At 60.2% G+C, this 57,179-nt stretch carries 57 protein-coding genes, 1 tRNA gene and 1 pseudogene (1 of these 59 running past the window's edge); 10 read left to right on the top strand and 49 right to left on the bottom strand.

The window, feature by feature from the left end; genetic code table 11:
- Both ACTQYB_RS07515 and ACTQYB_RS07510 read right to left on the bottom strand, forming a co-directional pair.
- Positions 1 to 485 carry the 5' portion of a PRD domain-containing protein gene (locus ACTQYB_RS07515; RefSeq protein WP_441482314.1) on the bottom strand. The gene continues 397 nt to the left of window position 1, outside the view, so the window shows 485 of its 882 coding nt (coding positions 1-485); its start codon is at positions 483 to 485; the stop codon falls past the left edge of the window.
- Between the two features lie 26 nt (positions 486 to 511).
- Positions 512 to 2,644, bottom strand: a complete 2,133-nt coding sequence (locus tag ACTQYB_RS07510) for a glucose PTS transporter subunit IIA (protein WP_441482313.1) — start codon at positions 2,642 to 2,644, stop codon at positions 512 to 514.
- Positions 2,645 to 3,208: 564 nt separating this feature from the next.
- Between ACTQYB_RS07510 and ACTQYB_RS07505 the strand changes: the two genes are divergently transcribed.
- Positions 3,209 to 4,861, top strand: coding sequence for a phosphoglucomutase (locus tag ACTQYB_RS07505; protein WP_441482321.1), 1,653 nt, complete (start codon positions 3,209 to 3,211; stop codon positions 4,859 to 4,861).
- 708 nt (positions 4,862 to 5,569) lie between these two features.
- On the opposite strand, the gene ACTQYB_RS07500 is transcribed toward ACTQYB_RS07505, so the two are convergent.
- Positions 5,570 to 6,667, bottom strand: coding sequence for a hypothetical protein (locus tag ACTQYB_RS07500; protein WP_033505937.1), 1,098 nt, complete (start codon positions 6,665 to 6,667; stop codon positions 5,570 to 5,572).
- Between the two features lie 230 nt (positions 6,668 to 6,897).
- On the opposite strand from ACTQYB_RS07500, the pseudogene ACTQYB_RS07495 reads away from it, so the two are divergent.
- Positions 6,898 to 7,320, top strand: a pseudogene (locus ACTQYB_RS07495) (RrF2 family transcriptional regulator).
- Positions 7,321 to 7,443: 123 nt separating this feature from the next.
- Positions 7,444 to 9,060, top strand: coding sequence for an FAD-dependent oxidoreductase (locus ACTQYB_RS07490; RefSeq protein WP_007055323.1), 1,617 nt, complete (start codon positions 7,444 to 7,446; stop codon positions 9,058 to 9,060).
- A gap of 158 nt (positions 9,061 to 9,218) precedes the next feature.
- Here ACTQYB_RS07490 and ACTQYB_RS07485 read toward each other — a convergent pair whose 3' ends face one another.
- Entirely contained in the window at positions 9,219 to 9,515 is a 297-nt protein-coding gene (locus ACTQYB_RS07485; protein ID WP_007055315.1) for a hypothetical protein, read from the bottom strand.
- A 231-nt stretch (positions 9,516 to 9,746) separates the two neighbouring features.
- Here ACTQYB_RS07485 and ACTQYB_RS07480 point away from each other — a divergent pair, with 231 nt between their 5' ends.
- The 3 genes from ACTQYB_RS07480 to ACTQYB_RS07470 all read left to right on the top strand — a co-directional run bounded on the left by ACTQYB_RS07480 (position 9,747) and on the right by ACTQYB_RS07470 (position 12,947).
- Entirely contained in the window at positions 9,747 to 10,583 is an 837-nt protein-coding gene (locus ACTQYB_RS07480; protein WP_007055306.1) for a ribonuclease H family protein, read from the top strand.
- 130 nt (positions 10,584 to 10,713) lie between these two features.
- On the top strand, positions 10,714 to 11,412 hold the full coding sequence (rpiA, locus tag ACTQYB_RS07475; RefSeq protein ID WP_441482312.1) for a ribose-5-phosphate isomerase RpiA: 699 nt from the start codon (positions 10,714 to 10,716) through the stop codon (positions 11,410 to 11,412).
- A 233-nt stretch (positions 11,413 to 11,645) separates the two neighbouring features.
- A complete protein-coding gene (locus tag ACTQYB_RS07470; protein ID WP_441482311.1) occupies positions 11,646 to 12,947 on the top strand; it encodes an O-acetylhomoserine aminocarboxypropyltransferase/cysteine synthase family protein in 1,302 nt (433 codons plus the stop codon).
- Positions 12,948 to 13,243: 296 nt separating this feature from the next.
- On the opposite strand, the gene ACTQYB_RS07465 is transcribed toward ACTQYB_RS07470, so the two are convergent.
- Together ACTQYB_RS07465 and ACTQYB_RS07460 are read right to left on the bottom strand one after the other, a co-directional pair.
- Positions 13,244 to 13,333: a 30S ribosomal protein bS22 gene (locus tag ACTQYB_RS07465; protein ID WP_004268639.1), complete on the bottom strand. Its 90-nt coding sequence runs from the start codon at positions 13,331 to 13,333 to the stop codon at positions 13,244 to 13,246.
- 114 nt (positions 13,334 to 13,447) lie between these two features.
- Entirely contained in the window at positions 13,448 to 14,086 is a 639-nt protein-coding gene (locus ACTQYB_RS07460) for a hypothetical protein (protein ID WP_044091641.1), read from the bottom strand.
- Between the two features lie 102 nt (positions 14,087 to 14,188).
- On the opposite strand from ACTQYB_RS07460, the gene radA reads away from it, so the two are divergent.
- Positions 14,189 to 15,613, top strand: a complete 1,425-nt coding sequence (radA, locus tag ACTQYB_RS07455) for a DNA repair protein RadA (protein WP_033505949.1) — start codon at positions 14,189 to 14,191, stop codon at positions 15,611 to 15,613.
- A 35-nt stretch (positions 15,614 to 15,648) separates the two neighbouring features.
- Here the strand turns inward: radA and ribF are convergent, their stop codons facing one another.
- The 5 genes from ribF to nusA all read right to left on the bottom strand — a co-directional run bounded on the left by ribF (position 15,649) and on the right by nusA (position 22,935).
- Positions 15,649 to 16,959, bottom strand: coding sequence for a bifunctional riboflavin kinase/FMN adenylyltransferase (gene ribF, locus ACTQYB_RS07450; protein WP_441482310.1), 1,311 nt, complete (start codon positions 16,957 to 16,959; stop codon positions 15,649 to 15,651).
- 108 nt (positions 16,960 to 17,067) lie between these two features.
- Positions 17,068 to 18,072, bottom strand: a complete 1,005-nt coding sequence (gene truB / locus ACTQYB_RS07445; RefSeq protein WP_441482309.1) for a tRNA pseudouridine(55) synthase TruB — start codon at positions 18,070 to 18,072, stop codon at positions 17,068 to 17,070.
- Positions 18,065 to 18,643 (bottom strand): 30S ribosome-binding factor RbfA, encoded by a 579-nt coding sequence (gene rbfA, locus ACTQYB_RS07440; protein WP_441482308.1) that lies wholly within the window; start codon positions 18,641 to 18,643, stop codon positions 18,065 to 18,067. The genes truB and rbfA overlap by 8 nt, the downstream gene beginning before the upstream one ends.
- Positions 18,644 to 18,878: 235 nt before the next feature.
- Entirely contained in the window at positions 18,879 to 21,677 is a 2,799-nt protein-coding gene (infB, locus tag ACTQYB_RS07435; RefSeq protein WP_412170450.1) for a translation initiation factor IF-2, read from the bottom strand.
- A 193-nt stretch (positions 21,678 to 21,870) separates the two neighbouring features.
- Positions 21,871 to 22,935, bottom strand: coding sequence for a transcription termination factor NusA (nusA, locus tag ACTQYB_RS07430; RefSeq protein ID WP_321046540.1), 1,065 nt, complete (start codon positions 22,933 to 22,935; stop codon positions 21,871 to 21,873).
- Between the two features lie 159 nt (positions 22,936 to 23,094).
- On the opposite strand from nusA, the gene ACTQYB_RS07425 reads away from it, so the two are divergent.
- Positions 23,095 to 23,910 carry a hypothetical protein gene (locus tag ACTQYB_RS07425; RefSeq protein WP_441482307.1) on the top strand — a complete coding sequence of 272 codons (816 nt, stop codon included), beginning with the start codon at positions 23,095 to 23,097 and terminating at the stop codon, positions 23,908 to 23,910.
- Positions 23,911 to 24,864: 954 nt separating this feature from the next.
- Here ACTQYB_RS07425 and ACTQYB_RS07420 read toward each other — a convergent pair.
- The 31 genes from ACTQYB_RS07420 to rpsJ form a co-directional block, all read right to left on the bottom strand.
- A tRNA-Ser gene (locus ACTQYB_RS07420) sits at positions 24,865 to 24,950 on the bottom strand.
- A 164-nt stretch (positions 24,951 to 25,114) separates the two neighbouring features.
- Positions 25,115 to 26,014 carry a tRNA pseudouridine(38-40) synthase TruA gene (gene truA / locus ACTQYB_RS07415; protein WP_033505960.1) on the bottom strand — a complete coding sequence of 300 codons (900 nt, stop codon included), beginning with the start codon at positions 26,012 to 26,014 and terminating at the stop codon, positions 25,115 to 25,117.
- Between the two features lie 194 nt (positions 26,015 to 26,208).
- Entirely contained in the window at positions 26,209 to 26,856 is a 648-nt protein-coding gene (gene rplQ, locus ACTQYB_RS07410; protein ID WP_321046543.1) for a 50S ribosomal protein L17, read from the bottom strand.
- Positions 26,857 to 26,933: 77 nt separating this feature from the next.
- Complete coding sequence (locus ACTQYB_RS07405; protein WP_015450948.1) at positions 26,934 to 27,932, bottom strand: DNA-directed RNA polymerase subunit alpha; 999 nt, start codon at positions 27,930 to 27,932, stop codon at positions 26,934 to 26,936.
- Between the two features lie 79 nt (positions 27,933 to 28,011).
- A complete protein-coding gene (rpsK, locus tag ACTQYB_RS07400; protein ID WP_015450949.1) occupies positions 28,012 to 28,410 on the bottom strand; it encodes a 30S ribosomal protein S11 in 399 nt (132 codons plus the stop codon).
- 77 nt (positions 28,411 to 28,487) lie between these two features.
- Positions 28,488 to 28,865, bottom strand: a complete 378-nt coding sequence (gene rpsM / locus ACTQYB_RS07395) for a 30S ribosomal protein S13 (RefSeq protein WP_015450950.1) — start codon at positions 28,863 to 28,865, stop codon at positions 28,488 to 28,490.
- Positions 28,866 to 28,990: 125 nt separating this feature from the next.
- On the bottom strand, positions 28,991 to 29,104 hold the full coding sequence (gene rpmJ / locus ACTQYB_RS07390; protein ID WP_003814578.1) for a 50S ribosomal protein L36: 114 nt from the start codon (positions 29,102 to 29,104) through the stop codon (positions 28,991 to 28,993).
- 20 nt (positions 29,105 to 29,124) lie between these two features.
- Entirely contained in the window at positions 29,125 to 29,343 is a 219-nt protein-coding gene (infA, locus tag ACTQYB_RS07385) for a translation initiation factor IF-1 (RefSeq protein ID WP_015450951.1), read from the bottom strand.
- A 156-nt stretch (positions 29,344 to 29,499) separates the two neighbouring features.
- Complete coding sequence (locus ACTQYB_RS07380) at positions 29,500 to 30,060, bottom strand: adenylate kinase (protein ID WP_033505964.1); 561 nt, start codon at positions 30,058 to 30,060, stop codon at positions 29,500 to 29,502.
- 200 nt (positions 30,061 to 30,260) lie between these two features.
- Positions 30,261 to 31,598 carry a preprotein translocase subunit SecY gene (gene secY, locus ACTQYB_RS07375; RefSeq protein WP_015450953.1) on the bottom strand — a complete coding sequence of 446 codons (1,338 nt, stop codon included), beginning with the start codon at positions 31,596 to 31,598 and terminating at the stop codon, positions 30,261 to 30,263.
- Between the two features lie 229 nt (positions 31,599 to 31,827).
- Positions 31,828 to 32,286, bottom strand: a complete 459-nt coding sequence (rplO, locus tag ACTQYB_RS07370; protein WP_015450954.1) for a 50S ribosomal protein L15 — start codon at positions 32,284 to 32,286, stop codon at positions 31,828 to 31,830.
- Between the two features lie 2 nt (positions 32,287 to 32,288).
- Positions 32,289 to 32,471, bottom strand: a complete 183-nt coding sequence (gene rpmD / locus ACTQYB_RS07365; RefSeq protein ID WP_015450955.1) for a 50S ribosomal protein L30 — start codon at positions 32,469 to 32,471, stop codon at positions 32,289 to 32,291.
- A complete protein-coding gene (gene rpsE, locus ACTQYB_RS07360; protein ID WP_015450956.1) occupies positions 32,471 to 33,199 on the bottom strand; it encodes a 30S ribosomal protein S5 in 729 nt (242 codons plus the stop codon). The genes rpmD and rpsE overlap by 1 nt, the downstream gene beginning before the upstream one ends.
- Positions 33,196 to 33,567, bottom strand: coding sequence for a 50S ribosomal protein L18 (gene rplR, locus ACTQYB_RS07355; RefSeq protein ID WP_015450957.1), 372 nt, complete (start codon positions 33,565 to 33,567; stop codon positions 33,196 to 33,198). Before rplR ends, rpsE begins: the two co-directional genes overlap by 4 nt.
- A gap of 1 nt (position 33,568) precedes the next feature.
- Positions 33,569 to 34,108 carry a 50S ribosomal protein L6 gene (gene rplF / locus ACTQYB_RS07350; protein WP_441482306.1) on the bottom strand — a complete coding sequence of 180 codons (540 nt, stop codon included), beginning with the start codon at positions 34,106 to 34,108 and terminating at the stop codon, positions 33,569 to 33,571.
- A 17-nt stretch (positions 34,109 to 34,125) separates the two neighbouring features.
- Positions 34,126 to 34,524, bottom strand: coding sequence for a 30S ribosomal protein S8 (gene rpsH, locus ACTQYB_RS07345; RefSeq protein ID WP_015450959.1), 399 nt, complete (start codon positions 34,522 to 34,524; stop codon positions 34,126 to 34,128).
- An 88-nt stretch (positions 34,525 to 34,612) separates the two neighbouring features.
- Positions 34,613 to 34,798 (bottom strand): type Z 30S ribosomal protein S14, encoded by a 186-nt coding sequence (locus ACTQYB_RS07340; RefSeq protein WP_003808046.1) that lies wholly within the window; start codon positions 34,796 to 34,798, stop codon positions 34,613 to 34,615.
- 1 nt (position 34,799) lies between these two features.
- A complete protein-coding gene (gene rplE, locus ACTQYB_RS07335; protein WP_015450960.1) occupies positions 34,800 to 35,372 on the bottom strand; it encodes a 50S ribosomal protein L5 in 573 nt (190 codons plus the stop codon).
- Complete coding sequence (gene rplX, locus ACTQYB_RS07330; RefSeq protein WP_015450961.1) at positions 35,369 to 35,704, bottom strand: 50S ribosomal protein L24; 336 nt, start codon at positions 35,702 to 35,704, stop codon at positions 35,369 to 35,371. Before rplX ends, rplE begins: the two co-directional genes overlap by 4 nt.
- Positions 35,705 to 36,073, bottom strand: a complete 369-nt coding sequence (gene rplN / locus ACTQYB_RS07325) for a 50S ribosomal protein L14 (RefSeq protein ID WP_015450962.1) — start codon at positions 36,071 to 36,073, stop codon at positions 35,705 to 35,707.
- A 70-nt stretch (positions 36,074 to 36,143) separates the two neighbouring features.
- Positions 36,144 to 36,410, bottom strand: a complete 267-nt coding sequence (gene rpsQ, locus ACTQYB_RS07320; protein WP_015450963.1) for a 30S ribosomal protein S17 — start codon at positions 36,408 to 36,410, stop codon at positions 36,144 to 36,146.
- A gap of 2 nt (positions 36,411 to 36,412) precedes the next feature.
- A complete protein-coding gene (rpmC, locus tag ACTQYB_RS07315; protein ID WP_015450964.1) occupies positions 36,413 to 36,670 on the bottom strand; it encodes a 50S ribosomal protein L29 in 258 nt (85 codons plus the stop codon).
- The gene (gene rplP, locus ACTQYB_RS07310) at positions 36,670 to 37,089 is read right to left on the bottom strand and encodes a 50S ribosomal protein L16 (protein ID WP_033505969.1); all 420 of its coding nucleotides are present in this window, start codon (positions 37,087 to 37,089) and stop codon (positions 36,670 to 36,672) included. The genes rpmC and rplP overlap by 1 nt, the downstream gene beginning before the upstream one ends.
- A 6-nt stretch (positions 37,090 to 37,095) precedes the next feature.
- The gene (gene rpsC, locus ACTQYB_RS07305) at positions 37,096 to 37,914 is read right to left on the bottom strand and encodes a 30S ribosomal protein S3 (RefSeq protein ID WP_033505971.1); all 819 of its coding nucleotides are present in this window, start codon (positions 37,912 to 37,914) and stop codon (positions 37,096 to 37,098) included.
- A 2-nt stretch (positions 37,915 to 37,916) separates the two neighbouring features.
- Positions 37,917 to 38,276, bottom strand: coding sequence for a 50S ribosomal protein L22 (gene rplV / locus ACTQYB_RS07300; protein ID WP_015450967.1), 360 nt, complete (start codon positions 38,274 to 38,276; stop codon positions 37,917 to 37,919).
- A 16-nt stretch (positions 38,277 to 38,292) separates the two neighbouring features.
- Positions 38,293 to 38,571, bottom strand: coding sequence for a 30S ribosomal protein S19 (gene rpsS, locus ACTQYB_RS07295; protein ID WP_015450968.1), 279 nt, complete (start codon positions 38,569 to 38,571; stop codon positions 38,293 to 38,295).
- 15 nt (positions 38,572 to 38,586) lie between these two features.
- Positions 38,587 to 39,417 carry a 50S ribosomal protein L2 gene (gene rplB / locus ACTQYB_RS07290; protein ID WP_015450969.1) on the bottom strand — a complete coding sequence of 277 codons (831 nt, stop codon included), beginning with the start codon at positions 39,415 to 39,417 and terminating at the stop codon, positions 38,587 to 38,589.
- 35 nt (positions 39,418 to 39,452) lie between these two features.
- On the bottom strand, positions 39,453 to 39,749 hold the full coding sequence (gene rplW / locus ACTQYB_RS07285) for a 50S ribosomal protein L23 (protein WP_015450970.1): 297 nt from the start codon (positions 39,747 to 39,749) through the stop codon (positions 39,453 to 39,455).
- A 5-nt stretch (positions 39,750 to 39,754) separates the two neighbouring features.
- Positions 39,755 to 40,420: a 50S ribosomal protein L4 gene (gene rplD / locus ACTQYB_RS07280; RefSeq protein ID WP_015450971.1), complete on the bottom strand. Its 666-nt coding sequence runs from the start codon at positions 40,418 to 40,420 to the stop codon at positions 39,755 to 39,757.
- Between the two features lie 4 nt (positions 40,421 to 40,424).
- Complete coding sequence (gene rplC, locus ACTQYB_RS07275) at positions 40,425 to 41,075, bottom strand: 50S ribosomal protein L3 (protein WP_015450972.1); 651 nt, start codon at positions 41,073 to 41,075, stop codon at positions 40,425 to 40,427.
- A 17-nt stretch (positions 41,076 to 41,092) separates the two neighbouring features.
- Complete coding sequence (gene rpsJ / locus ACTQYB_RS07270; RefSeq protein WP_003827292.1) at positions 41,093 to 41,401, bottom strand: 30S ribosomal protein S10; 309 nt, start codon at positions 41,399 to 41,401, stop codon at positions 41,093 to 41,095.
- Between the two features lie 441 nt (positions 41,402 to 41,842).
- Between rpsJ and ACTQYB_RS07265 the strand changes: the two genes are divergently transcribed.
- Positions 41,843 to 42,901 (top strand): alpha/beta hydrolase, encoded by a 1,059-nt coding sequence (locus ACTQYB_RS07265; protein ID WP_441482305.1) that lies wholly within the window; start codon positions 41,843 to 41,845, stop codon positions 42,899 to 42,901.
- Between the two features lie 14 nt (positions 42,902 to 42,915).
- Here the strand turns inward: ACTQYB_RS07265 and ACTQYB_RS07260 are convergent, their stop codons facing one another.
- Together ACTQYB_RS07260 and adhE are read right to left on the bottom strand one after the other, a co-directional pair.
- Positions 42,916 to 43,593 carry a TetR/AcrR family transcriptional regulator gene (locus tag ACTQYB_RS07260; protein ID WP_441482304.1) on the bottom strand — a complete coding sequence of 226 codons (678 nt, stop codon included), beginning with the start codon at positions 43,591 to 43,593 and terminating at the stop codon, positions 42,916 to 42,918.
- Positions 43,594 to 43,832: 239 nt separating this feature from the next.
- Positions 43,833 to 46,565 carry a bifunctional acetaldehyde-CoA/alcohol dehydrogenase gene (gene adhE / locus ACTQYB_RS07255; protein WP_033505973.1) on the bottom strand — a complete coding sequence of 911 codons (2,733 nt, stop codon included), beginning with the start codon at positions 46,563 to 46,565 and terminating at the stop codon, positions 43,833 to 43,835.
- A gap of 283 nt (positions 46,566 to 46,848) precedes the next feature.
- Between adhE and glgX the strand changes: the two genes are divergently transcribed.
- Positions 46,849 to 49,485 carry a glycogen debranching protein GlgX gene (glgX, locus tag ACTQYB_RS07250; protein ID WP_441482303.1) on the top strand — a complete coding sequence of 879 codons (2,637 nt, stop codon included), beginning with the start codon at positions 46,849 to 46,851 and terminating at the stop codon, positions 49,483 to 49,485.
- Positions 49,486 to 50,063: 578 nt separating this feature from the next.
- Here glgX and rpsI read toward each other — a convergent pair.
- The 5 genes from rpsI to ACTQYB_RS07225 form a co-directional block, all read right to left on the bottom strand.
- Positions 50,064 to 50,555, bottom strand: a complete 492-nt coding sequence (gene rpsI / locus ACTQYB_RS07245) for a 30S ribosomal protein S9 (RefSeq protein ID WP_441482302.1) — start codon at positions 50,553 to 50,555, stop codon at positions 50,064 to 50,066.
- A gap of 21 nt (positions 50,556 to 50,576) precedes the next feature.
- The gene (gene rplM / locus ACTQYB_RS07240) at positions 50,577 to 51,026 is read right to left on the bottom strand and encodes a 50S ribosomal protein L13 (RefSeq protein WP_033491996.1); all 450 of its coding nucleotides are present in this window, start codon (positions 51,024 to 51,026) and stop codon (positions 50,577 to 50,579) included.
- Positions 51,027 to 51,280: 254 nt separating this feature from the next.
- A complete protein-coding gene (gene malQ, locus ACTQYB_RS07235; protein WP_412170458.1) occupies positions 51,281 to 53,446 on the bottom strand; it encodes a 4-alpha-glucanotransferase in 2,166 nt (721 codons plus the stop codon).
- A 73-nt stretch (positions 53,447 to 53,519) separates the two neighbouring features.
- Positions 53,520 to 54,302 carry an AbrB family transcriptional regulator gene (locus tag ACTQYB_RS07230; RefSeq protein ID WP_441482320.1) on the bottom strand — a complete coding sequence of 261 codons (783 nt, stop codon included), beginning with the start codon at positions 54,300 to 54,302 and terminating at the stop codon, positions 53,520 to 53,522.
- Positions 54,303 to 54,460: 158 nt separating this feature from the next.
- Positions 54,461 to 55,102 carry an IMPACT family protein gene (locus ACTQYB_RS07225; protein ID WP_441482301.1) on the bottom strand — a complete coding sequence of 214 codons (642 nt, stop codon included), beginning with the start codon at positions 55,100 to 55,102 and terminating at the stop codon, positions 54,461 to 54,463.
- Between the last annotated feature and the right edge of the window lie 2,077 nt (positions 55,103 to 57,179).

Genomic DNA, 57,179 nt, shown 5'->3' with positions numbered 1-57,179 from the left:
GCATTGACCAGATGCAACGCGAACGCCACCGCCTCGCTGCGGGGCAGGGCATCATGCAGGCTGTCATTGAGCGCTGAAACCAGCGCCTCCCCTTGGACATACTCCTTGGCGTACAGGGAACGGACCTCCACGTCGAGCGGATATTCCACGGAGGTGCCGCGCTTGGCCCGACGCAACGCGCCGACCACGTGATCGGCGAGCGCCATGACGAGCGTAGGCGTCTGTTCGGCTTGTTGGCCGAGTCCCACGCGCGTCATGGCGTCGGTGACCAGCCGAATCGTCTCTGGAGGAATATCCGCGAGCAATTCGGCTACATGATCGGGATCGCGGCCGTCGGAAGGAACGAATTTCCGCACGACTTTGGAGTCGTCAACCCTCTGGCCGGGCTTGGCTTTGAAACCAAGGCCCCGGCCGGTGAGGATGACCTCCTGGTCGCCGTCGCGCGCAAGCACGACATTGTTGTTGAAAACGCGGAGAATATCCACGACGTTCCTTCCGATCAGCCCGCGATTCAGCGGGAGATCTCCAGAACGGCGTCTCCCGGCTTGACGTCGATGCCCGTCTTCGGGGTCACGCCGCCAAGCGCCGCGGTGTTCAGAACCGTCATCAAAGTGACGGTGTTAAAACCTGCCGCCTTGACTTTATCAAAGTCCACGGTCACCAGCTTGTCGCCGGCGTTGACGTGTTGCCCCTTGGTGACGGCCGGGGTGAAGCCCTCGCCGTTCATCTTGACCGTATCGATGCCGACGTGCACGAGCACTTCGACCCCGTCATCGGTCTTGATGCCGAAGGCGTGACCGGTTTCGGCCACAGTCGACAGCTCGCCGGACACCGGGGCGTACACGGTGGAGTCAGTGGGCTGGATGCCGACGCCCTCGCCAAGCGCGCGGGAGGCGAACACCGGGTCGCCTGCTTCATCCAAGGAAATGACGTGGCCGGCAACCGGAGCGACAACCGTATCGGTCACGGTCTTGGTTGCGGTAGCGGTAGCAGTAGCAGTTGCGACAGTATTGTCGCTCGCGGCGGCCGGGGCTGCCGGGGCTTCGACCTCGTCCATCGCCTGCTGGGCTTCCACCGCATGGTCAGCGGCCTTCTGCTCCGGGGTGCGGTAGTCGAGCGTGATAATCAGGAACATGGATACGAAGAACGCCACGGCGATGGCAATCGCATAAACCCACATCTGGCTGAACACCGGGATGGTCAGCAGCGAGGTGAAGGCGAAGGCCGTGGTGGTCACGCCGTGCACGACCTGGCCGTTGGCGAGTGTGGACGGGAAGATCCAGCCGAGAATCGCGATGACCACACCACCGATGAAGCAGCCGATGAGCATGCGCTTGTACACCAGCTTGTAGCGCAGGTGGATGCCGTACAGGCTCGGCTCGGACACACCGCCGAGCAGGCCTGCCATGAGCGCGCCGAACGCGGTCTGACGCATGTCGACGTTCTTCTCGCGCATCGCGATGACCAGCACGCCGGCGGTCGCGCCGAAGCAGGCGAAGTTCCACACGCCCATCGGGCCCTGGATGAAGTCGTAGCCCAGCGTGTTGATGTTGACCAGCATGAGGGCGTTGAGCGGCCAGTGCAGACCAAGCGGCACGAGGAACGGATAAAGCATAGGAATGAGGATCGCGAAGATGAACGGCGCGTTGTTGTTCAGCCATGCCAGGCCGATGCCGAGGCCGTTGCCGACCCACACGCCCAGCGGGCCGAGCAGGAAGGCGGTGACCGGGATCATGATGATCATGGACAGGAACGGCACGAACACCATCTGCACACTGTCGGGGATGATCCGCTCGAGACCCTTGTAGACGAGCGCGAGCACGGCGACCATGAACAGCGGCACGAACACGGAACCGGAGTAGTCGTTGAGCTGCAACGGCAGGCCGAACACCTTGGTGGAGCACGACTGGGTGCCCAGCGTGGCGTTGGTCACGCAGTTGAGGGCGCTCTTGGCCGCGGCCAGACCGCTCTTGTCGCCGAAGATGCCCGCCCACTTGTCAGGCGCGGACAGGGCCATGAACTGCGGGGTCATGAGGGCCGCCATGATGGTGGCACCGACCCAGCCGTCTACCTTGAGCTTCTTCGCGCCGTTGTAGGCGATCATGATCGGCAGGAAGTAGAAGACGCCCTCGTACGCGGCCTTGCACAGCAGCAGGGTCGGGCTTTCCGTGTCATTGGAGATGACATGGCAGGCGATGAGCACGTTGAGGATCGCGATGATCAGCGACGCACCGAGCAGCACGTTGATGATCGGGCGGAACGTGTCGGACAGGAACTCAAAGAAGTTGTCCACCCACGCGTGCTTGCCCTTGACCTTGGAGCGTTCCTGGGCTTTGACTTCGGCGTTGGACAGTTTCTTGGAGCCGTCGTTGTTGACTTCGCCGCCGCCGATATTGGCCATTTCGGGCAGCTGCATGATCTTGTCGTACATGGTGGCGACGCCGCCGCCGATGACGACCTGGTACCGGTCACCGCTCTGTGGAACGGCACCGAGCACGCCTTTCATGTGCTCGAGTCGGTTCTGGTCCACCTTGCCTGCGTCGACAAGTTCGAACCGCAAACGGGTGGCGCAATGCGTCAGGCTCTTGATGTTGCCCGGACCACCGACCGCGTCGATGATCTGCGAGGCAGTTGATTCGGCCATCGTCTTTCCTTCCTTGGGCTGTTCTTCCACTTCGTATTCACAAGGCGTCAACAAAAAAGACCCGAGGCTCGGTGGCAGATATGACAGTGCCACCGTGTCTCAGGTCTTGCGTCTTGTTTGACTTGCAACCCTGCAATAAACGAATCAGTTACACTATAGCGCTGCACTTCGTTTCTTGCAAGCATCTTTGCGGGCATCTTTGGATTGAATCGTCTCGAGCCGCGGATCTTCAAGGAAGATGCCGCGTTGGCGCGTGGCTGCTGGTACGAGGTCGCGGGTGCGTGGTCACAGACACGTGGGCGCGGGCGGACCGGCGAGACGATGCCGGGTGCCGCAATCACTGAATCAGCCCGACGTCCGTATGTCGCCAATCGTATGCAAACGATAGCAATCAAGAGGAATACGATGATTCCGCCAATGCAAACGTTTCATTCCTGACACGAGAAGCGAAAATCAGCGATCGTTGCCATATGTCGGGACGCCTCCGAGCGAACATCCAAACGACGTGGCACAATTGAAGACATGGTAGCAAAAAATGCGGGTCTTCCCGCCACCCCAGCTGATCTGATTGATGTCGACGAGGTCATCGGCAAATACTATGACATCGTCCCCGACGTCAACGTCCCCGAGCAGCGCGTGAGCTTCGGCACGTCCGGCCACCGCGGCTCCTCCCTGAAGACCTCGTTCAACGAGGCCCACATCGTCGCCATCTCCCAGGCCATCGCCGAGCACCGCAAGGCCGCCGGCATCACCGGCCCGCTGTACCTCGGCCGCGATACCCACGCCCTGTCCTTGCCGGCGTGGAAGACCGCTATCGAGGTGCTGGTCGCCAACGGTGTGCGTGTGCGCATCGATTCGCGCGACGATTTCACCCCGACGCCGGTCGTCTCCCAGGCTATCCTGACGCACAACCGTGCGGCTGACGGCACGCAGCGCTTCTCCGGCGACGACCTCGCCGACGGCATCGTCGTCACCCCGTCGCACAACCCGCCCACCGACGGCGGCTTCAAGTACGATCCGCCGACCGGCGGCCCGGCCCCGGCTGAGACGACGAACGCAATCGCCAAGCGCGCCAACGAGCTGCTGCCTGATTTCAAGAATGTCAAGCGCGTTCCGTTTGAGCAGGCCGTCAAGTCCGATCTCGTCGAGCGTTTCGACTTCCGCAAGCATTACGTCGAGGATCTGGGCAACGTCATCGACTTCGACGTGATCAAGTCCTCCGGCGTGCGCCTGGGCATCGACCCGCTGGGCGGCGCGTCCGTCAACTACTGGCCGCTGGTCAACGAAGTGTACGGCACCTCCATCGAAGTCGTGCGCCCGCAAGTCGACCCGACCTGGCGTTTCATGACCATCGACCACGACGGCAAGATCCGTATGGATCCGTCCTCCCCGTACGCGATGAAGGGTCTGGTCGACTCCCTCAACAACGGCGCGTGGGACAAGTACGACCTCGTCGGCGGCACCGACCCGGACGCCGACCGTCACGGCATCGTCTGCCCGAACTGGGGCGTCATGAACCCGAACCACTACATCGCCGTCGTCGTCGAATACCTGTTCGGTAAGGACAAGAACGGCAACCCGAACCGCCCGGATTGGCCTGAAGGCACCGGCATCGGCAAGACCCTCGTGTCCTCCTCGCTCATCGACCGTGTGGCCGCCTCCATCGGCGCCAAGCTCGTCGAGGTCCCGGTCGGCTTCAAGTGGTTCGTCGACCCGCTGTTCACCGGCGAAGTCGCGTTCGGCGGCGAAGAGAGCTCCGGCATGAGCTTCCTGCGCAAGGACGGCCGCGTGTGGACCACCGACAAGGACGGCCTCATCCCCGACCTGCTCGCCGCGGAAATCACCGGCAAGATGGGTAAGAACCCGGCCGAACTGCACAAGGACCAGGTCGCCCGCTTCGGCGAAAGCTGGTACAAGCGCATCGACACGCCGACCACCCTCGAGCAGAAGCAGAAGTTCGCCAAGCTCACCGGCGACGATGTGACCGCCACCACCCTGGGCGGCGAGGAGATCACCGCGAAGCTCACCAAGGCTCCCGGCAACGACGCGCCGATCGGTGGTCTCAAGGTGACGACCAAGGACAACTGGTTCGCCGCCCGCCCCTCCGGCACCGAGAACATCTACAAGGTGTACGCCGAGTCCTTCGTCTCCCCCGAGGCTCTGGACAAGGTACTCGACGAGGCCACCGTCGTGGTCGACAAGGCCCTGAGCGAGTGAAATCGCTGCGTTAGTCGCGTTCACCGCAACTAATAAGGCTCTGCATTGGATTCATGCAATCCACTGCAGAGCTTTTTTAGCGCATATGCAGTTCGCGACCACTGAAACACGCAGGTCAACGGTTCTCCTCATGCACCGTGACTGCATTTTCTCAACATCACTGCAGGGCAGGACGGCCAGATGACCGCGAAACGTTCGCCTGCCTACCATCATCATTGTGGGGTCACAGCGGCCAGATGACCGCCGAAGCGTTCGGTCGGCTTGCATCATGGTCGAGTTTTAACATCGTTGTGGGACGCCACGACGAATTTGCCCATTCCAGAGTTGCCATCCCACAAAAGCGTGGGACAACAGCTAAGTCAATCGTTTTACATTTTCCCCCATCCCACACACTCAAACTGGAAACCCCGGAAAGACGCCATTCCTGCCACACCCGTCACAGCCATTACCCGAGGGGCCGTGGGACGCCACGCAAAAATCGGCAAAACACGCGTAGCGTCCCACACCCATTGGCGCAAATCCACGCCCAATGCACCCCCCCCCCAATCGACCACTATGACACATTTCCCTCCACAATCGAACACTAGTCATTCACGAAATCCATCACTACGAGGCATCGCAATCGAACGGCATGCAATATCAAGCACACACCACAACAACAGGTCGTACAAATATTGCCTTTACATCAGTCCATTTCGGACATTATGGTCACAGCAGGCTCTGCGACAACTCTTCAAGAGACATGGCAACTACATGAAACTCGAATACGGCACCGCGCGAAGCAAGCGCCCTCGCCACGTTGAAAGCGAATTCAGCACGAGCGTCCTCGTTAGCGATACTTGCCGCCGTGGCGACGAAGACCAGCCATCTCCGCCCGACCAGCACACCCCTTTTCTCTTGGTCACGGCGCCATTGAGCCTTACTCGTACGATGATGATCGCCATCATATTCAACAGCGACCTTGAACTCTGGCCACGCTAAGTCCAACGTTATGGGAGCTCCAGATGCAAAAGCCGCATCCGGCACCACATAGTTCGCAACCGGCTGTGGAATCCCATGCGCTACCAGAGAGAGTCGTTCTTCTGATTCTTTGGGCGAATCAGCACCAGGTGATATCAGCGGCAATGCTCGAACGCAGGACGGGCGCCCTCTGAATCGGGTAAATCGCTCCACGAACTTCACCAGATCCTGATAGATTGCAGCAGCATCACGATCCTTGGCCAATACTGGCTGTTTGCTCGTAGCAGCGATGACGGCATCCCCGAGCACAATCAGGGACTCAAAAGAAACATACGGGGCAAGTTGAGCCCATACGTGAAACAGGTCCAGCGCAAACACGTGTTGGTTCATTTCCACATTGGCGGCTTTAGCCGCATGTTTCCAAATATGCGTTTGCAGTGGTGCATGGCGTGTACGAAACCGCTTGCTCTTAACGCTGGATACAGTGTGCAGCTTGGCCGAGTCGAGGTCGCAATCGGCGGGAATCGGTACGGATTGCAGAGCGAGGGAAGTGGTTATGCCGAAAAGCAGCTTCTTGCCCGCCCGTTTCGCTTCCTCAGTGCAGCGTGCGACCATGTCGCGTTTGCGCTGGGCAAGGCTTTCGCTCATGGTCGGTGCCGCCGCAGAATCATGTGCACCACTGTTTGGCGATGGCGAGTCGCGAAAAGTCGGGTATTTCGAGTCAGCAGAAAATGCCCCCGCAAATTCGGGCGGAACAAAAACTGTCTCCGATTCTTCCGGAGGCGGATCGTATATAGAGCCTGGCAGAGCTCCATAGTTGGTGATGCCGTCGGTCATCCTGTTCATGACACCACCATATGGGTAGTGGGTGCGGAAACGGAAGCCGATTCGAGGTATGTGGTCCTAGCTTCACTTACGCACATTCATTGTGGATAACCATGTGGACACCTCACTTATACACATAGTCATCCACCTCTTCAACCCCGATTTGACACACTAACTGTATCTGATATGATTACAGTATCATAACTGTACACATCATAGCTACAGTATCGACTCGGTGAGGAGGTCGTTTCATGAACGGCGACCATTCACTGGCAGTGCACGCATTGGTCTACCTTGACCATCGCGCCACACACCTGCCCAGTCAGATCCTGGCCGAGAACATATGTACCAATGCGGCGCGCGTGCGCAAAGTAATGCGACCGCTCGCCTCAGCCGGACTCATCGCCACTAAAGAGGGTGCTGAAGGCGGGTAAGCTCTGGCCCGGCCCGCCGCCGAAATCACTTTGCGCGCGGTAACGGAAGCCACCGGCACCACTTTTGTGAAAGTGAACTGGACACCGGGCGACGTACACGAGGACTGTCTGGTGTCATCTTCAATGGGCGCAGTGATGAACGACATCTATGCCGGGCTCAACCGCACTTGCCTCGAACAACTCGAACACACCACCATCCACGACATCACCGAACAGATATTCAGCGAGCGCAAAGGCTAATAATCCCGCGCGTTTCCCCTAGCCAGCATCAGTCGATAACGCTTCGGCAGTCAAAGACGCCGCACGGCACACAACACATCAGCACAACGCACTCTTATCACTCGAATACGTAAGGAAGTAACCATGTCCATCAGCACACCCAATGCCATCAGCACACCCAGCACCTCCCCCACTATCACCACCGACGCCCTGATCATTGGATTCGGCAAGGGCGGCAAAACCTTGGCTGCCAAGCTCAGTGCAGCCGGCCGCAAGGTCGTCGTCGCCGAGGCAAGCGCCGACATGTACGGCGGCACCTGCATCAATATCGGATGCTTGCCGTCCAAGTCACTGATTTTGTCCGCCGAACAGGCGCGGCGGGATGGCGCGAACAGTACTCCCGAAACCCGCGAAGCAGCGTTCGAGGCTGCTATCAAGGAGAAGCGCCGCGTCACTTCGATGCTGCGCGACAAGAACTATCACAAGCTCGCCGACCAAGACAACATCACCGTAATCACCGGCCGCGCTCACTTCACCGGCCCTCATAGCGTGGAAATCGCCACCGCTGAGGGCCCGGTCGCCGTGACCGCCAGCAAGATCTTCATCAATACCGGTGCCACGCCGCGCATTCCGGATATTCCCGGTATCCATACTACGCCCGGCGTCTACACCAGCACTGGACTGATGGATCTCGACGATATGCCGCAGCGACTGGTGATTATCGGTTCAGGATTCATTGGACTTGAGTTTGCCTCGATGTTTGCCGATTTCGGCACGGCGGTTACCGTGCTGCAGCACAATGCCGAGTTCCTGCCGCGCGAGGATGCGGATGTGGCGGCCGCGATTCGCGCACAGTTGGAAGCGCAGGGCGTCAAGTTCCTGTTCAACGCGGATACCAAGGCCATCGCGCCTGCTGCTGACGGCGGCGTCAGGTTGTCCGTTGCGGTGAAGGGTATGACTCGCGGCGCATCGCAAGCTTGCGATTCCACCCCCGCCGGCACCGGGAACGCTCATACCGATATCACCGGTGCCACCGACACTACAACAACCACCAGCCCCACTAGCAACCCGACCGATCACGCCACGATGTCACACGTTCAAACGAAACCATCAGACGATGGCGAGCCGCGGTTCGCCGAGCCGGCTGAAGCCCGATTCTGCCTGACCACCGACGCGGTACTGGTGGCCACCGGACGTACGCCGAACGTCGAGGGACTGCATCTTGAGGCAGCTGGCGTGGAGCTCACCGAACGCGGTGCCGTGAAAGTCGACGAGCTTCTGCGCACCACAGCAGCCGACATTTGGGCTCTGGGCGATGTGAACGGCGGCCCGCAGCACACGTACATTTCGCTGGATGACTATCGCGTGGTGTGGTCGCAGCTCAATGGTTCCGACCGTCCGTACACGGTGAAGGACCGCAAGCATGTGCCGTCAAGCACATTCCTCGCCACGCCTTACTCGCGCGTGGGATTGAATGAGCGCGAGGCGAAGGCGGCTGGATTGGATTATGTGGTCAAGCGATTGCCGGTGGCCGCTGTGCCGAAGGCCCAGGTAATGCGGCGACCGGATGGTCTGATGAAGGCGATTGTGGAACGCAATACTGGCCGCATTCTGGGTGCGATGCTGCTTTCCGTCGAGTCGCACGAGGTGATCAATATCGTCAAGTTGGCGATGGATCTTGACGCGCCGGCCAGCACGTTGCGCGATATGGTGTTCACGCATCCGACGATTGCCGAGGCACTGAACGACTTGTTCGCGTAGTTTGTTCGCATAGCACGCCCGCGCAGCATGACCCGCGTAGCGCAGCCCGCAACAGACTCCCCTAATGCGCGCGAAGGTCCTCATCGACGTAAACCGATGAGGACCTTCGCGCTGTCGTCATGATCCGGACGTGACAGCAATCACGTCCGAACCAGCCGTTACTTCAAGCCGAGCTTACGGTCCAGAATGTCGGAGGCATCCAATCCTAAGCGGCGTCGGATGAACCAGCCAAGACCGAGCGGCAGGCCGGGAGCCAAGGCCATGCCGCCTGGACCGAGTGCCACGGTTTTGGAGTTGCCTGCGATAAGCATGGTGCCCTTGGATGCGGCCGTGGAGGTCGAACCATCGCTGTCCGCCTCTGGTTTGAGGATTTCGATGTTGCCGTCACTGGTTTTGTACAGTCCCTTATTCTCATTCCAGATACCGGATGCGCCATTGTTGCCGGCCTCACCCACAGAGAGGAAATGTCTTGTTTTTCTTGTGAGCGCTCACCTATTCACGCGCGATGGCATGTTTTTCAAGCAAAGTCAATAGGTGTGATGTTATTCACACTCTTCACTACGTTGTTTTGCCTCGCACTGGGCAACCCCACTTCAGCAAGAGATTGCACAGCTTGCGTTAGGGTGGAGAACATGACTATCACAGTATCCACAGATGGGTCCGCATTAGGGAATCCAAACGGGCCAATGGGCTGGGCCTGGGCCGATCATGAGCAGAACGCCGGCGGCAAGCCCGGCCATAAGCACGACGACCATGGTTATGATGCGGGCGGCGCGACCAACGGCACCAATCAGATTGGTGAGCTGTGCGCAGTGCTGGAAGCTTTGCGAGCGCACCCGGGCCCTGAGCCATTGCTCATCGAATCGGATTCGCAGTACGCCATCAATTGCTCGACCAAGTGGGTCAAAGGCTGGAAGAAGAACGGCTGGAAAAATTCGCAGAAAAAGCCTGTGAAGAACAAAGAGCTTATTCAGGCGATCGACCGTGAGATCTCACAACGCCCTGGCCCGGTGGATTTCCGATGGGTCAAAGGTCACGCCGGCAACGAAGGCAATGAGCTGGTCGATGAACTGGCACGCACCTATGCGGGCGATTGCCGTTCGGGTGCGCGCGACGGCTATCTACCGATTGAAGGCTGGCAGTCGCTGCTGGGCTCCGAATACGCACATGGCACCGATGTGCCTCCAGACGTGCAATTGGTATTGGACGGCAAAGCGGATGCGGCAAGTTTGCGCAAGCCGGCTGCGGCGACGGATCAGACGGATGCCGCAAGGCCGGAGACCAAGTCTTCGTCACCCTTAGCGGCACAATCAACGCAACCTGTACAATCAACGCAACCTGTACCCCCCGCAAAGCCCAGCGGGCTGACGGTATCCGGTACGCTGACCTTCTCCCCCGCGCCGAAAACGAGCCCGTATTTCAACGGGCAGCCGATGCCGATCAAAGGCAGCATCGAAATCGAAGGCTATGTGGACGGCGACGGCAACCTGACCATCACCAACGCACCATTCGTACGACACTGACACCCAAACACACGAATATGTACCGCAATCGGACACGATGACACAAAATCGCTCATTCGCGTTAGGATAGGAGATAAGGCTTCACGCCGTTGATCCGTGCGGCGGAGGCAAGGATGGCAAAGGAGAAACCATGGATAAGGCACAGCAGGATGCGCTGAAGAAGGCGGCCGGCATCGAAGCCGCCAAGCTCGTTGAAAACGGCATGATCGCAGGCCTCGGCACTGGTTCGACCGTGAAGTTCCTGGTGGACGAGCTCGGCCGCCGTCATCAGGAGGAAGGTCTTGAGTTCACTGGCGTGACCACGTCTCGCCGCACGCAGGCCCAGGCCGAGGGCTACGGCATCAAGATTGTGAACATCGACGATGTGGACCACATCGACATCACCATCGACGGCGCCGACGAGGTCGACAAGAACTTCAACGGCATCAAGGGCGGCGGCGCTGCCCTTCTGTGGGAGAAGATCGTGGCGATCAATTCCAACAAAGTCGTGTGGATCGTTGACCAGTCCAAGGTCGTCGACACCATCGGCAAGTTCCCGCTGCCGGTCGAGGTTATCCCCTTCGGTAACGGCCAGGTGATCCGTAAATTCGAGGCGAAGGGCTACAAGCCGACGCTGCGCCTGGACGCCGACGGCAAGCCGGTGCTCACTGACGAGAACGATTACGTCGTAGACCTGCACCTGGGGCGCATCGACCACCCGCAGGAGCTGGCCGAGGATCTCATCCACACCGTGGGCGTGGTGGAGCACGGCCTGTTCCTCAACATGGTCGACCAGGTCATCGTCGGCGATCCGGCAGGCCCGCGCGTGCTCACCAACCCGAACAAGTGAGCGTGTAAATCCTCCCTTTCAAACCCCCGCGGGGCAACCCACGGGGGTTTCTTTTACAGCCTGAGCGGGTATCTGCGGCACGAATCCGCCAGCATACGGCCATTGCCGTCGAGAACCACCCGAATCCGTCACACATCACACATAAGAGAGTCAGTGGAATGGCTGGGGATACACTGAATAAGGTACGTTGACGCACATCCGATACGATGCCCTATCACAGAAAGGCAAACCCCATGACCGATATGACGGACGAATCCCAATCCATCGACACCATCTGTGTCCAGGGCGGCTGGCAGCCGAAGAACGGCGAGCCACGCACGCCCCCGATCGTCCAGTCCACCACATTCAAATACACGAGCAGCGAGCAGATGTCCCGCCTGTTCGACCTGTCGGAGTCCGGGTATTTCTATACCCGCCTGTCCAACCCGACGAACGATGTCGTCGCCAAGAAAATCTGCGAACTCGAAGGCGGCACCGCGGCCATCCTCACGAGCTCCGGCCAGGCGGCGAACTTCTTCGCCCTGTTCAACATCTGCTCCGCCGGCGACCATATCGTCGCCTCGAACGCCATCTACGGCGGCACCTACAACCTCATCAATGTGACCATGCGCCGCATGGGCATCGACTGCACCTTCGTGCACCCGGACTGCACGCCCGAAGAGCTCGACGCCGCGTTCCAGCCCAATACGAAGGCCGTGTTCGGCGAATCCATCGCCAATCCCTCGCTCATGGTGCTTGACTTCGACAAGTTCGCCGCCGCAGCACATCAGCACGGCGTGCCGCTGATCGTCGACAACACCTTCCCGACGCCCGTCAACTGCCGCCCCTTCAAGTACGGTGTCGACATCGTGACGCATTCGACCACCAAGTACATGGACGGCCACGGCTCCTGCGTAGGCGGCGCCATCGTGGATTCCGGCAACTTCGACTGGATGGCCCACGCCGACAAGTTCCCCGGCCTGACTACGCCCGACGATTCGTATCACGGCGTGACCTACGCCAAGGAATTCGGCAACGGCGGCGCGTTCATCACCAAGTGCGTGGCGCAGCTCATGCGCGATTTCGGCTCGATCCCCTCGCCGTTCAACGCATGGATCCTCGGCCAGAACCTTGAAGATCTGGGGCTGCGTATGAAGCGGCACTGCGAAAACGGCTACCAGGTGGCGAAGTTCCTCGACGAGGATCCGCGCATCTCGTGGGTCAACCACCCCGGCCTCGAAACCGACACATACTACGAGCTCGCGAAGAAATACATGCCGAACGGTACGTGCGGCGTCATCGCCTTCGGCGTGCCCGGCGGTCGCGACAAGGTCTCCGCGTTCCTCGACCATTTGAAGCTCGTGTCCATCGCCACGCATGTAGCCGATTCGCGCTCATGCATCCTCTACCCGGCCGGCACCACGCACCGTCAGCTCACCGAGCAGCAGCTCAAGGAGGCGGGCGTCGGCATCGACCTCGTGCGTCTGAGCTGCGGCCTAGAAAACGCCGACGATATCATCGCCGACCTGAAGCAGGCCATGGACGCCGTGCTCTGAGCCCACACGCACGCACCTGTGCGCAGTAATACCGTGAATAGCTGAACCGCGAACGGATGGTAATCCAGCCCGTTCGCGGTTTTCTTTCTCGGCGTGCGATCACCATGTCAGGTTGCGCATGCCCGGACATACGCAACATACCTATGCGTCCTCTTGCCAACCGGTTACGCCAAAGCCGCGTCCGGATGCCACCAGTTCAAGGCAGCCGCTCCGGCAAGGCAAAGAAAAAGCCCCTCCGAAGAGGGGCCTGAGCTGTGAGCTACTCGCATGTTGCGCGCGAGGCTTCACCGGTGCAACTACTTGCGCTGGTGACGAGTCTTACGCAGCAGTTTGCGGTGCTTCTTCTTGCTCATCCGCTTGCGGCGCTTCTTGATGACGGAACCCATCTGAAGCCTCCATTCTTATTACCGAAAGATTGCAACTCGCCTAATACTACACGCATTCGGCGACTTTGGATAACGACATTCCGACGGCACACGCGAAAGCGCGTCCTGCCTTCGTCACAGCGGGAATTTCTGGCAGAACGTCGTCACCGCGTCACTCGGACCGTTCGCCTGAAATACCGCGGTATCGTTGAGCCAGACAGCGACCGCCTTCTTGCTGTCGGAGGCGTCCTTGCGAATCACATAGCTGCCGGTAGTCTTTCCGCTGACCTTGACATTGCCGGATGCAATCTCGTCGCCAGTCAGCGAGGCCGTCAACGTCTCATACTGCTTTTTCGCATCATCTGCACTGGACCACTGTGCGGTAATCAGTGAGATGTTCTTTGTGTCATCCCCAGTGGAATACGTCATCGTGTACTCTTCCAGCGGTGACGTGGATGTCCAGTTCGCGCTCGGGTTGGCGTCGGTACGCGCATAATTGACCACGCTGTCCGGCATGGCTTTCAGCAGACTGGTCGCGTCAGTGGGCAGAGCTTTTGCCGAAATGGTCGGAGTCGATGGAGCTTTCGCGCTCGCTGACTTCTTGCCGCTCGCCGTCGAGCTGGTGGTCGGCGCACTCGCCGGTGTCGTCGTCTTGTTGAGCGCCCAGCCGGGCCAGATGAATGCCGACAGCAGTGCCAGCACAATAACCACCGCTGCCACTGCGATTACCGCAGTGAGCTTGCCGTGGGATGAGGATTGTTGAGTGTTCGCCATACGGTTTATTCTCGCACAGCGGCATGACGCGTGCCCGGCATCATCGGGAACGCACGTTGAGCCCGCCGCGCAATGTCGTGAAAGTTCGCTAGCTTCGGCACTATGGCAAAGACTACGACGCAGTACGTGTGCACAGAATGCGGCTGGAACGGCCCCAAATGGTACGGACGCTGCCCTGAATGCGGCCAATGGGGCACGGTCGAGGAGTTCCATGAGGCGCGTCCCGCCGCAAAATCGCGCACCGCCGCTCCCGGCCGTACCTCGCGCACGCAGGCACAGACCGTGGTGGGTGAGGGCACGGTCAAACCGATCAGCGAAGTCGGCACGGAAAGCGTTGCCCGCATTCCCACCGGATTCGGCGAATTCGACCGTGTACTGGGCGGCGGCATCGTCCCCGGTTCTGTCGTTCTGGTCGCCGGCGAGCCGGGTATCGGCAAATCAACACTATTGCTCGAAACGGCGGGGAATGTGGCGCGCACGAACCCGGATGGCACCGTACTGTACCTGTCGGGCGAGGAATCGCAGGCACAGGTGCGCATGCGTGCCTCACGCATCGATGCGGTGCAGGACAATCTCCTGCTCGCCTCCACCACTGATCTGGCCACCGTTTTGGGGCTGATCGCTCAGGAACATCCGCGGCTCGCCATCGTGGATTCCGCGCAGACTATCGTCTCCCAAGATGTCGATGGCATCTCGGGCGGTTCCACCCAGGTGCGAGAAGTCGCGAGCGCGCTTATCGACACCGCAAAAACCCTTGACATCCCTATTGTCTTGGTCGGTCACGTCACCAAGGATGGTTCAATCGCCGGGCCGCGCACACTGGAACATCTGGTCGATGTGGTCTGCCAATTCGAAGGCGATACGCAGACCGCGCTGCGTATGCTGCACGCGGTGAAAAACCGGTTCGGTCCCACCGACGAGGTTGGCTGCTTCGATATGAGCGGCGAGGGCATAGAAGAGGTGACCGACCCTTCCGGGCTGTTCCTGTCCGCTTCGCAGGAGACGGTAGACGGCACATGCGTGACCTTCACTCTGGACGGGCATCGCAGCCTGCCAATCGAGTTGCAGGCGCTCGTCACGAAATCCGTGTTGCCCACCCCGCGTCGTGCGGTCAACGGTGTGGATGGGAACCGTCTGGCGATGCTCACCGCGGTCCTGTACCGTCATGGCAAGGTGAATCTGCTTGCCAACGACGTCTATGTTTCGACCATCGCGGGGGCGTCCGCCAAAGAGCCGGCATGCGATTTGGCGATTGTTGCGGCGTTGGCGAGCGCAGCGACCGGCACCCCGATTGCACGGTCGACCTGCGCGATCGGGGAGATATCGCTGACCGGGCAGGTGCGGCCAGTTCCCCAGCTCACCCACCGGTTGAACGAGGCGGCACGGCTCGGGTTCACACGTGCCGTGGTTCCGGCGACCCGTTCGGGCAAGCGGCGGGGAGGTTCCGCGCCGAAGGGGATTGAATTGGTCGAGGTGACGTCGTTGCGGGATGCGTTGGACGCATTGGGGCTCACGAAGCGCCGGTGAGAGACGGCTGACGATATGCCAGCGCCAACAGCCGTTCAGGCCTGCCGGGCGGCATCCGCCGCCTGCTTGGCGTTGACCGCAAGCTCAGCTTTCAGTGCGTCCACGGAATCGAACTTGATTTGTGGACGCAGGAATCCGGTGAATTCAATGCGAGCGCGATGCCCGTACAGGTCAAGCCAGTCATCGGTCACCGCATAGGCTTCGACGACACGTTCCGGCTCGCCGGCTTCGGCTTCGAATGTGGGTTTGGTGCCGATGGAGATAGCCGCCGGCCAACGGTATGGCGAGTGCGGAGCAAGCCGCGATCGAATGGAGGCAAGGTCCACGGGCAGCGGGATGCTTGCGGCGGGCGTGGTGCCGTCCGCATTCGCAACATCGGGCCGAGCAGCGTCTTGTGGCGCCTGATCCGCCGCATCTGCAGACGTCGTCGAATCCTGCGCATCATCGCCGTTCTTAGGCTCACCCAAGTCAACCAGCCACCCCGCGTACACGCCATCGACAGGCAGGAATCCGTCAATTTGCGTGTCCAGATTCGCCGTCGGGAAGCCGATGCCACGACCGCGCTGCTCGCCGTGAACAACCGTGCCTTCGATGGCATGAGGCGCGCCCAGAATGGCGTTCGCATCCTTGATCCGTCCATGGGACAGCAGATAGCGCACATTCGAGGAACTCCACACTCTCGCCTGTTTGGCTTGATGCTTTTTACTCCACGCGCGCATCTGGGCCTTGGTCATGCCGGCGGTCGGGTCTTTCGGCTCGCCCGGTCCCTCAGGCGCAACATATGCGATATTCTGCGGGATACGCGTGTATCCGGGCCCGCGGTCGTCAACGATGTCCAGTTCGAACACACCGGTGGCGAGCGCAAGATTCTCGATGGCTTTCACATCGCCGGTGCGGCCCGCCCCCATATGCGCGTCCTGCCCCAGCACGAGGGTGCGCATACCGAGTTTGCCGACCAGCTGGCCGAGGAAGAAACGGAAGGATTTCGCGGCGAACGCGAGCGTATACCGCACGAGCAGCACGTGGTCCACACCCAGTTCGTCCATGACGCGCAGCCGCTGGTCGACGCCCATGAGCCGCTCAGGATCGGCGATATCCGCCGGCGGCTGCTGCCCCTGATGGGTTTTTGCGTACTGATGGACGACACTCGGCCGCGGGTCGAACAGGATGACCACCGAGAAGGCGTTGTTGCGCTTGGCCAATTCAACGGTTCTTCCAATCACCGCACGGTGCCCCTGATGCATGCCGTCGAAGGATCCGACCGTGACGACGGATTTACGGTTGACGCTCAAGGTCGGCCAGTTGACCAGCCCGTTGACGTCGGGAACCAGATTGGTGATATTCATGCTGTTCCTCTTGTCGTTGTCCCGAAACTCTTGGATGTCTTGGTTGTGATGTCTTGGTTGTCTTCGATGTTTTGATTCTTGGATTGCCGCGTCCACTCTAGCAAAAGGTCAGGCGGCGGGAAAGACCACCGTCGGGCGCGATTGCGCCGGCATCCCGCTGTCGGGGACAATGATGGCGACCACGTCTTCCCCGGTATTTGCCGGATGCGCGATGGCGGCTGTGGCACCCGCCACGGTGACGCCAATACTGCGCCCATACCGCAGATCCTGCGCCTGCTTGTCACTGACATCCACGACGGGCATGGTCATCCGTGCGGCCTGCCCCATGGTCAGGGCGGCGTCCAGGAGCTGCTCCTTCGTGATATCAAGCCGGGCCCTCATGCGGGTTTCGTGCCGTCCGTCGCGCGTGGTGAAGCTATGTTCCTCGCTGCGGGCGGGCAAGACATGCGGTCCTTCGAGGCTGAACGCGCCGACATGGGTGCGCCGCAACCGGGTGAGGTATCCGCCGACCCCGAGGATATGGCCCAGATCGCGGGCGAGCGCCCGAATATACGTTCCTGCGGAGCATGTGACACGCACGTCGATATCGCGCGTGTCCTGCGCCGCATCCGGTTCATGGACGGCGAGCACGTCGAAGCTGTCGATGGTCACTTGGCGAGGCTTGAGGGCCACCTCCTTGCCTTCGCGGGCGAGATCGTAGGCGTGTTTGCCGTTGATTTTCACCGCAGAGTAGGAGCTCGGGACCTGGCTAATCTCCCCCATCAGGTGGGTGTTAATCGCCTGTTCAATCACTTCCCGGGAAAGCGCGGCGATTTGCGCGCGCACGTGTTCGCGTTCCTCGGCAGGCCACTCGATGGCCTCGCCTTCGGCATCCTCGGTGGTGGTGCGCATCCCGAGCCGGATGGTCGCCTCATAGGTCTTGTGATGGTCGACGATGTAGTTGAGCAGCCGGGTGGCGTAGCCGAACCCGATGACCAGCACGCCGGTGGCCATCGGGTCGAGCGTGCCTGCGTGGCCGACGCGTTTCACGTGAAGCACCGACCGTACCGCGGCAACGACGTCATGGCTCGTGACCCCTTGCGGCTTGTCAATGACGATAAGGCCGTCAGGCATCCTGCCCGCCTGTCAGCCCGCTGTCGGTATCGTCATGTTCGTCGCCGGTATCGACGGCGTCGTCGGATTCCTCACCGTAGTTGTCGTCGTCATAAGCATCGTAATCATCATCATCCTCGGCCCATCGGTTCTCCCGCTCCTCAGGATGCTTGTACGGATCGGCTTCGCCGGCGTACTGGGCGTGTTCACGGCTTTTCGCGAGTTCCTCGTCACGACGACGGGCGGTGACTAGAATATCTTCGATTTCGGTCGCCTCCCCCGGCACCTCGTCGAACTTGAACTTGAGTTCCGGGGTAAGTCGCAGCCCCGCCTTGCGACCGACCAGCGTGCGCAGACGGCCTTTCGCCTGATTGAGCGCCTGCTGGGCGCGCTTGCGTTCACCCTGTTCCTTGCCGTCGTGGCCGAGCTGGGTCCAGTAGATGGTGGCGATCTGCAAATCGTTGGTGACCCGCACGTCGGTGATGGTCACGCTGTGGAGCCGTTCGTCGTGCAGCTGGCGTTCCAACGCGGATGCGACCACACGCTGGATGAGCGCCGCGATGCGCGCCGCCCGTGGATTCGTCCCTGCCAATGGTGTTCCTTTCTAAGAGTTCTAGGAGCCGGTCTGTTCGAGGCCGGTCTGATACGTTCGTTGGTTTGATATTCCCACAGCCCAGTCACGTGTGCCTGTTTCAGGCTGAGGGCGTAACCGCCCGCGGGCAGTCTTCATGTCTTCGGTTGCGCAACAGGCCAGTGCGCCGATGGAGTGCACTGGCCTGTTCCTGGTGTTCCGAACCGTTGTGGGCGGCCCGGGCCGTCCAAAACGGCTACTTGCGTTCGATTTCGCGCATCTCGAAGGTCTCGATGATGTCGCCGATCTCGATGTCGTTGAAGGTGCCGAGGTTGATACCGGCCTCGTAGCCTTCCTTGACCGACTGGACGTCGTCCTTGAAACGACGCAGCGAGGAAATCTCCAGGTCGTTGACCGTGGCGACCCCGTTGCGCAGGATGCGGCACTTCGTACCACGCTTGACCTCGCCGTCCTGGACCATGACGCCGGCGATGTTGCCGAACTTGGAGGAGCGGAAGATTTCGCGGATCTCGGAGTGCGAGGTGACGACCTCTTCGTATTCGGGCTTGAGCATGCCCTTCAAGGAGGCTTCGACATCCTCGATGGCCTTGTAGATGATCGAGTAGTACTTGATCTCCACGCCTTCGCGTTCCGCCAGATCGGCGACCTGACGGTTCGGGCGCACGTTGAAGCCGATGATGACGGCCTTGTCGACGCTCGCCAGGTTGACATCGTTCTGCGTGATGGCACCGACACCGCGGTGGATGACCTGGATGCCGACTTCCTCGGACACATCGATCTTCATGAGCGAATCCTCGAGGGCCTCGACAGAGCCGGAGGAATCGCCCTTGATGACGATATTGAGCATATCCACTTCGGACTTGGCGAACTGCTCCTTGAGGCTTTCGAGCGAAACCACCTTGCGGCGCTTGGCCAGCTGGGCCGCGCGTTCGGTGGCCTGACGCTTCTCGGCGATCTGGCGTGCCGCACGGTCGTCAGGGGCGACCAGGAACAGGTCGCCTGCGGTCGGCACGGAAGTCAGGCCGAGCACCTGGACAGGCGTGGACGGGGCTGCGGCCTTCATATGATTGCCGTTCTCGTCGAGCATCGCACGCACGCGGCCGTACGAGGTACCGGCCACGATAGCGTCACCCACATGGAGGGTGCCGGACTGCACGAGCACGGTCGCCACTGCACCACGGCCCTTGTCCAGTCGGGCTTCGACGGTGGCGCCTCGAGCGTCCATATCCGGGTTGGCGCGCAGATCAAGCTCCGCGTCGGCGGTGAGCAACACCGCTTCGAGCAGCTTGTCGACGTTCGTGCCTTGCTTGGCGGAGATGTCGACGAACATGGTGTTGCCGCCGTACTCCTCTGGCACGAGGCCGAATTCGGTGAGCTGGCCGCGCACACGTTCCGGGTTGGCGCCTGGCTTATCGATCTTGTTGACCGCGACCACAATCGGGACATGCGCCGCCTGCGCATGGTTGATGGCTTCAACGGTCTGGGGCATGACGCCATCATCCGCCGCGACCACGAGGATCGCGATATCGGTGAGTTCGGCGCCACGGGCACGCATAGCGGTGAAGGCTTCGTGGCCAGGGGTATCGAGGAAGGTGATCTTGCGCGATTCGCCGTCAAGCTTGACCGTCACCTGGTATGCGCCGATGCGCTGGGTAATGCCGCCGGCCTCACGAGCGACCACGTTGGTCTTGCGGATGGTGTCCAGCAAGCGGGTCTTACCGTGATCGACATGGCCCATGACCGTGACCACAGGCGGACGCGGCTTGAGGTTCTTGTCGTCCTGCAGCTCTTCCTCATCAAGGTCGATGTCGAACTGCTGCAGCAGCTCCTTGTCTTCCTCTTCAGCGGAAACGATCTTGATGTTCCAGCCGATTTCCTCGCCGAGGATCTGGAAGGTCGCTTCGTCAAGGGACTGGGTCGCCGTGGCCATCTCGCCGAGATGGAACAGGACGGTGACGAGCGCCGCCGGATTGACGTTGATTTTCTCAGCAAGATCCGCAAGGGACGCGCCCTGACGCAGACGCACAGTCTGGCCGTTGCCTGCGGGGATGCGCACACCGGCGATGACCGGGGCCTTCATCTCCTGATATTCATGACGCTTCGCGAGACGGTTCTTGCGTGCTTTCGAGGACTTGCCGCCCTGACGACCGAATGCACCTGCGGCACCGCCACGACCACGGCCGCCGCCACGGGACGGACCAGCATTGCCGCCACTGTTCTGGAAGCCGCCGCCGAAATGATTGCCGCTTCCACCGCGGTTTGCGCCGGCACCTTGGCCAGGACGATGCTGGCCCCACTGCCCCGGACGAGCACCGCGGCCGTTGGCGAAACCATTGCGGCCGCCACGACCACGGCCGCCACGACCACCTTCGACAGTCGGGCGCGCCATGGGGTGCGGACGCGGGATGTCACCCGGAGTGGGCACGTGCATGCCCTGCTTGCGGCTGAACGGATTGTTGCCCGGACGCGGCCCCGGAGTCGTGGCATGCGGCGTACCGGAACGCTGTTGCGACGCGGCGCCTTGGGCTCCGCGCGACGCGTGCGGACCACTGGCCCCTGGACGAGGACCATTACGACGCGGATTGTGACCCGGACGGCCTTGCTCACCGTTACGGGAATTGCGTCCCTCGCGGTTGTCACGACGGTCGTCACGGCGCTGGGGACGGTCAGGACGACCACCCTGCTGGGAACGCTGGCCGGCATGAGGCCCCGGATGCGGTGCACCCGGCTTCGGCACATGCAGATGTGCCGGCCCCGGCTTCGCGGCATTGCTCTCGCTTGATGCCTGCGACTGCTCCTGATGATGCTCGGAGTGTTGCGGACGCGGTGCAGCCTTTGCACCTTGCTTCTTATCGTTTGGCTTATTGGATGCATCCTGCTTCGGGAAGGATGCCTTCAGACGACGAACGACCGGCGCCTCCACGGTAGAAGACGCGGACTTGACGAACTCCCCCATGTCCTTGAGCTTCTCAAGGACGGTTTTGCTGTCAACGCCAAGCTCCTTGGCCAGTTCATATACGCGCTGTTTTGCCACTCAGTTTTCTCCTATTCCGTGACTGCGCGCATATGCGCAGTCACACTTCGATGATGGCGAGCTTACCTTGTCTCATCGTGCGACCATGATCTGTTACCTCGTCTCCGTGTCACGGCCCGGAAGTATGGACTGCCGGGCCCGGATTGCCGCAATCCAGCATACCGGAGACTGTGGATTGCGGCGCGAGCCGTGTCTACTTGTTTTCAGCCGATTGTGACGCGCCTGCCTCAGCTGCCCGTTCGGCGGCGAGCTTCGCCTTATGCTGCTCGGCAGACTCGATGCCGATCTTCCAACCGGTCAGCTTCGCGGCGAGACGGGCGTTCTGCCCTTCCTTGCCGATGGCGAGCGACAGCTGGTCGTCATGGATGAACGCGATGGCGGTCTTGTTCTTCTCACTGATGACCTGCACATCCGTCGCAACCGCAGGTGACAGCGCCGACGCCACAAACTTCGCCGGATCTGCGGACCAATCGACGATATCGATCTTCTCGTTGCCGAGATTCTCCATGACAGCACGCACTCTGGATCCCGCAGGGCCGATCAATGCGCCCTTCGGATTGACCCCGTCAGTGTTCGCCTTGACCGCGATCTTGGTGCGGGCACCGGCCTCGCGCGCGATCGCCATGATGGACACCGCGCCGGACACCAGCTCCGGCACCTCGCGTTCAAACAGGCGACGCACCAGCTCCGGATGGGAACGGGAGACGACAATCTCCGGCCCCCGCAGGCCACGAGACACATTGACCACATACACGCGCAGACGTTCGCCATGACGATACCGTTCGCCCGGCACCTGCTCGCGACGAGGAAGCAGCGCTTCGACATCGCCAACGGCGATATGTACATTGCTCGGATCCTTAGCGTCCTGCTGGACGATACCGGTGATCAGCTTGCCCTTCTGCCCTGCGAAGGCGCCAAGCACACGGTCATCCTCAGCCTTGCGGAACAGCTGGCTGATGACCTGACGCGCCGTCGCGGCAGCGAGACGACCGAAATCATGCGGGGTGTCGTCATACTCCTCCCCCAACTTCGGCGCCGGATGAGGGTCATCCTCGGTCGGCTCGACCGGAATCTCGTCCTGAGCCCAGATCGTGAACGTGCCTGCACGCTCGTCAAGCTCGACGCGGGCATGCTTCGCCGCGTGCGGTGTTTTGAGATAAGCCAGTCGCAATGCCTCGGAAAGTGCATCATCCAGCGTCTCGGCGTCAATTCCCTGACCAGCTGCCAGCTGGTGAATACCTGCCAGGTCCAGTTCCATCCTGCAAGACCTCCTATGTGAAGTTATTACCGAGCGCTTTGCCCAATTGGTCACAGTTACGTACTACTTTAGATGATTATGCAGACACGCAGTCCTCTCCTTCGCCGTGCGCGCACTATCTTCAGATACGCCGCCATATGCGTTGCCGCAATCGCGGTGATGACTGCCACGACTGCATGCTCATCCCCCAGAATCGCAGGACGAGCCGAATCGGAATATCAGGAAACCGACTGCGAGCGCTCCTACCGCTCCGCCACCGACAACGACTCCCGCGCACAGCACGGTCCGATCATCGTCAGATACTTGGCGTCATCGCAGTCGGCGCAAGACTGGCAGACCGTCGCGGCAGCATGTCCGCAACGCATCACAGAAGGGGTCATCCGCAGCGCGCAAGCCCAATGGCTGGCCAACAATCTCGCGCAAAGCATCTCACAGACCTACACGGCGAGCGCCCACGACGGCAACGCCCTGCGCAGACAGCGTCTCGATGGGCTGACAGCGCTGCCGTTAAGCAAAGCAATTCTTCGCAAACTCGCGCTTGCCGAAGACCGCGCAGGCTCCGCATTGCAAGTGCTCGCCGCCAAAGGGGTGGCCGGCGCGACTCTCACCGCAAGCGACAACCATCATGCCGCCGGGTCGCAGTTGATGTCTATCGCGGGCAATACCGGCGATTTGCGGCAGAAAGAATACGACATAACCAATCTGCTCGCCAATCCGAGCACTGCGACCGACCAATCAACAGGATTGCAGGCGTCCACGGTGTCCATCATCGAAATCGACTGCGCGTTGGAGGAGTTGGCCGCCCTCGCATCCCCCGACAACACCGTCTCGAACACCGGGGCTACAGCAGCCAGCACCCGCACCAATCAGATGCTCGTGTTGGTGCGTCTGATTACGGGGCATTGCTACGAGGCGTTCGCGCAAGGCTACCCGAGCGCCGATTTTGCGGTTTTCGCAAACAGCAGCAAGCAATGACGCCACACCTGGCATAGTTCGCGATCCCGTGATACCCACGACTCGACGAACTATGGGTGGTCAGATAAATATGTCCGGCCCATCGGTCCTCTTCATCTCTGGATGCCTGTGTATCAGAAAGTCCGAAAATCTCGCCGAAAATCCTGTGCGAGAGAGATTTTCCAATAATCTCTGAATATCTCTCCGATAATGCGAAATCCGCGACCTTTTCAGGACCGCCAGATGACGCGACGAAGGCACGATAAGTTAGAATCGTTGAAATTTCAAGCTTCTGATAATCCTGCCTATATGGCAACATCGTGCTGAATGCTCAATATCTCCCCAAAACTGCCATCGCCGAGAGATATTCAGACTTTCTTCTCAATATCTCTCGAAATCCACACGAAAACGCGAGATATTGAGATTCGCATATCCACAGATCGCTCAGACTGGACTGTGGCCCCCGACTCCCGTGTGCGGGAGAAGCGCGTCCGCGTCGGTCGAAAAGCTTTCAGGCCCGCCCAGGGCCGTAATGTCGGTTTACGTATGCCCCGGCATACGCCGCATGGCAGACGGAAAACGCCGTGCCCAATCCGTGAGCAACATGGCGAGTTGCGTATGTCCGGGAATGTGCAGATCGCAGGGCACAGCCCGGTGCTGCTGCTTTCCGACGATATTGTTCAGCTTCGCATGCCGCGGCATACAGGATGCGCACGCAGACCGGAACGATGTTCCAGTCTCCCATACATCTCGCCACGCATATAGGGACCAAAGTTATTGCCTATCATCCTCACCGGCGTTGCGGCACGCGCCCACCATGCCCCTAATGCGTCTCCCAATATGCGCCATGACATATATCTGTATGCCCCTCGACGCAACCCTGCCTGGTGGGGCGACACGCCGTGAAACCGTTGGAACCGCGCGGTTTTCGACTTGATAACAAGAAACCCCGCGGGTGGAACCCACGGGGTACTGCGGATGAGGCGAGATTCGAACTCGCGGAGGGTTTCGCCCTCACACGCTTTCGAGGCGTGCTCCTTCGACCGCTCGGACACTCATCCAAGTCGCTCGTCACTGCGATGACCGCAGAAAACATGCAACCTGATTATTATAGGACAATTTCACGCGCATCCGTCCCGCGTGTCGCGATGATGCGAGAATATCCCCCACCAAGCTGTTCTCACATGCCGACTCAAGCATGCGCGACTAACGTGCAACCGAACAGCTATTCCAAGGTGCGCTTCGCCCTGATTGCCTCGGCACGCGCAGCCAGTTCGTCATCCGGAGGGTAGGACACGTGCTCCAGCGTCAATCCGCGCGCATCGATAGGCCCGGTCGAACCCTCACGAACCGGCTCGGCCATTTTGTGCGCGAACCAGTCCAAGCTTTTCCTACCTCTGCCTACCTGCACGCAAGCATTAACCAACGAACGCACCATATTGTGGGCGAAGGCATCGGCGACGATCGTGAAACAGACCAGCCCTGACTCGAGAACAGACACCCGATACCCTGCCGAATCGGAATCCCCCGACACCAGCGGTGCATCCGGGATTCTGTCCCAGTGGGCGCGCTTGACCTCCCTGATGGTCGTACCCCCGGGATTGGGTGTCGCGAACGAGCCGAAATCGTGCAGGCCTACGGTCATCCGGGCTGCCTCGTTCATTAGGCCTAAATCAAGTCGATCCGGGATAGCCGTCACAAATCCACGCATCCTGGGGTCCACCGGCCGACCTGCATCACAAATCCGATAGACGTAAGTTCGCTCCAGCGCGGAGAATCGCGCGTCAAAACCGTCAGGCGCGCGGCTGATGGAGCGGATAACGATATCATCGGGCAACACATGCTTGAGGCGACGCTCCAACGCCTCGACACCATTCGCCTGCATATGGCCGATGCATGAGTCGAGAACCTCGGGCGATATATCGACGTGGCACACCTGCCCCAATGCGTGCACGCCGGTATCGGTTCGGCCGGCGACAGTGACACGAATCTCCCGCTCGTCGGCAAGTCGAAGGATGGTCGCCAACGCGTGTTCCAGTTCGCCTTGTACTGTGCGCAGCTCTGGCTGTCGCGCCCAGCCATGGTATCCGCCGCCATCGTAGGAAAGGTCAATTCTCAATCTCATCGGCACAAGTATACGACCTTGGCATAAATGTGTGCCGTTAATCAAGTGGCATGCGACAGTAAACGGACACATGCGGGATACGTCTCGTGACAATGCCTCCGGTATGCGATCATATACGGCAACGGGGGCCGGACCCGTATGGATCCGACCCCGTCATCAGTGTTGTGCAACAATCACGGAAGGTGACTGTTCACTCACTTCTCGTCGGCAGCCTTCTCGGCGTCATCAGCCACGTCAGCTTCCTCAACCTGCTCAGCAGCCTCGGCATCCGCGGCATCCGCGGTCTTATCGAGGTCAACAGCGGCGGCGTCAGCAGCGGCGACGTCGTTGCCGGACTCGTTGGCGGCCACAGCCTGCTCAACGGCATCATCAGCAGCGCCATCAGCGATCGCGGCATCGGCGGCAGCAGCAACAGCCTCGCTGTCTTCCTTCGCGGCGGTCTTGGCAGCGGCTTCAGCTTCCTTCACGACGGCCTTCTTGGCAACCGGCTCGGTGACGAGCTCGATGATGGCCTGCGGAGCGGAATCACCACGACGCGGAGCAATCTTGACGATGCGAGTGTAGCCACCCTCGCGCTGTTCCATCTGCTCGGCAATCTCAGTGAAGAGCTTGTGGACAATGGACTTGTCACGAATGACGCGCATCACGCGACGGCGGGAGTGCAGATCACCACGCTTGGCGAAGGTGATCAGGCGCTCGGCCAGCGGACGCAGACGCTTTGCCTTCGGCAGGGTGGTCTTGATGCTGCCGTTGCGGAACAGGCTGGTCGCCATGTTCGCGAGCATCAGGCGCTCATGTGCCGGGCTCGACGCCAGACGCGGGCCTTTCTTCGGTTTTGGCATGTTTACTCCTTATTGTTCCCGCTCAGGTGGGCAGATGCCCGAACATCCGATCAGGAACGGTTGGTCAAAGGGGCGGTTCACTCATCTTCCGGCGAGAAGAACGTGCCACCTTCGAGGTTGTTGGTATCAAATCCGCCGAGTGGCGAAGGCTTGAGCGACAGGCCGAAACCTTGCAGCTTCTCCTTGACTTCGTCGATGGACTTCATACCGAAATTGCGGATATCGAGCAGATCCTGCTCGGTGTGGGACACCAGCTCGCCGATGGTGTGGATCCCCTCGCGCTTGAGGCAGTTGTAGCTGCGCTGCGTGAGATTGAGATCCTCAATCGGGATGGACATCTCAGGGTTGGTCTCTTCGGCAACCGGTGCCGGACCAACCTCGACGCCCTCGGCCTGAGCATTGAGCTCACGGCACAAGCCGAAAAGCTCAACCAGGGTCGAGCCGGCCGAAGCCACCGCATCACGCGGCGAAATGGCGGGCTTGGTCTCCACGTCCAGAATGAGCTTGTCGAAGTCGGTGCGCTGTTCCACGCGAGTGGCCTCGACCTTGTAGCTCACCTTGAGAACCGGGGAGTAGATCGAATCGACCGGAATTCGGCCGATTTCGTCGTTATCCTGCTTGTTCATCTGAGCAGGCACATAACCGCGGCCGCGTTCAACGGTGAACTCGATCTCGAGTTCGCCATCGTCTTCGAGCGTGGCGATGTGCAGATCCGGATTAGCGATGGTGACGCCGGCAGGCGGCGTGATATCTCCCGCCGTAGCCTCGCCCTTACCGCTTTTGCGCAGATACATGACCACTGGCTCGTCGTATTCGCTGGTCAGCACGATGCCCTTGATGTTAAGCAGGATCTCGGTGACATCCTCGACCACGCCAGGCAGAGTAGTGAACTCATGCAGGGCGCCGGAGATGCGGACCGAAGTGACTGCCGCTCCAGGGATGGAGCTGAGCAGCGTGCGGCGCAGGGAGTTGCCGAGCGTATAGCCGAAGCCAGGCTCGAGCGGCTCGATCACGAAACGTGAGCGCTGTGGATTGAGAGATTCCTCGGTAAGTGTCGGACGCTGTGCGATAAGCACTGTGGTTATCCTTTCAGCTTCTGATCGGTGGTGCACTCACCGGCCATAAGCGGGTTGGATGGGTGGATTGTAAAAGTGCTCAGACGCGACGACGCTTCGGAGGACGAACGCCGTTATGCGCTTGTGGGGTGACGTCGGTGATGGAACCGACCTCGAGTCCGGCGGACTGCAGGGAACGGATGGCGGTTTCACGACCGGAACCCGGGCCCTTCACGAATACGTCGACCTTCTTGACGCCGTGTTCCATCGCCTTGCGGGCAGCAGATTCGGCGGCCATGCCAGCGGCGTACGGCGTGGACTTGCGGGAGCCCTTGAAACCGACATCGCCACCGGACGCCCAGGAGACAACCGCTCCGGACGGGTCCGTAATCGAGATGATGGTGTTATTGAAAGTGGACTTGATGTGCGCCTGCCCGACCGGCACCGACTTGCGGTCCCGGCGACGCGGCTTGCGCGCAGCTTGCTTGTTGGCTGCCATTGACCCTCGTTTCCTAGTAACGAACTTGAATGCCCGGGCGATGAGCTAGTCCGTCTCGTGGCCCGGGGCACGCCACCTTACTTGGTGGCCTTCTTCTTTCCGGCGACCGTACGCTTCGGGCCCTTGCGGGTGCGGGCGTTGGTCTTGGTGCGCTGACCGCGCACAGGAAGTCCCCTACGGTGACGCTGGCCTTGGTAGCAGTTGATCTGGATCTTACGACGGATGTCCGCATCGATTTCACGACGCAGATCGCCTTCGATCTTGTAGTTGGCTTCAAGATAGTCGCGCAGCGTGATGAGCTGCTCATCCGTAAGATCCTTGACGCGGGTATCCGGATTGATTCCGGTCGCGGCAAGCGTTTCCTTCGCACGAGTGCGGCCCACACCAAAGATGTAGGTGAGCGCAATCTCGATACGCTTCTCATTTGGGATGTCGACTCCGGCAAGACGTGCCATTGCGATTCCTTTTGTTTTGCGCAGGTCTCACACCGAATCGCCCGGTTTCCCGGCCCGGGCCTGCGTACCCGGGGTTCAGCTTGCGCTGTGATTCAGTGTCTGTTCATATGCCGCTGGAAATCTGCTCAGCCCTGACGCTGCTTGTGGCGCGGGTTCGTGCAGATCACCATGACGCGGCCGTGACGACGGATCACGCGGCAGTTTTCGCAGATCCTCTTCACACTAGGGCTGACCTTCATGGTTTTCCTTTGCTTGTACCTTACTTGTAACGGTACGTAATACGCCCACGGTTCAGATCGTAGGGGCTCATCTCCAGCACAACCCGGTCCTGCGGAAGAATACGGATGTAGTTCTTGCGCATCTTTCCGGAAATCGTTGCCAGCACGATGTGCTTGTTCTCAAGTTCCACGCGAAACATCGCGTTCGGCAGTGCTTCCACCACCTTGCCTTCGACTTCAATCACACCGTCTTTTGCCATGAGCCTCGTTCCGTTCCTCAGACGAATTACTATGGGTATCCGAAGACACACCAAATTGCAATAATACACGAAAAGCTGGTTGTGCAACACACGGCGTGTTGCACCACCAGCTTCGATGGTCACGCGGTTCGTCGGGTAACGGACCGCCTTTGATCGTCAGCCGAGCTTGGCGATGATCTCCTTGTTGATGGCTTCGATTTCGCCGACGCCATTGACACTGACGAGCTTGCCGCGGTTGCGGTAGATGTCGAGCAGTGGTGCGGTCTCCTTCGCATAGGTCTCAAGACGCTTCGCAATCGCTTCCGGGGTGTCGTCGGAACGACCTTCCTCGGCTGCACGCTTTTTCATGCGTTCCAGCAGCACATCCTGCGCCGCGTCGAGCGCGACAGCATAATCCAACGGAGTTCCCAGCTCGTCAAGCATCTTGTCGAGCGCCTCGACCTGGGCGGCGTTACGCGGATACCCGTCAAGAATCCAACCGTTGCGGGTGTCGTCTTTGGCAAGACGATCCTTGACGATCGAGTTCGTCAGCTCGTCCGGCACAAGTTCGCCCTTGTCGATATACGCCTGTGCCTGCTTGCCGAGCTCAGTGTGGTTCTTCAGGTTGTAGCGGAAGATATCTCCGGTGGAAATCGCCGGGATGTTGTAATGCTTACTCAGCAGAGCGGCCTGGGTTCCCTTGCCGACGCCCTGCGGTCCCATGATCAGCAGACGCATGGTGTTCCTTTCCTGTGGTTGTTGGCTTGATAAGCCAATGATCCGCGACCTCGAGTCCGGAGCCTAAGGCCCAGATGAAGCCACGCACAATTTGCATGTCATACACGGTGATGGTGAAACTGTTATCTGTGCTCACTTTGTGCAGCCGCGGATAACAGTTCGGGTACGGTCTCAAGGACCGTACCCGGTTGTGGTTGTGATTACTTGCCTTCGACGTGCTCGGTGTTCTCGAACAGGAATCCGGTGTACTGGAACTGCTCGGTCTGAGCCTTCGCCTGACGCAGAGTGTCTAGGCCGACGCCTGCGATAATCAGGATCGTCGTGCCGCCGAAGGGCAGACGGTTGTTCAGGTGCATGGACATGATGAGAACAGTCGGGATGAGTGCCACAAACAGCAGGTAGATGGCGCCCACCGTATCAAGACGGTTCATCACATAGCCAAGATAACGGCTGGTCGCGCTACCGGCACGGATACCCGGGATGAACCCGCCGTAATCCTTCATATTGTCGGCAACTTCGTCCGGATCGAAGGTGATGGACGTGTAGAAGAAGGTGAAGAACACAATCTGGATGGCATACAGCACGATGTACCACACGGTGGTGGTGCTGGCAAGGTTGGTGTTGATCCACTTGACCCAGCTCTGGTCGCTGTTGCCGAACTGTGCGATCAGTGTCGGGATGGACAGGATCGAGGACGCGAAAATCGGCGGGATAACGCCGCTCATATTGATCTTGAGCGGCAGGTAGGTGGACGAACCGCCGTACATCTTACGGCCGATCATGCGGCGCGTATACTGCACCGGAATACGGCGCTGAGCAAGTTCGACATACACGACGAAAATCATGATGACGAGCAGAACGCCGACGACGATGCCGAACTTGGTCCAGTTGCCGTCCTTGCCATTGGTGCCCCAGCCGATTTCCCACAGCTGCGGCAGGAAGCCGGAGCAGATTGACATGAAGATAAGAATCGACATGCCCTGGCCGATGCCCTTATCGGTGATAAGCTCGGCCATCCACATGATAAAGCCGGTGCCGCCAGTCATGATGAGGACCATAACGACCAGATTCCATACCGAATCGTTCGGGATGACCTGCGAGCACTGGTAGTTGAACAATGCGCCGGAACGCGCAGTGACCAGGATGGTGGTGGATTGGAGCACCGCCAGGCCGATGGTCAGATAACGGGTGTACTGGGTGAGCTTCGCTTCGCCGGACTGGCCTTCCTTGTGCAGCATTTCGAAACGAGGAATGACCACACGCAGCAACTGGATGACGATGGATGCCGTGATGTACGGCATGACGCCCAGTGCGAAGATCGACAGCTGCAGCATGGCGCCGCCGGAGAAGAGGTTGACCAGACCGATGAAGTTCTCGGATACCGTGCTCATCTTGCCGACGCACTGCTGGACGACTTTGACGTCGACACCCGGTGTCGGGATGAATGAGCCGATACGGTAAATGATGATCATGCCAAGTACAAAGAGGATCTTGTTCCTCAATTCCTTGGTCTTGAAGGCCTGGATTAACGTCCTCACCTGGGGTTCCTTCCCTTATGTCTTGCGCGAGGAAACCACGCGAACGTGCAATGTCACACTCTAAGTTCCACAGTCTACCCCATGCCGTCTACCTGACGCGCGTCGATGCACGCGAGGCAACGCCGGCAGCGTGGCGGAAACCGCGGGTACAGTACTGAATACGATGTGACCCTCTCCTAGTACAGGAGAGGGTCACATCAACTTGTCTAGCAGGCAAGCATCACCGAGTTCAGTTCTCGGAGATGGAGCCGCCTGCGGCCTCAATCTTGGCCTTGGCGGAGGCCGAAGCCTTCACGCCCTTGATGGTGAACGCCAGCTTGGTGTCTCCATCGCCAAGGATCTTAACCGGGTTGCCAGCACGCACAGCGCGCTTCTTGACCAGATCGGCCACGGTGACTTCGCCGCCCTCAGGGAACAGCTCGTTCAGCGTAGCGATGTTGACGACCTGGTAGACCTGCTTGAACGGGCTCTTGAAGCCACGCAGCTTCGGAAGACGCATGTACAGCGGCAGCTGTCCGCCTTCGAAGCCAGGACGAACCTGATAGCGCTTCTTAGTGCCCTTGGCGCCACGGCCCGAGGTCTTGCCCTTGGAACCTTCACCGCGACCAACGCGGATACGGTCCTTCTTGGCTCCCGGAGCCGGGTGCAGATCATGCATTTGCAGGATGTCTGCTTCTTCGTTTGCCATAATCAGTCAGCCTCCTCGACGGTGACCAGGTGGCGCACAGCGTTGACCAGGCCACGGTTGGCGGCGGTGTCCTCACGGACGACGCTCTGGCCGATCTTGTGCAGACCCAGGGTCTGCACCGTAGCACGCTGGCGTGGGGTGGTGTTCACCACACCGTGGATCAGGGTGATCTTGAGGTTTGCCATCACTCACCATCCTTCGTTTCAGCGGCTGCCTTGGCCTGGGCTTCCTCACGGGCCTTGCGGGCCTCAGCGATGCCCTCGGCGCGAGCGCGCAGCAGAGCATCCGGAGCAACCTCTTCGAGCGAGAGACCACGGCGCGCCGCGATCTCTTCCGGCTCTTCGAGCTGCTTGAGAGCAGCCACGGTTGCACGAACCACGTTCACCGCGGTTGCAGAGCCCATGGACTTGGTGAGGATGTCGGAGATGCCAGCGCACTCCATGACGGCGCGGACAGCACCACCGGCGATAACGCCGGTACCAGGGGCGGCCGGGCGAAGCATCACGGTGCCAGCTGCGTCGTGACCAATCACCGGGTGGGTGATGGTGCCCTTGACGCGCGGAACGGTGAACATGTGCTTCTTGGCGTCCAGCTGGCCCTTGGCGATAGCCGCCGGGACCTCACGGGACTTGCCATAGCCGACACCCACAGTGCCCTTGCCGTCACCGACAACCACGAGGGCGGCGAAGCTGAAGGTACGACCACCCTTGTGGGTCTTGGACACGCGGTTGATGGTGACCACGCGATCGAGCAGCTCGTCGCCGTGATTCTCTTCACGACGGTTGCGACGCTCACCGCGACGGCCTTCACCGCGCTGGCCACGACGGGACTTGCGCTCGTCGTTGTTCTCTGCAGCAGCCTGAGTGTTCTGAGTTTCTTCAGCCACTTGGGTTTCCTTCTCGTTATCGCTCACAGTGCCAGACCTCCCTCGCGGGCGCCATCAGCAACAGCTGCGACGCGACCATGGTACTTGTAGCCACCGCGGTCGAACACGACCTTGGTGATACCGGCGTCCTTGGCGCGCTGAGCGACAAGTTCACCGACCTTCTTGGCCGCTTCGGTCTTGTTGCCTTCGAACCCATCGAAATCGTGGGACATAGTGGAAGCGCTTGCCAAGGTGATGCCCTTGGTATCGTCCACAATCTGGGCGACCATGTGACGGTTGGAACGGGTGACCACCAGGCGCGGACGCTCCGGGGTACCGGAAATGCGCTTGCGCAGGCGGGCGTGACGACGAAGACGGGAGAACTTCTTGCCCTTGCCGAAAATCTTGACGCTCATATCACTTACCAGCCTTTCCAGCCTTGCGCAGGATGTGCTCGTCGCTGTACTTGATGCCCTTGCCCTTGTAGGGTTCCGGAGCACGAAGCTTGCGGATGTTCGCGGCAGCCTGGCCAACGGCCTGCTTGTCGGAGCCCTTGACGATCACCTGGTTGGCGTTCGGCAGTTCGAACTCGATGCCTTCAGGAGGATCGACGGTGATGGTGTGCGAGTAGCCGAGGGAGAACTCGATGCTCTTGCCCTTGGGCTGCGCGCGGTAACCAGTGCCGACGATGTCGAGGGTCTTGGTGTAGCCCTCGTGAACGCCCTTGACCATGGACGCGATGATCGAACGGGCCAGACCGTGCTTGGCACGGGTCGGACGCAGATCGTCGGCCGGGGTCAGGATGATTTCGTTGCCTTCGACCTTGCCGGTGATGCCTTCCGGAATCACGAAGGAATCAGAGCCCTTCGGGCCCTTGGTGGAGAAGGTCTGACCTTCAATCTTGACTTCCACGCCATCCGGGATGGTGACGGGGAGCTTACCAATATGCGATGCCATGTTTCAGCTCTCCTTTCTCACCAAACGTAAGCGACGATTTCGCCGCCGATGCCCCGGTCGAGGCATTCCTTCTGGGTCAGCAATCCCGAGCTCGTCGAGATGATGGCGACACCGAGGCCGCCGAGCGGCATCGGCAAGGAGTCGGACTTCGCATAGCGACGCATGCCCGGCTTCGAAATACGCTTGATGCCCTGGATGGAACGTTCGCCGTGAGGACCATACTTCAGCGTGATTTCGAGGGTCTGGCCGACCTTGGCTTCCTTCGCCGTGAAATCAGCGATGTAGCCTTCACGCTTGAGGATCTCGGCGATGTTCGCCTTGAACTTGGAGTACGGCATATCCACGGTCTGGTGCTTTGCCGCGCTCGCATTACGCAGACGCGTGAGCATGTCTGCGATCGGATCTGTCATTGTCATGTGGGCTAACGCCCTTTCTCGCCGTGGTTTCCGCCGCCCTCACGGGTGCCATGCACCCGATCGGGCCGCGGACCTTCAGCGTCGATGTTTACCAACTGGACTTCGTAACTCCGGGCAGCTCGCCACGGTGAGCCTTCTCGCGAAGGCAGATGCGGCACAGGCCGAACTTGCGGTACACGGAGTGGGGACGACCACAAACCTGGCAACGCGTGTAGGCGCGCACCTTGAACTTCGGCTTGGCGGCCGCCTTGTTCTTCAGAGCGGTTTTTGCCATTTCAGTTCTCCTTGAAGGGGAAACCGAGGTGCTTGAGCAGCACGCGGGCTTCCTTGTCGTCCTTGGTGTTCGTCACCACGGTGATGTCCATACCACGGACGTGGTCAATGGAATCAGGATCGATCTCGTGGAACATGGACTGCTCAGTGAGACCGAAGTTGTAGTTGCCCTGACCGTCGAACTGGTTGCCATCGATTCCGCGGAAATCGCGGATACGCGGCAGAGCCAGCGTCAGAAGGCGGTCGAGGAACTCCCACATGCGGTCGCCGCGGAGCGTAACATACGCACCGATGGCCTGCCCCTCACGCAGATGGAACTGCGCGACGGACTTCTTCGCGTGGGTGATCTTCGGCTTCTGACCGGTGATGGCCGTCAGGTCCTTCACAGCACCTTCGATGAGCTTGGAGTCGCGGGCAGCGGCACCGACACCCATGGAGACGACGACCTTCTGCAGACGAGCGACCTGCATCGGGTTGGAATACTTGAATTCCTTCTCGAGCTCAGGCACGATCTGGTCGAAGTACTTCTGCTTCAAGCGCGGAGTTGCCGGCGCTTCGACTGTGGTATCGGTCATGCCAGCTCCTTTCCGGACTTCTTGGCGACACGCACGCGCACGGTCTTCACCTTGCCGTCACGAGCCTCCTGCTTAACGACCACGCCAACGCGGGTCGGCTGCTTGGTCTCCGGGTCGATCAGCATCACGTTGGAGCGATGGATCGGGGCCTCGACCGGAACAATGCCAGACTGCTGGCCCTGCTGGGTGGCGCGGACATGCTTCTTGACGATCTGCACACCCTCAACGATCAGTCGATCGTTGGGCAGCACACGCAAGACCTTGCCTTCCTTGCCGCGATCCTTGCCGCGGATGACCTTGACCTGGTCGCCGCTCTTGATCTTGGCTACCATTCAGATCACCTCCGGAGCGAGGGACACGATCTTCATGAAGCGCTTGTCGCGCAGCTCACGACCGACCGGTCCGAAGATACGAGTGCCCTTGGGTTCCTGGCCAGAGCCGAGGAGCACAGCGGCGTTCTCGTCGAACTTGATGTAGGAACCATCCGCACGGCGGTGTTCCTTGACGGTGCGGACGACAACGGCCTTCACCACGTCGCCCTTCTTGACCGACCCGCCAGGAATGGCGTCCTTGACGGTGGCGACGATCACGTCGCCGATGCCGGCATAGCGTCGCTTCGATCCGCCGAGCACTCGGATGGCCAAGATCTCCTTGGCACCCGTGTTGTCGGCGACATGAAGCCGCGTTTCCTGCTGAATCATTGATTCTCCTTAGCCGAGCTGGTTCTCCCCGAGCACCCTTGCGGGTGATCGCGGAGCCTTGCCGAACTTGTTACTTGGCGCGCTCGATAATGCTATCGAGACGCCAACGCTTGGTCTTGCTCAGAGGCCGAGTCTCCATAATACTCACGAGGTCGCCAACGTGGGCTTCGTTGTGTTCATCATGGGCCTTGACCTTGCGGGTGGAGCGGACGACCTTGCCGTACAGCGGGTGGGTCGAACGCTGCTCGAGCTCGACGGTAATCGTCTTGTCCATAGCTTCGGACACGACGTAACCGCGACGAACCTTGCGGAAGTTACGCTCTTGCTTTTCAGCCATGCTTACTTCTCCTCAGCTTTCGTATCCGCAGCCTCAGGCTCCTCGGTGATACCGAGTTCGCGCTCGCGCAGGACGGTGTACATCCGGGCGATGTCGCGCTTGACGGCCTTGAGACGGGCGGTGTTTTCGAGCTGGCCGGTTGCGTGCTGGAAGCGCAGGTTGAACAGCTCTTCCTTGGACTTCTTGAGGAAGCCCTCGATTTCCGCATTGGTCTTCTCGTTGAGATTCTTGATGGAATAGTCTGCAGTTCCGACTGGCATCAGATGTCACCGCCTTCACGCGCGATAATACGGCACTTCATGGGGAGCTTGTCGATAGCGCGGCGCAGAGCCTCGTGAGCGACATCCTCCGTGACACCACCGATCTCGAACATGACTCGACCGGGGTGGATATCGGCGATCCAGAACTCAGGCGCGCCCTTACCGGAACCCATTCGGGCGCCGAGCGGGTGCTTGGTCAGCGGGCGATCCGGGAAGATCGTGATCCACACGCGGCCACCACGCTTGATGTAGCGGGTCATGGCGATACGTGCGGCTTCGATCTGACGGTTCGTCACATAAGCCGGGGCAAGCGCCTGGATGCCGTAATCGCCGAAAGCGATCTCGTTGCCGCCCTTGGACATACCATGACGGTCCGGGCGATGCTGCTTGCGGTATTTAACTCTCTTTGGGATAAGCATTCCAGCTCACTCCTTCGTTTCCGTTGCGGCAGGAGCCTCAGCTTCGGCTGCAGCCGGGGCCGCCTGAGCGGCTTCGGTCGCGGGCTTGGTCTGAGCGGAACGCTGACCGCCACGGCGCTGGCGACGATCGCCACGACGACCCGGACGGCTGTTGTTCTGCTGAGCCTGCTGCTCTTCGAACTGAGTCTCAGTCATATCGCCCTTGTAGATCCACACCTTCACGCCGATACGGCCGTAAGTGGTGCGGGCTTCGAAGAAGCCGTAATCGATGAGGGCACGGAGAGTCTGCAGCGGAACGCGACCCTCGCGATAGAACTCGGAACGGCTCATTTCCGCACCGCCGAGACGGCCGGAGAGCTTGATGCGGATACCCTTTGCGCCGGCACGCATTGCGTCCTGCTCCGCCTTGCGCATGGCACGGCGGAAGGTGACGCGGTTGGTCAGCTGCTCAGCGATGCTCTGGGCGACGAGCTGAGCGTCAAGAGCCGCGTTCTTCACTTCGAAGATGTTGAGCTGGACCTGCTTGCCGGTGAGCTTCTCGAGCTTGGCGCGAACGCGCTCAGCCTCAGCACCACGGCGGCCGATCACGATGCCCGGGCGGGCGGTGTGGATGTCCACACGCACACGGTCACGGGTACGCTCGATGACGATACGGGACACGCCCGCACGCTCGAGATCCTTGCTCAGCGCCTTGCGGATCTTGTCATCCTCCAGCACGAAGTCACGGTAACGCTCGCCAACCTTGTTGGAATCGGAGAACCACTTGGAACGATGGTTCTCAGTGATACCCAGGCGATAGCCAAAGGGATTGATCTTCTGACCCATCTTTAGCGGGCTCCTTCCTTGCTAGCGACAACGACCGTGATGTGGCTGGTGCGCTTGTTGATGCGAGCGGCACGGCCCTGGGCACGAGCGCGGAAACGCTTGAGCGTCACGCCTTCGTCCACATAGGTCTCCTTGATGAACAGGTCGTTCTCGCGGAACGGCTCGCCGGCCTTGTCGGCCTTCACGCGAGCGTTGGCGATAGCGCTCTCCAGAGTCTTGCGCACGGGGAGTGCGGCGGACTGAGGAGCGAACTTGAGAATGGTAATGGCGTCGGTCGCACGCTTGCCTCGGATGAGGTCGACCATGCGGCGAGCCTTGCGCGGCGTCACGCGGACGTGACGAGCGATTGCTTTAGCTTCCATGTGTCTTGTCTCCTCTTTAGCGGCGTGCCTTCTTGTCGTCCTTCACATGACCCTTGAAGGTCTTGGTCGGGGCGAACTCGCCGAGCTTGTGGCCAACCATTGCCTCGGTGACGAACACCGGCACATGCTTGCGGCCGTCATGGACGGCGAAGGTGTGGCCGATGAAGTCCGGGGTGATCATCGAACGGCGCGACCACGTCTTGATGACGTTGTGCGTGCCCTTCTCGTTCTGCTCGTCGACTTTCTTCTGCAAGTGGGCGTCGACGAATGGGCCCTTCTTGATGCTACGAGTCATCTACTCGACACTCCCTTACTTGCGGTTCTTACCATTCGGACGACGACGAACAATCATCTTGTTCGAAGCCTTCTTCGGACGGCGAGTACGAACTTCGCCCTTGCCCCACGGAGACACTGGCGGCTTGCCACCACGAGTACGACCGCCGTGCGGGTGGTCGACCGGGTTCATGGACTCACCACGAGTGATCGGGCGCTTGCCCATCCAGCGGGCGCGACCTGCCTTACCGAGCTGGACGTTGGCGTGATCGGCGTTGCCGACCTCACCGACGGTCGCGCGGCAGCGAGCGTCGACGTTGCGGATTTCGCCGGACGGCATACGCAGCTGGGCGTAAGCGCCATCCTTAGCGACGAGCTGAACGGCAGCACCAGCGGAACGCGCAATCTTCGCGCCGCCCAGCGGGCGGAGCTCGATGGCGTGCACAATGGTACCGGTCGGGATGTTGCGCAGCGGCAGGTTGTTGCCGGGCTTGATATCGGCCTGTTCACCGGTCTCAATGATGTCGCCCTGCTTGACGCCTTCCGGAGCGATGATGTAGCGCTTCTCACCATCTGCATAGTGCAGCAGTGCGATGCGGGCCGAACGGTTCGGGTCGTACTCGATGTGAGCGACCTTCGCCGGCACGCCGTCCTTGTCCCAACGCTTGAAGTCGATGAGACGGTACTGGCGCTTGTGGCCGCCGCCACGATGGCGGGAGGTCATACGGCCATAAGAGTTACGACCGCCGGTCTTGGTGAGCTTGCGAACCAGCGACTTCTCAGGCGTGGAGCGCGTGACGTCGGAGAAATCCGACACGGACGCGTTGCGACGGCCTGCAGTCGTCGGCTTATAAACGCGGATAGCCATAATGTAGTTCTTCCTTTGACTTTCTCGGCTAGCCTTCAGTTACCGAAGATGTCGATCGTCTGGCCCTCGGCCACGGTCACGATCGCGCGCTTCTGATTGACACGCTGACCGAAACCGGTGCGGGTGCGCTTGCGCTTGCCCGCGCGGTTGAGGGTGTTGACATTCGTCACCTTGACATTGAAGATCTCTTCGATGGCCTGCTTGATCTGCACCTTGTTCGCGTTCGGCGCCACAACGAAGGTGTAGCGGCCGCGATCGGACTCGGCGTAGCTCTTCTCAGAGACAACAGGCTTGAGGATGATGTCGTGTGCTGGCTTGTGAATAGCGACCATGTGGATCAGGCCTCCTTCGTGGCCGACTTCGTCTTCGCTGCAACGAAGGCGTCGAAGCCTTCCTTCGAGAAGACGACATACTTGGCGGTGACCACGTCGTACGTGTTGAGCTGATCCGCGAAGATCGGGTGCACGGTCGGGATGTTGCGCACCGACAGCCACTCGTTGATGTTGTCGCGGGAGAACACCACGGTGGTGAACTCGTTGGAGCTCACGGCGTTCAGCGCGGTAACAGCGGTCTTCGTGGACGGGGTCTCGATGCCACCGAAATCGATGACACCGATGTGACCGGCGTTGGCGCGATCGGAGAGGATGTAGCGCAGAGCTGCAGCCTTCATCTTCTTCGGGGTGCGCTGGCTGTAGTCACGCGGAACCGGCCCGTGGACAACGCCACCGTGGTACCACTGCGGAGCGCGGATGGAGCCCTGGCGTGCACGGCCGGTGCCCTTCTGCTTCCACGGCTTCTTGCCGCCGCCGGAGACCTTCGCACGGTTCTTCACCGCATGGGTGCCCTGACGGGCAGCGGCGAGCTGTGCGATGACCACCTGGTGGATCAGCGGGATGTGGGCGTGGACGTCTTCAGCGGAAATGCCGAAGATTTCAGCCGGCGCCTCGACGGTGCCAGCGGCCTGTCCCTTGACGTCAGTGACGTTCAGAGTAACGTTTGCCATGGTTTCAGGCTCCCTTCACTGCCGAACGGACGAGAACGATGCCGCCCTTGGGCCCCGGGATGGCGCCCTTGATGGCGAGGATGCCGTTCTCGACATCGGAGGAGACGATGGTAAGGCTGAGCACGGTGTTGGTCTCATGACCCATACGGCCGGCCATGCGCTTGCCCTTGAGAATACGGCTCGGAGTAGCGCATGCACCGACTGAACCGGGGCGACGCTCGTTTTTATGAGAGCCGTGAGTACGACGATAGGACTTGAAGCCCCAGCGCTTGATGGTACCGGCGAAGCCCTTGCCCTTGGTGGTGCCGGTGACGTCCACCAGCGTACCTTCGGAGAACAGCTCGGCGGTCAGTTCCTGACCGGGCTTGTACTCCTCGGCGTTCTCCGTGCGCACCTCTGCGAGGTGACGACGCGGGGTGACACCGGCCTTGGCGAAATGACCAGCGAGCGGCTTGGTCACCTTCGTCGGATCGATCTGGCCGTAACCGAGCTGGACAGCCTTGTAGCCGTCGGTTTCCTCGGTCTTGACTGCGGTGACCACGTTGGTGGACACGTCGACCAGGGTGACGGGAACGAAGAAGCCGTTCTCATCCCAGACCTGCGACATGCCGAGCTTGCGGCCGAGCAGTGCAGTGCGATTCTTGTTCTGTGACATAGCGGTTCCCTCCTCCCTTACAGCTTGATCTCGATGTTGACATCCGCAGGCAGATCAATGTGCATCAGGGAGTCCACGGCCTTCGGGGTCGGGTCCACGATGTCGATGAGACGCTTATGAGTACGCATCTCGAAATGCTCGCGAGAATCCTTGTACTTGTGAGGAGAACGAATAACACAGAATACGTTCTTCTCGGTCGGCAGAGGAACCGGGCCCACCACAGTGGCACCCGCGTTCGTCACCGTCTCGACGATTTTCTTCGCCGATTGGTCGATGACCTCATGGTCATAGGACTTAAGCCTGATGCGGATTTTCTGTCCCGCCATTGCCGTCCGCCCTTTCTAGCGATTCGTTTACTGTTTACCAACCTGTCGCAGGGCACCGGCGAGCTTGACCCAAGGCATAACGCCCCGGTCGTAACCACATCAGTGCGCAGCCAGACAGCGACCCACTCGGAGCCGCCGACGCCGCGCTCGCTTTTTTGATTCCAATATGCGAGCCTAAAACAGGCAACTTGATTATTAAAGCACGTGCCATGTATAAGATTTCTGCGGCGTGTCGCACTTCCGGGACTCTGCCCCGGGCGCTGACACCACTCATCTCATCCATCACAAGAGCCCACCTGAGTATAGGACATCAAGCTGCCGCCCGCCACCACGGTGTGGCGCAACACGCAATCCGCCTGTCCGCCCAACGAAAGACTAGACTGGGCCATACGGCTACGCACCACCGCACAACGACGACGGCGTTGGAGAATCGAGGCAGATATGGCACATCTGAGATATGCGTCGGCGCTCGGCGCCACCCCACAGTTTGATTTCGGCAATCCACGTTCCGCGAGCTGGACCGAATTCGACGCAGACCTCGCCGATTGCGGATACGACGAGCACGCTGTGCAGGCCATCCGCGACACCCGCCTCGCGTTTGCAAGAAGCGATCTGCCACGCTCACGGTACTGGTCAGTGCCCGATGACATCGATATGATTACCGACATCCCTTATCTCAACGACGGGATCCGCGGGCATCTGCTCGATTTGTATCTACCCCATGACGCCATTATCCGCCAAGGCCGCACGCTGCCTGTCTACGTCGATATCCACGGCGGCGGATTCGTATACGGGTATAAGGAACTCAACCGCAATTTCAACGTAACGCTCGCACAACACGGTTTCGCAGTGTTTTCGCTCAACTACCGCCCCGCGCCGCAGACCGATTTCCTCGGACAGCTGCGCGATATCGCCGCAGGCCTCGCCTGGATCGCCGGGCATGGAGATGCCTACCCAATCGACCTTAATCACGTGTTCCTCACCGGCGATTCCGCCGGCGGTGCACTCGCCTTCTATCAGGCTGCCTTGCAAAGCGACCCCGCAACGGCCGCAGCATACGGCGTCACCCCATCGGGTCTGCACATCCGTGGTGTCGCCGCGGTTTCGGGAGTCTTCGATCTTTCGCCGTTCACACCGGGGGTCACGGATGCACAATCGCGCAACGAACGTCCCGACGACGTCGTGTCGGTTATCGGTCCCCACTTCTTCAAGCGGCTGTCGCAGGTCGACCCCGACTACCGCTTCAGCACCAACTTGGTCCGCAACAGCATGATACCGCCCATGTATCTGGCGACCAGCAGCGACGATTTCATCGAGTATGAAAGCCTGGCCCTTGCGACGGAGCTGTCACGCGCGCACCAGGAGTTCGAACTCCACGACGTCAAAACACGGCCCGGCAAACCGCTCGGCCATGTCTACAGCGTCTGCATGTCGTGGCTCGAAGAAAGCGAGGCGGTGTTCCGCCAGATCCACGATTTCTCGTACCGGCTGCTGTCATAACGTCCGGAGCGAACCTAGATACCGACGTCCGGACGCGAAAGATAGGTAAGGAACTCCTGCCAGTTCCTGCACGTCAGATGGCGCATGCCATCCATGAACAGATCATGCATCGTGTCGGCATCAAAGGAATCGTCACGCAGATACGCCTGCACCAAACCCTGCCAGAGCGCAAGAATCTGCATCGCGGTACGTTTGGCGTCCAAGGCTTGGTGCATCACGCCTTGATGCTGCAACTGCGTGCACAGTTTCGTCCAATGATCGACGGTGCGCATATCCTTGGTCGCCAAGTACTTGCTCGCCGGATTGTCCGGCTGCGTGGCCAACCCGCGAAGGTAGGCCATGAGCAACAGCCGGTTGCGTCGCGAAAGCCTCATCCTGATAAGCTTGTCGAGCATGTCCTCGCTCAGCTCGGGCCATGCGCTTTCCAGGTTGTACTTTTTGCCGTCAAGCGAATCGGCGTATTCCATCGCGCCGACCAGCAGATGGTCTTTGGTGGGGAAATGATAGAGGACGCTCGACTGCGGTATCCCGGTTTCCTTGGAAATCCGGATGACAGTCACGTCGCCATACCCGGATTGATCGACAATCTGCAGTACGGCTGAGGCTATCTGTTCACGCCTAGCGCGGCTGGGGGCATAATTGCCGCGTTTCGTACGGCGGCGGGAAGCTGTCGGTTGTTCAATGGCTGTCACAAGCAGGTATGATAACACGCGATTACGCAAGGCTGATGGTACGACAAGCGATGCCGTGCCACCCATATCATCTCCGACAGATGCCGACAGAAGCTGATGCCAGCAGATGCTGATGCCGGCCGGCCGCAGCCAGTCATGGACCCCGAAATGAGTTGCGCCGCCATACCCGACTGGGTACGACGGCGCAATGGTTAGGATTCAGGCGATCAATGCCGGGCGGGAATCTGCCCCGCGGGACATCACTTCACGCGCTCGGAAGCCTCTTCGGTGGCTGCGACACCGAGACGATCGACGCGCATCTTGTGGCCCTCAGCCTGCGAGACGCCATAGTATGCGGCGATGGCGATGTCCTCCATATCCTCGATGAGCGGGATACGCGGGTTCGCCGGCGTGCACTGGTCCTCATAGGCGCGCATGCCGATGCGGTCGATAAGCGACCAGTACGTATCCTCGTCAACACCGCAGGCCTTGAAGCTGGCGTCCATACCGAGCTTGTTGTCTCGGTAATCCTCGATAGCGCGGGCGAGGTTCTCCACACCTTCCTCAGGGGTCTTGCCCGGATCGATGCCAATCAGACGGGCGATTTCCTGGTAGCGCTGCGGGGCCACGTACTTGTTGTACTTCGGCCAGCTGGTCGGCTCGGACGGGACCTGGCCGTTGTAGCGGATGACATACGGCAGCAGGATGGCGTTCGTGTGGCCGTGGACCACGTGGCACAGCGCACCGATGGTGTGCGCCATGCTGTGGCACATGCCGAGGAAGCCGGAGCCGAAGGCCATGCCGGCCATGGTGGCGGCGTTGTGCATATGTTCCTGCGCGGCGGTCTTCTCAAGACCGGCTTCACCGTTGACGGACTCGGACAGGTTGTCCCAGATGATCTTGATGGCGTGCAGCGCCATGGCGTCGGTGAAGTCGTTGGAGTACACGGACACGTAGGCCTCGATTGCGTGGGTAAGGGCGTCCATGCCGGAATCGCAGGCCAAGCGACGCGGCTGGGTGCGGGCGAGCACCGGGTCGACGATGGCCACGGACGGGGTCAACGCGTAATCGGTGATCGGGTACTTGTAGCCGGTCTTGTGGTCGGTGATGACGGCGTACGGAGTGACCTCCGAACCGGTGCCGGAAGAGGTCGGGATGCACACGAGCTTGGCCTTCTCGCCGAGCGGCGGGATCTTGAACGCGCGCTTACGGATATCGAAGAACTTCTCGCGCACATCGGAGAAGGCGATCTCCGGGTGCTCGTACATGAGCCACATGACCTTCGCGGCGTCCATCGCGGAGCCACCGCCAACGGCGATAATGGTGTCGGGCTTGAACTCGTCACGCATCATGGAGGCGCCGCGCTCGACGGTCTCGACCGACGGTTCCGGCTCGACGTAGTCGATGATGCGGAAGGTGACGCGGTTCTGGCGGGCGCGCAGCTGGTCGATGATCTTGTCGACCACGCCGAGCTGCTCCATGACCTTGTCGCACACGATGACCGCGCGGTTGAGGTTGTACATGTCGCGCAGATACCGGATCGCGTTCGGCTCGAAATAGGTCTTCGGCGGCACCTTGAACCACTGCATGTTGTTGTTCCTCCGTGCGATGCGCTTGATGTTGATGAGGTTGACGGCCTGGACGTTGCCGGACACCGAGTTGCCGCCGTAGGAGCCGCAGCCCAGGGTCAGGGACGGGGCGATGGAGTTGTAGATATCGCCGATGCCACCAAGCGAGCTCGGGGAGTTCCAGATGATACGGCAAGCGTGCATGCGCAGACCGAATTCACGGGCCAGATCCTGGTTGTTGGTGTGGATGGCGGCGGTGTGGCCGGCGCCATGCTTGAGCATCTCTTCGCACATCTCGAAAGCCTGCTCCTTATTGTCGGCCTTGAGCACGGCCTGCACCGGGCAGAGCTTTTCGAGAGTAAGCGGCTCCATCTCGCCGACTTCCTTGCATTCGGCGGCAAGGATGGTCACGTCGGCGGGCACTTCGAAGCCAGCCTCATGGGCGATGTACTGCGGGGACTTGCCCGGCACGACGGAGTTGAGCTTCGGGGAACCACCGGAATAGGAGGTGCAGCCGAACATGTACTGCTCAAGCTTGGCCTTCTCGTCGGGGTTCACAAAGTAGGCCTTGCGACGCTTGAGTTCCTTGACCAGCGGGTCGTAGACGTCCTTGTGGGCGATGATCGCCTGCTCTGTGGCGCAGATCATACCGTAATCGAAATGCTTGGAGAGGATGAGGTCGTTGGCGGCACGCTCGACATCGACATCGGCATCGACGTACGCCGGAGCATTGCCCGGGCCGACGCCGAGTGCCGGCTTGCCGGAGGTGTACGCAGCCTTGACCATACCCGGGCCGCCGGTCGCGAGAATCGTGGCGACGCCGTCGTGGCGCATGAGGGCACCGGTCGCCTCGATGGACGGATGCTCAATCCACTGGATACAGTTCTCAGGCGCGCCTGCGGCGATGGCCGCGTCACGCACAATCTTGGCGGCCGCGACCGAGCACTTCTGCGCGAACGGATGGAAGCCGAAGACGATCGGGCACCGGGTCTTAAGCGCAATCAAGGACTTGAAAATCGCAGTCGAAGTCGGGTTGGTGACCGGGGTGACACCCGCGACCACACCGACCGGCTCGGCGATTTCATCAATGCCGAGGACATCATCGGAACGGATGATGCCGACGGTCTTCTGCCCCGCCAAATAGTGGGTAACGTGCTCGCATGCGAAAATATTCTTGGTGGCCTTGTCTTCCACAAGACCACGGCCGGTCTCGTCCACAGCCATCTTCGCCAGCTGCAGATGCTTGTTCAGCGCTGCGACGGAAGCCTTCGCGACGATGTGATCGACCTGCTTCTGATCAAGCTTCTCAAACTCCTTCAGGGCAACCTGGGCCTTCTTGACCAGCTCGTCGACCTCGGCCTGAGCCGCGATCAGCTTCTCTTCGGGGCTTGGCTTGGTAGCCTCTGTTTTCTTTGCTTCTGCCAATTGGTCCTCCTCGAGCCTGTACTGCAAAAGGGGTCGCCGCCGGTCGGCGGCTCGTCACCGGAATCTGTGACCTTCATCACAATGTAGCGGATAACCGGTACGTTCTCATGCTTGCGTGGTGTTGAGCGTTTCATGAGAATCGGCGAGCACCTCATGGTATCAACTGAATGGTTTTTGTTCGATTCTGTGAGTTTCGCTCGACAATGCGGCAGATACCCCAACATGTGACCATATCGTGTGCGATGTTTGCGCAAACAGGCTACGCAGACCTTACAATGGCACCATGAAAAATCCGCCATTGCACCGTTACGCCACACGGCCAGGTCTCTACTTCACCGACGATGGCGGGGCGGATGCCGTCGTCAGATCGGAAACAGCCGACCGCATCTGGTTGTGCGTCTACGAGCCACTCGACCGCCCTTCCGCCTTCTACAACGAAGCGGTTCGCCTGTTCAAGGGGTCCCCCATCCCATGGACGCAAGAAGTGCGGCTCTTCCCCATCTGCTCGCGCATCATCGAATCCATGTACGTGCGCGAAACCCTGTTCGCAATGAGCGGTCCGAACTACGGCCTGTGGTATGTCCACCTGCCCAAGGCCTGGGACGGCATGCGCTACGCCTATCGCGTGGACGGGCAATGGAATCCCAAACATGACGTGCGTTTCAACCCGCACAAAATCCTGCTCGACCCTTACGGCAAGGGCATCGACGGGACCATGAAACTCGACGCCCCCGCATTCTCCTACGAGTGCACCATCGACAACGGGGTCGTCCACGGATCCCCCGACGGCAACATGAGCACACTTGACTCCCTCGGCAGCATGCCGGTGTCCGTCGCCATCGATGACCGAGACACCACCAAGCACGAAGGCGAGCCCTCCCACCCCCACGTGCCGTGGAGCAAAACCGTCATCTACGAGCTGCATGTCAAAGGCTTCACAGCGAACGCGCCGTGGCTGCCTCCAGAATTGCGCGGGACATATGCAGGGCTCGCCCACCCCGCTACCCTGTCCTACTTGCAGACACTCGGCGTCACCTCGATTGAGCTGCTGCCAATCCAAGCCAAACAGGATGAGCTGTTTCTCCAGCAACGCGGCCGGCACAACTATTGGGGGTATTCGACGCTCGGATACTTCGCGCCGGAGCCGTCCTACGCCACGCAGGCCGCACAACGTTCAGGCCCGCGCGCGGTTCGCCAGGAAGTCATCGACATGGTCCGAGCCCTGCACGAGGCCGGATTCGAAGTCATCATGGACGTGGTCTACAACCACACATGCGAAGGCGGTACCGACGGGCCGACCGTATGCTGGAGAGGGCTGGACGAGCTGTCCTACTACCGGCACCAGCGCAACAATCCCGGCCGGTTGGAAGACACCACCGGCTGCGGCAACACGCTTGACTTTTCCAACACGCATGTCGTGACCTTCGCCATCGACAGCCTGCGGTACTGGGCCAAACGGATCGGCGTCGACGGCTTCCGCTTCGACCTGGCCGCCTCGCTTGCACGTCTCGACGGCAACTTCACCAAGCATCACCCCTTCCTGTACGCCTTGCGCAGCGACATGCTGCTGGGCAACCTGAAACTCATCATGGAGCCTTGGGATGTCGGCTATCAAGGGTGGCGCACCGGCCAGTTCGGTATGCCCTTCGGCGAGTGGAACGACACCTTCCGCAACTCGGTCAGGCAATTCTGGTTGACCGATCCGGTCGACCGGCCGGGCAACGGGGAAACCGGCATGCAGGAGATGGCCACCCGGTTGTGCGGTTCCGCAGACCTCTTCGCCACCGAGCCAGGACGCGGCGCTCCGTCGTCGATCAACTTCATTTCCTGTCATGACGGCTTCACCACCGCCGACCTGACCGCTTACGCCCGCAAACACAACGAGGACAACGGCGAAGACAACAACGACGGGTCGAATGTGAACTATTCAGTCAACTTCGGGCACGAAGGACCGTCCGATGACCCCGCCATCAACCAGCACCGCGAACGGGCCACGCTCAATCTTCTCGGCACGTTGCTGCTGTCGCTGGGCACGCCGATGCTCCAAGCCGGTGACGAGTTCGGCAACAGCCAGCAAGGCAACAACAACGCCTACTGCCAAGACAACGACATCACATGGCTGCAATGGGATTGGATGGACTCGACCGGTAAGAACAGTCAGCTGCGGATTTTTGAATCTGTGTCGCGGCTGATTTCCGCACGCAAATCCCTCTCGCTGTTCCATACCGAAGATTTCTACACGCGTCTGACACAAATCGGGCTGTTCAAGCAGTCCAGCCGCGTGCAATGGTTCCTGCCAGACGGCAACGCGCCGGTGGACAGGGACTGGTCGAATCCTACGACACGCCGGTTCGGCATGCGTCTGATCGCACGAAATTCTGCTGATCTGCTCATCATCATCAACGGTGATGCCGGTGACCGCAGCTTCCGTCTGCCAGCCGACAGCTCATGGCAGACTGTGTGGAGTTCGGCCCAAGCCGAAGGCATCGAGCCCGCCCCAGGCACCAAAGTCAGTGTGGCCCAGCACTCGCCTGACATGAATTGGATGGCGATGCGCCTGACGCGGCACCCGCTGAGCGACGTCATCGCCCAAGTCCAAAACACGCCGCATGACTCGACGTCGGTGATGACGCCGCCAGTTCCAAGCGTCATCGCGCAAGCCGACGCAGCCGAACAGCTCCGTGCCCCGTATCAAGGCGTTCCTGCCGACGCAAGAGCGCAGACAGGCGCAATGGCTGGAACCAGTGCCGATGCAACCGGGAATACGGCACCGGGCACAAGCTCACGCAATACCGCCAAGTCGGCGACGCAGCATCATAACAATCATGACGACGCTAAGCCAGAGCAGGAGTCGTGGATGGTGCCAGAGTACAGCATCACGCTCATGCAGCAGATCAAGCCGAAAAATCAGGCAGACTGATTGAACCGGCTGGGGGTGACGGCGGCGCAGTATAGATGGCTTCTGCACCGCCGGAGCACCCCCTTCCGGAGCAACACCCCTCCGAAGCAATCCCTTGTGTCAAGGAATTCTCAATTTCTCTGGATATTGGCAAAATCGCCGAGATATTCAGGAAAATGTCTCAATATCTCCCTCAAATCGCTGACAGACACGAGATATTGAGATATTGCCGTCGGTGAGGGTCACATTGACTTACGGCAAATCGTTGATATTCTGCGATTTTCTCGGGTCACGCATCGTGTCGGCCGGGTTGTGGAATCCAAATGTCTCGCGCAACCGCGCCAACATCAAGAGATATTTGGATGTATTTCGCAATTTCTCGGGCAATCAGGCCATCTGCTCGAGATATTGAATTCATGTGGTCATGTACCCGTCATGCGTTGCAGGGAGCGATTACTAACAGTCGCACAGGCAGGCGAGACGCCACTAGGCTGCGCAATTCCTTCACCGCTCAAACCAACACAGCGGTGATACGACAAATGCCGGCACCCTTTCGGGATACCGGCATCTGTAACGCGCAATAGCGCGAACAAACAAACTTAACGCTTGGAGAACTGCGGAGCGCGACGTGCCTTGTGCAGACCAGCCTTCTTGCGCTCGACGACACGGGAGTCGCGAGTCAGGAAGCCGGCCTTCTTCAGCGCGATACGGTTCGCGTCACGATCGACCGCGTTCAGGGCGCGGGCGACACCGAGGCGGATAGCACCGGCCTGGCCGGTGGTGCCGCCGCCGTCCACGAGGACGATGGCGTCGAACTTGCCCTCAAGCTTGAGCAGCACGATCGGGGAATTCACCTCACGCTGCAGCAGCTTCGACGGGAAATATTCCTCGAGCGCGCGACCGTTGATCGTCCACTTGCCGGTGCCCGGAACCAGACGGACACGGGCGACGGCTTCCTTGCGGCGGCCAGTGCCGTAGCAAGGTGCAATCTGGGACGTACCGGTACCAGCGCCGGCGTTGGTTTCGGTGGTGTACGAGGTGAGCTCCTCTTCGGTCTCGAGAACCGCGGAGTCGTTGGTGTTTTCAGCCATGTTTCTTTATCTCCCTTCGGTTCACTTGGCCTGCTGAGAAACCTGCGCGATCTCGAAGACCTGCGGCTTCTGCGGGGTGTGCGGATGCTCTTCGCCGGCGAAGACGTGCAGACGGTTGAGCTGCACCTTCGCAAGACGGTTCTTCGGCAGCATGCCACGGACGGCGGCAGTGATGATACGCTCCGGCTTGCGCTCGAGCAGGTCGGCGTACTTGTCGCGACGCAGGCCACCAGGACGGCCGGAGTGCGAGTACAGCACCTTGTCGAGCTTGTTGCCAGTCAGCGCCACCTTCGCGGCGTTGATGACGATGACATGATTGCCGGAATCGGCATGCGGCGCGTACGTCGGCTTGTTCTTGCCGCGCAGCAGGATAGCGACCTGCGTCGCGAGACGGCCGAGCACCACGTCGGTGGCGTCGACGACGTACCACTCATGAGTCAGATCATCTGGCTTCGGTGTGAAAGTCTTCACGATTGTACCTTTTCTCATATTGTGTTCCAAACCTAACCGCCCGCAAGCGCGAAACGGCCCGGTTTTCTTATCGTGGGCTCCCTGAAAGTCCTCGATGGCGAGTGGGAAAGCGCTTTGAAGGACCCCTTGGGAACACAACAGTCGATAAGTATATCGTCTCCCCTGCCCAAACGCAACACGCCACCACGCCGTATATACAACGGTGGCCTGCCGGAATACAACCGACAGGCCACCGCGATTCGCCCGACAATACGTCAGGAATTCATGATCTTCGTCAGCGACTTCAGGCGCTCATTGTCGAAGAGCTCCTCAAGCGGAACAACGTTGCCGTCATAATCCGCGAGCGGGATACGCCAGTTCGGGTACTCGTTGTTGGTGCCCGGCTGGTTCTGCGCGCGCTTCTCGCCGACGGCGTCGGTGATGGATGCCGCGATGAGCTTGCTCGGCGCATCCTTGAGACCGCGGTACAGCGCCTCAACGATCTGCTGCTCATTGGCCTTCTCGTCCTTGAGCAGTTCCGCGTCAAGATAGCCGTTGTCGACGAGCATCTTGAGCATCGCGTTGTGCTCCTTGGTTGCGGATGCCTGGAATTCCTCGACCGGGCAGTCCAGCAAGTTGAGCTTCTCGCGGATTTTCACCTGCTCATACTCGAGGTAGCCGTAAGACGGCGGCATATCGTGGGTGTTGACCGAAGCAAGTGCATACTCGCGCCAAGTCTTCGGGGCCTTGAACTTGCCGTCCATCTGTTCGAACCATTCAACAGCGCAACCGAGCACGCCGTGACGTCCGAGCGACTTCGTCACGAAATCGGGGACCACGCCGAGATCTTCGCCGACGACCACGCCGTTGGCGCGCGCCGCTTCAATGGCGAGAATGCCGAGCATGACCTCGGAATCGTAGTACACGTAGGCGCCGTGCTTGGCGCCCTTGCCCTGCGGGATCCACCACAGGCGGAACAGGCCCAGGATATGGTCGATGCGGACGGCACCCGCGCGGGCGAACATGCCGTGCACCATCTCGCGGTACACCTGATATCCGGTGTTTTCCAGCTGGATTGGGTTGAGCGGAGGCTGGCTCCAGTCCTGACCCTGCTGGTTGAAGTAATCCGGCGGCGCGCCGACCGTGGCGCCCTTGGCGAAACGCTCAGGATTCCACCACACGTCGGATCCGGCAGGATGGACACCAACGGCCATATCGGCCATCAGACCGATCTTCATGCCGGCGTCCTTCGCCGCACGCTGGGCGGATTCGAGCTGCTCGCCGGCAATCCATTCGAGCCAACGATAGAACTCGAGCGTGTCGGGGAACTGGTTGCGCAGCGCCGCGACCTGCGCGGAATCCTTGGCGTACTTGCGCTCCCAGTTGTCCGGCGTGTCTTCGGGCTTGCCCCACTTGTCGTAGCACAGGCACCACGTGGCATAGGATTCGAGCTCGGCGCCCTGCTCCTTCTTGTACACGTCGAAGTCAGCCTGACGGCCGGCAGAGCGTCCCGCCTTGAACACCAGCCACAGCGCACGCATCTTCATACGCCACATGGTGTCGCGGTCGATGAGCTGCGCGTCGCCGTTGAGCGGTTCGACCTGGGAGTGCAGCTCCTCGATCTGCTTGCGAGCGGCGTCATCAAGCTGCTTGTATTCCGGAATGGACTCCGGGCGAATGTACGTGAAGTTCACGAAACGACGGCTGATCGGCAGATACGGAGACGGGGTCAGCGGAGCCACTGGCTCACTGCCGTGGACCGGGTTGATGAGCATGAAATCGGCGCCGGTCTTGCGCTTGGCTTCCACGAGGAGGGTCTTGAGATCCTCGAAATCACCGACACCCCACGAACCGTTGGAACGAATCGAATACAGCTGAGCCATCCAGCCCCACAGCTGGTTGTTCTTCATCGGGTCGATCAGCTCGATCTTCTCCGGAGCGCTGATCAGTGTGGCGTCCTGCTCGCGGTCACCAACACGCACATGCAGCGTGTGGTAGCCGATCGGAAGATCCTTCGGCAGGGCCAGCGAGGCGGTCGCGACGAACTTGCCATCCAACGAATACGCCTGAGAGCCGTCGCCTGCCCCGGCGACGAGCTCGCCGTCATACTGCCGGCCATCTTCCAAGGTGATGGTCGCCGACGGAATCTCCAGGATGCCGGTATTGACCAGCACGGAGTCCTCCTTGCCGACCGTATGCAGGACGGTCGGAGGAACCAGACGCGCGTGGCGTTCGTCGAGAATGGTGCGGATGGAACGTTCAATGGCCTCATCGTTCGATGCATCCACGCCAAGCGCCGCGAGTACCGCCACGAGGACGTCGTCCTCGATTTCGTGGTAGTCGTTACTTTGGCCGACATAGCTGGTGCCAATGCCGACGAGCTTGGCAAGACGAATCAGAGGACGAGCGAGGCGCTCATCGTTTTCGGTCTTCTCTGTCATACGTTCAAGTGTAAGCCCAAAAAGCGACCAGAAGAAGACGAAATCCCGGATTCATCGACAGTTTTCTGGGATTTTAATTCGATTCGCCCGTCTGCGCTGCTTCCAACCTGCGCTGTGCGCACCGCGCCACGGACGGGGAGGTGTCAGCGCTCAGACGTTGCAAGGTCTCTTGCGAGGCTCGAGGATTGAGGGCTACCGCGCGTCGCACCATGCCCGCGAGGACGACCGGGGCGCCGGGTTCGCACGACACGCCAAGCGTGGACAGGAAGTCCAAAGTGTCCGCGTCGACTTCGGGGTTCTGCGCCCCTTCAAGACGCATCTTCCAAGATGTACGGGGGTTGCGCAGAGCGGCGTCACGCACCGAGGGATCGGGGTCCTTGGTCAGACGCCCCACCAGCCAGTTCTTGTCATCCTGATTCGCGGCGACCCCACGACGCACCTGAGGTTCGGGATCTTCCGAGAGTTTGACCAGGATATTCGGGAACGGCATCTCGGTAGCCAAAAACACCCGGTCTTCAAGCGGCGTATGCTGATTGCCCGCGACCGCCTCAAGCAGTGCGGTGGCGCGGGAGAAGGCTGCTTGCAACGAACGGTCCGGCAACGGGCGACGCGCGTATTCGTGCAGTTCGGCGACGTCATCGGTATGGCGCAGGCGTTCGTAGGTGACGGTCAGCGGTTCGAAGGACGCGGCTGCGGTGTCGGGCGTGGCGGACTCACTGGGCGCGTCGGAATCACCGGGGGTGGCAGAATCCGGCGTACCGGTATCAGACGCGTCGGAAGCCGGCGTACCGACGTCGGATGTGTCTGTATCTGTCTCGGATACGTTGACGTCAGGCGCGTCAGTATCGGATGCCATAGTGTTAGGCGCCTCAGCAACCGATTCGCCTTGGGATTGCTGATGTTGAAGCTGCCCGTCTTGGGGCTGCCCCTCCTGCAACTGTCCCTCCTGTGAGGCCGCAGTCGCCTCTTCGTGTTGCGATGCTGTCGTCTCGCTCATACCGTCACTCATACCCCTCACTGTATCGCCCGGTGTTCGACACCAATCCGCTCGGCGTGCACCGATCCGCTGAAGGCCTCGACGACACGCGCGCTGAACGCTTGCGCCTTCGATTGCTCGATCAGCGCATCAAGGCGAACGACATCGGTGTACTGTTCGTTGTCCCGTACGCCGTCGGATTGCGCAATGAGATGGGTGAGCGTGTCAAGCTGCGGATAACCGACCGTCATCCGCAACCGCACACAGGTGGCGATTCTCGCGGTATCCGCCGCCTTGACTGCCAATGACGCCGCCGAAGAATACGCCCGCGTCAAGCCGCCGGACCCCAGCAGAATACCGCCGAAATACCGGGTGACCGTCACCACGCAATCCGTAAGACGATTGGCGCGAAGCACATCGAGAATCGGCTTGCCGGCAGTGCCCGAGGGCTCGCCGTCATCGCTCATCCGCTCTGCGAGCCGCCCTTGATCGCCGCATATCGCGGCATAGGCCACATGACGCGCCTTCGGGTGGCGTTCGCGAATCGTCTCCACGAAAGACACCGCTTGCGCAAGCTCGTCAACATGGCAGATGTCGGCGATGAACTCGGACTTCTTGTCCGTCAGCGACCCTTGTGTGGGGGCGGATGCGGGGTTGAGCACTGTGAATGATTCAGCCATAACAGCTTCCACGATAGCGCATGGGATGATGGCGCACGCACGACTGGTTTTTCGATTAGGCCTGATGCGCTGGACCGAATGCATTCCAGCGGGGCGACATGGCGGATGTCGGGCGACGACGGGGTGCGGCACCGCCCGACACGCCGAGACACGCCGAGACACGACGCACGAAGTACCGGAATGTGGACATATTCATTAACGGAAAAATGTTAACGCAAAACCAGAATATTTACGCGGGAAATCGGGATGACAACGAATGCAGTTTTCCCGCTGTACCGAGCAACGGACCATCAGAAAATGCTGAAATTCCGCCATTGTATAGATACAATGGAAGTACGGAGACGGCGGACAAAGGCGTACCTCCGGCTCCGCCCTACGTTCCAGTGGGCAACGATGCCCGCCGAATCAATCGTTTCTCATTCAAATGGCATGAACCGGATACACGGGCACATGTCCACCGACGAATGAGCGGAACAATCAGGTGATGTAGGCTTGCCCCATTCCCGGACGATTCCGCGACTTGCGCGTCTCAACAGGGCTAGCGAACCCCGACCACGTATCACTTGGCCAGATCATCGATGTCACGCTCGCGGCATCCTATCTCTCCTCACGCGAACCGGAGAGTAATGGCATCGATCGCATGCAAAATAATCTCAATCTTGCGAAATCGTTGCGGAAACGAGAGATATCGAGATTGTGCCATGATACTTCTTCGGGCATAGGACCGCCACAACCGTGGTCGGGACCGTGGATGGGATGGCGTGGACATGCACGCGTGCAGGGCTGCTCGACACCGAAAAGCGGGGCCATTGGGTATAGGGCATCTGCACCGCTTAGAGCGGATCAGAGGTCGAATCTGTTGTTGCGCGTATCAAGTTTTGGCTCCACGTTGCGGGTTTACGGTGTCGCCGCGGGCGGTTGTCTGATACCGGTCGGCGCTGGTGTGGATCGGTTCCGATTCCGATACGCGTTCTCCGATTCAGGCCACAGGCTCGGCCGGATGCCTTGCCGTCGCGCCGACGACCAGCCCAAAGAAATCCACGAATCATTGAAATCCCGGGGGTTTACAGCGATGCCATGATTGACGGACAGGCCAAGTCCAATGCCTGCACGGACTGAATCAGTTTTCAGTCCGCATTCTCCGATTCGGTCCGCGATCCGGACGATCCGTGCAGCTACACTTGCGACGGATGATTGTGATGATGTGGTTTGAGCGCTGGGATTCCGAGGATTTGCGGTGTTGCCGTCGTCGACGGACAGGCGCTGGTGTGGACTGGTTCCGATTCCGACGCGCAATTTGCGATTAAGTCCGCGGACTTGGCCTCTAGGGTGGGTGAGTGTCACTTGGTTAGAGCCAGGCCTACCGGAAGATTATTGGTATTCTGCGGTTTTCGTCGTGGGCGTGACCTGCGGGAGGTGTAATGATCGGCACCTTTGCAGACTGGATTGATTTTCGACTATTATTCTCCGATTCGGTCCGCGATCCGGGCGACTCAAGTGACCCGCCGCGCAATGGTTGATTATCGCAGTGCATACAAATCACTGGAATTCCGCCTGTTTACGTTGATACCATGGCTGGGAGCCATGTCCGTTGCGACGCCGGTAGGGACCGGTTCCGATTCCATCGCGCGATTCGCGATTGAGTCCATCAGCCTAGGCTGATGCTCGGCTGTCGCGACAACGGTCGACCCCGAAGTCATCGGCGAATCGTTGGAATCCCGCAAGTTTATTGTGCTGCCATGATTGGCGGGCAGGTCCGGTCCAATGCCGACACGGACCGGTTCCGATTCCGCCCAGCGTTCTCCGATTCAGTGCAGGAATGTTCGATTACCCGCCTAGGCTCCAACCTGTCCACGGTCAATCCTCTTCCACCCCGCCGCTCAAATCATCCAAATGGACCGATACCGACCGGCAACATTGATGGCACCGACAAGTCAACCCGCAAAGCGCATGCCTCGGCATACGAGGCCTATAGGAACTAAACGTGGTGTTTATGATGCCGGTCAGGCCAAGTGGCTGTAGGCGTGTCGGCGTGCGTTTAACGTGACGTGTCGTTAAAAAGGCCGTCCGAGTGCCG

The sequence above is a fragment of the Bifidobacterium sp. LCP19S3_E9 genome, from assembly GCF_052121135.1.
In the GTDB taxonomy this organism is placed as follows: Bacteria; Actinomycetota; Actinomycetes; order Actinomycetales; family Bifidobacteriaceae; genus Bifidobacterium; species Bifidobacterium thermacidophilum.
This window is presented reverse-complemented; position numbering and strand designations above follow the sequence as displayed.

Coding starts and splice junctions, on each gene's coding strand:
- ACTQYB_RS07510 (WP_441482313.1), bottom strand. CDS start 2,644: ATGGCCGAATCAACTGCCTCGCAGATCATCGACGCGGTCGGTGGTCCG.
- ACTQYB_RS07500 (WP_033505937.1), bottom strand. CDS start 6,667: ATGAACAGGATGACCGACGGCATCACCAACTATGGAGCTCTGCCAGGC.
- ACTQYB_RS07490 (WP_007055323.1), top strand. CDS start 7,444: ATGTCCATCAGCACACCCAATGCCATCAGCACACCCAGCACCTCCCCC.
- ACTQYB_RS07480 (WP_007055306.1), top strand. CDS start 9,747: ATGGGCTGGGCCTGGGCCGATCATGAGCAGAACGCCGGCGGCAAGCCC.
- rpiA (WP_441482312.1), top strand. CDS start 10,714: ATGGATAAGGCACAGCAGGATGCGCTGAAGAAGGCGGCCGGCATCGAA.
- ACTQYB_RS07470 (WP_441482311.1), top strand. CDS start 11,646: ATGACCGATATGACGGACGAATCCCAATCCATCGACACCATCTGTGTC.
- ACTQYB_RS07465 (WP_004268639.1), bottom strand. CDS start 13,333: ATGGGTTCCGTCATCAAGAAGCGCCGCAAGCGGATGAGCAAGAAGAAG.
- ACTQYB_RS07460 (WP_044091641.1), bottom strand. CDS start 14,086: ATGGCGAACACTCAACAATCCTCATCCCACGGCAAGCTCACTGCGGTA.
- radA (WP_033505949.1), top strand. CDS start 14,189: ATGGCAAAGACTACGACGCAGTACGTGTGCACAGAATGCGGCTGGAAC.
- ribF (WP_441482310.1), bottom strand. CDS start 16,959: ATGAATATCACCAATCTGGTTCCCGACGTCAACGGGCTGGTCAACTGG.
- truB (WP_441482309.1), bottom strand. CDS start 18,072: ATGCCTGACGGCCTTATCGTCATTGACAAGCCGCAAGGGGTCACGAGC.
- nusA (WP_321046540.1), bottom strand. CDS start 22,935: ATGGAACTGGACCTGGCAGGTATTCACCAGCTGGCAGCTGGTCAGGGA.
- ACTQYB_RS07425 (WP_441482307.1), top strand. CDS start 23,095: ATGACTGCCACGACTGCATGCTCATCCCCCAGAATCGCAGGACGAGCC.
- truA (WP_033505960.1), bottom strand. CDS start 26,014: ATGAGATTGAGAATTGACCTTTCCTACGATGGCGGCGGATACCATGGC.
- rplQ (WP_321046543.1), bottom strand. CDS start 26,856: ATGCCAAAACCGAAGAAAGGCCCGCGTCTGGCGTCGAGCCCGGCACAT.
- rpsK (WP_015450949.1), bottom strand. CDS start 28,410: ATGGCAGCCAACAAGCAAGCTGCGCGCAAGCCGCGTCGCCGGGACCGC.
- rpsM (WP_015450950.1), bottom strand. CDS start 28,865: ATGGCACGTCTTGCCGGAGTCGACATCCCAAATGAGAAGCGTATCGAG.
- rpmJ (WP_003814578.1), bottom strand. CDS start 29,104: ATGAAGGTCAGCCCTAGTGTGAAGAGGATCTGCGAAAACTGCCGCGTG.
- infA (WP_015450951.1), bottom strand. CDS start 29,343: ATGGCAAAAGACGGTGTGATTGAAGTCGAAGGCAAGGTGGTGGAAGCA.
- ACTQYB_RS07380 (WP_033505964.1), bottom strand. CDS start 30,060: ATGCGTCTGCTGATCATGGGACCGCAGGGCGTCGGCAAGGGAACCCAG.
- rplO (WP_015450954.1), bottom strand. CDS start 32,286: ATGGCAAACGAAGAAGCAGACATCCTGCAAATGCATGATCTGCACCCG.
- rpmD (WP_015450955.1), bottom strand. CDS start 32,471: ATGGCAAACCTCAAGATCACCCTGATCCACGGTGTGGTGAACACCACC.
- rplR (WP_015450957.1), bottom strand. CDS start 33,567: ATGAGCGTCAAGATTTTCGGCAAGGGCAAGAAGTTCTCCCGTCTTCGT.
- rplF (WP_441482306.1), bottom strand. CDS start 34,108: ATGGCATCGCATATTGGTAAGCTCCCCGTCACCATCCCGGATGGCGTG.
- rpsH (WP_015450959.1), bottom strand. CDS start 34,524: ATGACAATGACAGATCCGATCGCAGACATGCTCACGCGTCTGCGTAAT.
- ACTQYB_RS07340 (WP_003808046.1), bottom strand. CDS start 34,798: ATGGCAAAAACCGCTCTGAAGAACAAGGCGGCCGCCAAGCCGAAGTTC.
- rplE (WP_015450960.1), bottom strand. CDS start 35,372: ATGACCGATACCACAGTCGAAGCGCCGGCAACTCCGCGCTTGAAGCAG.
- rplX (WP_015450961.1), bottom strand. CDS start 35,704: ATGGTAGCCAAGATCAAGAGCGGCGACCAGGTCAAGGTCATCCGCGGC.
- rplN (WP_015450962.1), bottom strand. CDS start 36,073: ATGATTCAGCAGGAAACGCGGCTTCATGTCGCCGACAACACGGGTGCC.
- rpsQ (WP_015450963.1), bottom strand. CDS start 36,410: ATGGCTGAAAAGCAAGAGCGTAACTTCCGCAAGGTTCGTCGCGGTTAC.
- rpmC (WP_015450964.1), bottom strand. CDS start 36,670: ATGCCAGTCGGAACTGCAGACTATTCCATCAAGAATCTCAACGAGAAG.
- rplP (WP_033505969.1), bottom strand. CDS start 37,089: ATGCTTATCCCAAAGAGAGTTAAATACCGCAAGCAGCATCGCCCGGAC.
- rpsC (WP_033505971.1), bottom strand. CDS start 37,914: ATGGGTCAGAAGATCAATCCCTTTGGCTATCGCCTGGGTATCACTGAG.
- rplV (WP_015450967.1), bottom strand. CDS start 38,276: ATGGAAGCTAAAGCAATCGCTCGTCACGTCCGCGTGACGCCGCGCAAG.
- rpsS (WP_015450968.1), bottom strand. CDS start 38,571: ATGACTCGTAGCATCAAGAAGGGCCCATTCGTCGACGCCCACTTGCAG.
- rplB (WP_015450969.1), bottom strand. CDS start 39,417: ATGGCTATCCGCGTTTATAAGCCGACGACTGCAGGCCGTCGCAACGCG.
- rplW (WP_015450970.1), bottom strand. CDS start 39,749: ATGGTCGCTATTCACAAGCCAGCACACGACATCATCCTCAAGCCTGTT.
- rplD (WP_015450971.1), bottom strand. CDS start 40,420: ATGGCAAACGTTACTCTGAACGTCACTGACGTCAAGGGACAGGCCGCT.
- rplC (WP_015450972.1), bottom strand. CDS start 41,075: ATGTCACAGAACAAGAATCGCACTGCACTGCTCGGCCGCAAGCTCGGC.
- rpsJ (WP_003827292.1), bottom strand. CDS start 41,401: ATGGCGGGACAGAAAATCCGCATCAGGCTTAAGTCCTATGACCATGAG.
- ACTQYB_RS07265 (WP_441482305.1), top strand. CDS start 41,843: ATGGCACATCTGAGATATGCGTCGGCGCTCGGCGCCACCCCACAGTTT.
- glgX (WP_441482303.1), top strand. CDS start 46,849: ATGAAAAATCCGCCATTGCACCGTTACGCCACACGGCCAGGTCTCTAC.
- rpsI (WP_441482302.1), bottom strand. CDS start 50,555: ATGGCTGAAAACACCAACGACTCCGCGGTTCTCGAGACCGAAGAGGAG.
- malQ (WP_412170458.1), bottom strand. CDS start 53,446: ATGACAGAGAAGACCGAAAACGATGAGCGCCTCGCTCGTCCTCTGATT.
- ACTQYB_RS07230 (WP_441482320.1), bottom strand. CDS start 54,302: ATGGCATCCGATACTGACGCGCCTGACGTCAACGTATCCGAGACAGAT.
- ACTQYB_RS07225 (WP_441482301.1), bottom strand. CDS start 55,102: ATGGCTGAATCATTCACAGTGCTCAACCCCGCATCCGCCCCCACACAA.